General features: G+C 44.0%; 54 protein-coding genes and 1 other RNA gene (1 of these 55 running past the window's edge). 40 read left to right on the top strand and 15 right to left on the bottom strand.

The window, feature by feature from the left end:
- The 8 genes from PLE34_RS11185 to PLE34_RS11150 form a co-directional block, all read left to right on the top strand.
- On the top strand, window positions 1–296 hold the final stretch of the coding sequence (locus tag PLE34_RS11185; RefSeq protein WP_324556896.1) for a DUF3822 family protein. Its footprint begins 547 nt before the window's first position; only the last 296 of its 843 coding nucleotides appear in the window; the start codon falls outside the window, past its left edge; its stop codon occupies window positions 294–296.
- Complete coding sequence (locus tag PLE34_RS11180; RefSeq protein WP_324556894.1) at window positions 287–832, top strand: RsmD family RNA methyltransferase; 546 nt, start codon at window positions 287–289, stop codon at window positions 830–832. The genes PLE34_RS11185 and PLE34_RS11180 overlap by 10 nt, the downstream gene beginning before the upstream one ends.
- Before the next feature lie 124 nt (window positions 833–956).
- Window positions 957–1,526, top strand: coding sequence for a 5-formyltetrahydrofolate cyclo-ligase (locus PLE34_RS11175; RefSeq protein ID WP_324556893.1), 570 nt, complete (start codon window positions 957–959; stop codon window positions 1,524–1,526).
- Entirely contained in the window at window positions 1,516–2,592 is a 1,077-nt protein-coding gene (gene lpxK / locus PLE34_RS11170; protein ID WP_324556892.1) for a tetraacyldisaccharide 4'-kinase, read from the top strand. The genes PLE34_RS11175 and lpxK overlap by 11 nt, the downstream gene beginning before the upstream one ends.
- Before the next feature lie 8 nt (window positions 2,593–2,600).
- A complete protein-coding gene (gene rnr, locus PLE34_RS11165) occupies window positions 2,601–4,628 on the top strand; it encodes a ribonuclease R (protein ID WP_324556891.1) in 2,028 nt (675 codons plus the stop codon).
- 195 nt (window positions 4,629–4,823) lie between these two features.
- Window positions 4,824–5,789 (top strand): polyprenyl synthetase family protein, encoded by a 966-nt coding sequence (locus PLE34_RS11160; protein WP_324556890.1) that lies wholly within the window; start codon window positions 4,824–4,826, stop codon window positions 5,787–5,789.
- A 229-nt stretch (window positions 5,790–6,018) separates the two neighbouring features.
- The gene (locus tag PLE34_RS11155) at window positions 6,019–7,713 is read left to right on the top strand and encodes an amino acid permease (RefSeq protein ID WP_324556888.1); all 1,695 of its coding nucleotides are present in this window, start codon (window positions 6,019–6,021) and stop codon (window positions 7,711–7,713) included.
- A 207-nt stretch (window positions 7,714–7,920) separates the two neighbouring features.
- A complete protein-coding gene (locus PLE34_RS11150) occupies window positions 7,921–8,373 on the top strand; it encodes a DoxX family protein (protein WP_324556887.1) in 453 nt (150 codons plus the stop codon).
- Window positions 8,374–8,555: 182 nt separating this feature from the next.
- Here PLE34_RS11150 and argS read toward each other — a convergent pair whose 3' ends face one another.
- Window positions 8,556–10,337 carry an arginine--tRNA ligase gene (gene argS / locus PLE34_RS11145; RefSeq protein ID WP_324556886.1) on the bottom strand — a complete coding sequence of 594 codons (1,782 nt, stop codon included), beginning with the start codon at window positions 10,335–10,337 and terminating at the stop codon, window positions 8,556–8,558.
- 101 nt (window positions 10,338–10,438) lie between these two features.
- Here argS and PLE34_RS11140 point away from each other — a divergent pair, with 101 nt between their 5' ends.
- Together PLE34_RS11140 and PLE34_RS11135 are read left to right on the top strand one after the other, a co-directional pair.
- Window positions 10,439–11,560, top strand: a complete 1,122-nt coding sequence (locus PLE34_RS11140; RefSeq protein ID WP_324556884.1) for a GNAT family N-acetyltransferase — start codon at window positions 10,439–10,441, stop codon at window positions 11,558–11,560.
- 12 nt (window positions 11,561–11,572) lie between these two features.
- Window positions 11,573–11,980, top strand: coding sequence for a GNAT family N-acetyltransferase (locus PLE34_RS11135; RefSeq protein ID WP_324556883.1), 408 nt, complete (start codon window positions 11,573–11,575; stop codon window positions 11,978–11,980).
- A 24-nt stretch (window positions 11,981–12,004) separates the two neighbouring features.
- Here PLE34_RS11135 and PLE34_RS11130 read toward each other — a convergent pair whose 3' ends face one another.
- On the bottom strand, window positions 12,005–12,850 hold the full coding sequence (locus PLE34_RS11130) for an MBL fold metallo-hydrolase (protein WP_324556882.1): 846 nt from the start codon (window positions 12,848–12,850) through the stop codon (window positions 12,005–12,007).
- Between the two features lie 599 nt (window positions 12,851–13,449).
- On the opposite strand from PLE34_RS11130, the gene PLE34_RS11125 reads away from it, so the two are divergent.
- Window positions 13,450–15,690: a ligand-binding sensor domain-containing protein gene (locus tag PLE34_RS11125; protein WP_324556880.1), complete on the top strand. Its 2,241-nt coding sequence runs from the start codon at window positions 13,450–13,452 to the stop codon at window positions 15,688–15,690.
- Window positions 15,691–15,809: 119 nt separating this feature from the next.
- Entirely contained in the window at window positions 15,810–16,712 is a 903-nt protein-coding gene (locus PLE34_RS11120; protein ID WP_324556879.1) for an alpha/beta hydrolase fold domain-containing protein, read from the top strand.
- A gap of 17 nt (window positions 16,713–16,729) precedes the next feature.
- Here the strand turns inward: PLE34_RS11120 and truA are convergent, their stop codons facing one another.
- From truA to PLE34_RS11095, 5 genes are all read right to left on the bottom strand, one after another.
- Window positions 16,730–17,482, bottom strand: a complete 753-nt coding sequence (gene truA, locus PLE34_RS11115) for a tRNA pseudouridine(38-40) synthase TruA (protein ID WP_324556877.1) — start codon at window positions 17,480–17,482, stop codon at window positions 16,730–16,732.
- 74 nt (window positions 17,483–17,556) lie between these two features.
- Complete coding sequence (locus PLE34_RS11110) at window positions 17,557–18,648, bottom strand: cobalamin-independent methionine synthase II family protein (RefSeq protein ID WP_324556876.1); 1,092 nt, start codon at window positions 18,646–18,648, stop codon at window positions 17,557–17,559.
- Window positions 18,587–19,375, bottom strand: coding sequence for a sugar isomerase domain-containing protein (locus PLE34_RS11105; RefSeq protein ID WP_324556875.1), 789 nt, complete (start codon window positions 19,373–19,375; stop codon window positions 18,587–18,589). The genes PLE34_RS11110 and PLE34_RS11105 overlap by 62 nt, the downstream gene beginning before the upstream one ends.
- 9 nt (window positions 19,376–19,384) lie before the next feature.
- A complete protein-coding gene (locus tag PLE34_RS11100; RefSeq protein ID WP_324556873.1) occupies window positions 19,385–20,278 on the bottom strand; it encodes an ROK family protein in 894 nt (297 codons plus the stop codon).
- Between the two features lie 21 nt (window positions 20,279–20,299).
- The gene (locus PLE34_RS11095; RefSeq protein WP_324556871.1) at window positions 20,300–21,091 is read right to left on the bottom strand and encodes an SDR family NAD(P)-dependent oxidoreductase; all 792 of its coding nucleotides are present in this window, start codon (window positions 21,089–21,091) and stop codon (window positions 20,300–20,302) included.
- A gap of 333 nt (window positions 21,092–21,424) precedes the next feature.
- Between PLE34_RS11095 and PLE34_RS11090 the strand changes: the two genes are divergently transcribed.
- From PLE34_RS11090 to PLE34_RS11040, 11 genes are all read left to right on the top strand, one after another.
- The gene (locus PLE34_RS11090) at window positions 21,425–23,122 is read left to right on the top strand and encodes a L,D-transpeptidase family protein (RefSeq protein WP_324556869.1); all 1,698 of its coding nucleotides are present in this window, start codon (window positions 21,425–21,427) and stop codon (window positions 23,120–23,122) included.
- 159 nt (window positions 23,123–23,281) lie between these two features.
- Entirely contained in the window at window positions 23,282–23,692 is a 411-nt protein-coding gene (locus PLE34_RS11085; protein ID WP_324556867.1) for a septal ring lytic transglycosylase RlpA family protein, read from the top strand.
- Window positions 23,693–23,767: 75 nt separating this feature from the next.
- Entirely contained in the window at window positions 23,768–25,111 is a 1,344-nt protein-coding gene (locus PLE34_RS11080) for an OmpA family protein (protein ID WP_324556865.1), read from the top strand.
- 563 nt (window positions 25,112–25,674) lie between these two features.
- Window positions 25,675–26,445, top strand: a complete 771-nt coding sequence (locus tag PLE34_RS11075) for an exonuclease domain-containing protein (RefSeq protein WP_324556863.1) — start codon at window positions 25,675–25,677, stop codon at window positions 26,443–26,445.
- Between the two features lie 58 nt (window positions 26,446–26,503).
- On the top strand, window positions 26,504–27,283 hold the full coding sequence (locus PLE34_RS11070) for a polyprenol monophosphomannose synthase (protein ID WP_324556861.1): 780 nt from the start codon (window positions 26,504–26,506) through the stop codon (window positions 27,281–27,283).
- 228 nt (window positions 27,284–27,511) lie between these two features.
- The gene (locus PLE34_RS11065) at window positions 27,512–30,463 is read left to right on the top strand and encodes an alpha/beta hydrolase family protein (protein WP_324556859.1); all 2,952 of its coding nucleotides are present in this window, start codon (window positions 27,512–27,514) and stop codon (window positions 30,461–30,463) included.
- A gap of 177 nt (window positions 30,464–30,640) precedes the next feature.
- Window positions 30,641–31,258, top strand: coding sequence for a hypothetical protein (locus PLE34_RS11060; RefSeq protein WP_324556856.1), 618 nt, complete (start codon window positions 30,641–30,643; stop codon window positions 31,256–31,258).
- The gene (locus PLE34_RS11055) at window positions 31,255–31,959 is read left to right on the top strand and encodes a DUF3307 domain-containing protein (RefSeq protein ID WP_324556853.1); all 705 of its coding nucleotides are present in this window, start codon (window positions 31,255–31,257) and stop codon (window positions 31,957–31,959) included. The genes PLE34_RS11060 and PLE34_RS11055 overlap by 4 nt, the downstream gene beginning before the upstream one ends.
- A 128-nt stretch (window positions 31,960–32,087) precedes the next feature.
- A complete protein-coding gene (locus tag PLE34_RS11050; RefSeq protein ID WP_324556851.1) occupies window positions 32,088–32,687 on the top strand; it encodes a 3-keto-disaccharide hydrolase in 600 nt (199 codons plus the stop codon).
- A gap of 1 nt (window position 32,688) precedes the next feature.
- A complete protein-coding gene (gene rpiA / locus PLE34_RS11045; protein WP_324556848.1) occupies window positions 32,689–33,357 on the top strand; it encodes a ribose-5-phosphate isomerase RpiA in 669 nt (222 codons plus the stop codon).
- Between the two features lie 14 nt (window positions 33,358–33,371).
- Complete coding sequence (locus tag PLE34_RS11040) at window positions 33,372–34,322, top strand: phosphodiester glycosidase family protein (protein ID WP_324556846.1); 951 nt, start codon at window positions 33,372–33,374, stop codon at window positions 34,320–34,322.
- A 112-nt stretch (window positions 34,323–34,434) separates the two neighbouring features.
- Here PLE34_RS11040 and PLE34_RS11035 read toward each other — a convergent pair whose 3' ends face one another.
- The 4 genes from PLE34_RS11035 to PLE34_RS11020 form a co-directional block, all read right to left on the bottom strand.
- On the bottom strand, window positions 34,435–35,184 hold the full coding sequence (locus PLE34_RS11035) for a DUF4197 domain-containing protein (protein ID WP_324556844.1): 750 nt from the start codon (window positions 35,182–35,184) through the stop codon (window positions 34,435–34,437).
- A 219-nt stretch (window positions 35,185–35,403) separates the two neighbouring features.
- On the bottom strand, window positions 35,404–35,883 hold the full coding sequence (locus PLE34_RS11030) for a hypothetical protein (protein WP_324556842.1): 480 nt from the start codon (window positions 35,881–35,883) through the stop codon (window positions 35,404–35,406).
- 7 nt (window positions 35,884–35,890) lie between these two features.
- Complete coding sequence (gene aspS, locus PLE34_RS11025; RefSeq protein ID WP_324556840.1) at window positions 35,891–37,738, bottom strand: aspartate--tRNA ligase; 1,848 nt, start codon at window positions 37,736–37,738, stop codon at window positions 35,891–35,893.
- A 261-nt stretch (window positions 37,739–37,999) separates the two neighbouring features.
- A complete protein-coding gene (locus PLE34_RS11020; protein WP_324556838.1) occupies window positions 38,000–38,461 on the bottom strand; it encodes a hypothetical protein in 462 nt (153 codons plus the stop codon).
- 297 nt (window positions 38,462–38,758) lie between these two features.
- Here PLE34_RS11020 and PLE34_RS11015 point away from each other — a divergent pair, with 297 nt between their 5' ends.
- Entirely contained in the window at window positions 38,759–40,312 is a 1,554-nt protein-coding gene (locus PLE34_RS11015) for a S10 family peptidase (RefSeq protein WP_324556836.1), read from the top strand.
- Between the two features lie 248 nt (window positions 40,313–40,560).
- Complete coding sequence (locus PLE34_RS11010; protein ID WP_324556835.1) at window positions 40,561–41,760, top strand: toll/interleukin-1 receptor domain-containing protein; 1,200 nt, start codon at window positions 40,561–40,563, stop codon at window positions 41,758–41,760.
- A 423-nt stretch (window positions 41,761–42,183) separates the two neighbouring features.
- On the opposite strand, the gene PLE34_RS11005 is transcribed toward PLE34_RS11010, so the two are convergent.
- The gene (locus PLE34_RS11005) at window positions 42,184–42,387 is read right to left on the bottom strand and encodes a dodecin family protein (protein ID WP_152269113.1); all 204 of its coding nucleotides are present in this window, start codon (window positions 42,385–42,387) and stop codon (window positions 42,184–42,186) included.
- A gap of 79 nt (window positions 42,388–42,466) precedes the next feature.
- Between PLE34_RS11005 and PLE34_RS11000 the strand changes: the two genes are divergently transcribed.
- Genes PLE34_RS11000 through PLE34_RS10990 form a run of 3 tightly spaced genes read left to right on the top strand, consistent with a single transcriptional unit; the run spans window position 42,467 to window position 43,596 of the window.
- Window positions 42,467–42,649 carry a hypothetical protein gene (locus PLE34_RS11000; RefSeq protein ID WP_324556833.1) on the top strand — a complete coding sequence of 61 codons (183 nt, stop codon included), beginning with the start codon at window positions 42,467–42,469 and terminating at the stop codon, window positions 42,647–42,649.
- A 9-nt stretch (window positions 42,650–42,658) separates the two neighbouring features.
- Complete coding sequence (locus PLE34_RS10995; protein ID WP_324556832.1) at window positions 42,659–43,222, top strand: DUF6580 family putative transport protein; 564 nt, start codon at window positions 42,659–42,661, stop codon at window positions 43,220–43,222.
- Between the two features lie 17 nt (window positions 43,223–43,239).
- Window positions 43,240–43,596, top strand: coding sequence for a YraN family protein (locus PLE34_RS10990; protein WP_324556830.1), 357 nt, complete (start codon window positions 43,240–43,242; stop codon window positions 43,594–43,596).
- On the opposite strand, the gene PLE34_RS10985 is transcribed toward PLE34_RS10990, so the two are convergent.
- Window positions 43,574–44,092 carry a YkgJ family cysteine cluster protein gene (locus PLE34_RS10985; RefSeq protein ID WP_324556828.1) on the bottom strand — a complete coding sequence of 173 codons (519 nt, stop codon included), beginning with the start codon at window positions 44,090–44,092 and terminating at the stop codon, window positions 43,574–43,576. The genes PLE34_RS10990 and PLE34_RS10985 overlap by 23 nt on opposite strands.
- 164 nt (window positions 44,093–44,256) lie before the next feature.
- Between PLE34_RS10985 and xerD the strand changes: the two genes are divergently transcribed.
- Window positions 44,257–45,156: a site-specific tyrosine recombinase XerD gene (gene xerD, locus PLE34_RS10980; RefSeq protein ID WP_324556826.1), complete on the top strand. Its 900-nt coding sequence runs from the start codon at window positions 44,257–44,259 to the stop codon at window positions 45,154–45,156.
- Window positions 45,157–45,671: 515 nt separating this feature from the next.
- Window positions 45,672–46,451, top strand: a complete 780-nt coding sequence (locus tag PLE34_RS10975; protein WP_324556824.1) for a hypothetical protein — start codon at window positions 45,672–45,674, stop codon at window positions 46,449–46,451.
- A 150-nt stretch (window positions 46,452–46,601) separates the two neighbouring features.
- On the opposite strand, the gene rnpB is transcribed toward PLE34_RS10975, so the two are convergent.
- An RNA gene (gene rnpB, locus PLE34_RS10970) (RNase P RNA component class A) lies at window positions 46,602–46,976 on the bottom strand.
- A 209-nt stretch (window positions 46,977–47,185) separates the two neighbouring features.
- Between rnpB and cmoA the strand changes: the two genes are divergently transcribed.
- From cmoA to PLE34_RS10925, 9 genes are all read left to right on the top strand, one after another.
- Complete coding sequence (gene cmoA / locus PLE34_RS10965) at window positions 47,186–47,914, top strand: carboxy-S-adenosyl-L-methionine synthase CmoA (protein ID WP_324556823.1); 729 nt, start codon at window positions 47,186–47,188, stop codon at window positions 47,912–47,914.
- A gap of 49 nt (window positions 47,915–47,963) precedes the next feature.
- Entirely contained in the window at window positions 47,964–48,686 is a 723-nt protein-coding gene (locus tag PLE34_RS10960) for a methyltransferase family protein (RefSeq protein ID WP_324556821.1), read from the top strand.
- Window positions 48,687–48,744: 58 nt separating this feature from the next.
- Window positions 48,745–49,650, top strand: a complete 906-nt coding sequence (locus PLE34_RS10955; RefSeq protein ID WP_324556819.1) for an AEC family transporter — start codon at window positions 48,745–48,747, stop codon at window positions 49,648–49,650.
- Window positions 49,651–49,748: 98 nt separating this feature from the next.
- Complete coding sequence (locus PLE34_RS10950; RefSeq protein ID WP_324556816.1) at window positions 49,749–49,907, top strand: hypothetical protein; 159 nt, start codon at window positions 49,749–49,751, stop codon at window positions 49,905–49,907.
- 136 nt (window positions 49,908–50,043) lie between these two features.
- On the top strand, window positions 50,044–50,256 hold the full coding sequence (locus tag PLE34_RS10945; RefSeq protein ID WP_324556814.1) for a hypothetical protein: 213 nt from the start codon (window positions 50,044–50,046) through the stop codon (window positions 50,254–50,256).
- Window positions 50,257–50,531: 275 nt separating this feature from the next.
- The gene (locus tag PLE34_RS10940) at window positions 50,532–50,912 is read left to right on the top strand and encodes a hypothetical protein (protein ID WP_324556811.1); all 381 of its coding nucleotides are present in this window, start codon (window positions 50,532–50,534) and stop codon (window positions 50,910–50,912) included.
- A gap of 71 nt (window positions 50,913–50,983) precedes the next feature.
- The gene (locus PLE34_RS10935) at window positions 50,984–51,763 is read left to right on the top strand and encodes a hypothetical protein (protein WP_324556808.1); all 780 of its coding nucleotides are present in this window, start codon (window positions 50,984–50,986) and stop codon (window positions 51,761–51,763) included.
- A 50-nt stretch (window positions 51,764–51,813) separates the two neighbouring features.
- The gene (locus tag PLE34_RS10930; protein WP_324556806.1) at window positions 51,814–53,832 is read left to right on the top strand and encodes a TonB-dependent receptor plug domain-containing protein; all 2,019 of its coding nucleotides are present in this window, start codon (window positions 51,814–51,816) and stop codon (window positions 53,830–53,832) included.
- A gap of 111 nt (window positions 53,833–53,943) precedes the next feature.
- Window positions 53,944–54,972, top strand: a complete 1,029-nt coding sequence (locus PLE34_RS10925; protein ID WP_324556804.1) for a mechanosensitive ion channel family protein — start codon at window positions 53,944–53,946, stop codon at window positions 54,970–54,972.
- 262 nt (window positions 54,973–55,234) lie between these two features.
- Here the strand turns inward: PLE34_RS10925 and PLE34_RS10920 are convergent, their stop codons facing one another.
- A complete protein-coding gene (locus PLE34_RS10920) occupies window positions 55,235–56,923 on the bottom strand; it encodes a sodium:solute symporter family transporter (protein WP_324556802.1) in 1,689 nt (562 codons plus the stop codon).
- A 238-nt stretch (window positions 56,924–57,161) separates the two neighbouring features.
- Here PLE34_RS10920 and PLE34_RS10915 point away from each other — a divergent pair.
- On the top strand, window positions 57,162–57,671 hold a 510-nt coding region (locus tag PLE34_RS10915), incomplete at its 3' end, for a rhodanese-like domain-containing protein (RefSeq protein ID WP_324556799.1).

The raw sequence follows: 57,671 nt of genomic DNA, 5'->3' as shown, positions 1-57,671 counted from the left end.
CATTGTTCAGGAACGGCGGTTTGCAAATCATACAAACTTTCGAATATGAAACGGCTGAGGATGTTACTTACCATTTGCTGAATGCCTGTCGCAGGTTTGAGGTAGATTGCGGGCAGGTTGTATTGAATGTATCGGGGCTCCTTGACGATCATTCATCAGTATATTCTGAGCTGCTGAAGTATTTTTTGCATATTGAGCTGGATGAGCGTCCTGCAGATTTTAAATATACCGGGGCTTTCGATGAATACCCGCTTCATTTTTTTTCTTCCCTGTTTAATACCGCCTTATGCGAATAATTGGCGGAACAGCGGGGGGCAGGAAATTTAACCCGCCTGCTAAAATGCCATATACCCGCCCTACTACCGACATTGCGAAGGAAGGCTTATTTAATATTATTGAAAATAACCTTGATATCAGTACTTTAAAAACGCTTGATCTTTTTGGCGGAACGGGAAGCATCAGCTATGAACTGGCTTCGCGGGGAGCAAAAGCGCTTACAATAGTGGAGAAAGACCCTAAGATGTTTGCTTTTATTGCTAAAAACAGGGAAGCATTGGGGTTTGAAAATATACAGGTTATTAAAATGGATGTTTTTGTATTTATGCGGCAATGTAATGAGCAGTTTGATTTTATTTTTGCAGGACCACCGTATGCCCTGGGAAATATTGACGACCTGCCGGCTGAAGTGTTTAAGCACAAGCTGCTGTTTGAAAAAGGCTGGTTTGTGCTGGAACACACGCCACGCAATAACTATGAAAAGCATCCTTATTTCAAAACGGCGCGGCATTATGGCACAACGGTGTTTTCAATATTTGTAAATAATGAGGCATAGGTATGAGGAAGAAAAGTTTAAGGAAGAAGGTATAGGGTATAAGGTAATAAAGGTATAGGGCATAAGGCATAAGGTATAAAGTGCACCCTCCACCTTATACCTTCCACCCTAAGCTAAAAACAATATGACCAAAAAAGAGCTCCGGCACATATACAGGCAAAAAAGGCTGCTTTTGAAGGAAGCGGAAACGGATAAGCTGCAGGATCTGATCACCATACGCTTCCAGGAGCTGGCATTGCCTTTCCTGCACTACCTGCATACTTACCTGCCTGTGGATATACAAAAAGAGGTGGATACTTATCCTGTTATGGAATTACTGAAATTTTCCAATCCGGGCCTGAATATTGTTGTACCTAAAACTAATGTGGAAAGCAACGGTATGGCGCATTATATATACGATGAAAACACCATTTTGATAAAGAACGCCTATAATATTATGGAACCCCAGGGAGGGCGAATGATAAACAGTACAGATATAGATATGGTGCTGGTTCCGCTGCTTGCTTTTGATGAACGGGGCAGCAGGGTAGGCTATGGAAAAGGCTATTACGACCGGTTCCTGGCGGAATGCCGGAAAGATGTGATTAAAGTAGGGTTATCTTTCTTTGAGGCAGAGCCGCTTATTGATGATACTGATGAATTTGATATACCTTTAACGCATTGCGTAACACCACAAAAGGTATATGAATTTTAGTTCTGTCTGGCTCAGGTCGTTCCGGGTGTTGTTGTTTCCATTCGCTTTTCTATATGGAACTGCCGTTAAGGTAAGGAATTATTTATACGATAATGAGATCATTCAATCTGTAGAATTTAACTTCCCTGTAATATGCATAGGTAATATTTCCGTAGGGGGAACGGGCAAGTCGCCTATGGTAGAATACCTGCTAAGGCTGCTGATGCACCGCTATAAAACGGCTACGCTCAGCCGCGGCTATAAACGCAAAACCCGGGGTTATGTGCTGGCAGACGATAAAACCACGGCGCTTGATATTGGTGATGAGCCTATGCAGTTTCACATTAAATTCCCGGAGGTAACGGTAGCGGTGGGTGAAGAACGTGCCATCGCTATTCCGCAGCTATTATTCGACCGCCCGGAAACGGATGTTATTATATTAGATGACGCGTTGCAGCACCGCGCGGTAAAAGCTGGTTTTAACATTTTGCTTACCGATTATAACAATCTTTTTACCCGGGATATTTTTTTGCCTACCGGCGATTTACGCGACAGCAGGAGCAGCTATAAAAGAGCCGATATTATAGTTGTTACCAAATGCAGCGATACTTTTTGCAGTGAGCAGAAGCATGAGATCATGGCGGAAATAAAACCCACGGCAGGACAGCATCTTTTTTTTACCGGCATCCGCTACGGGGCGCCCTATCATATTATTTCAAGAGGCATTAAACGGATGTCTAAAGAAACAGAAGTTTTGCTGGCCTGCGGTATCGCCAATCCCGCACCATTAAAACAACATATCCAGGAGTCCTGCGCCAGCTATGACGCTATTTATTACCGGGATCATTATATTTTTACCATAGATGACCTCAAAGAGATCCGGCAAAGGTTTGAAAAGTTAGCCGCACAGGACAAAATGATTATCGTAACGGAAAAGGATGCGGTAAGATTGGTGAAGTTTGCTGCAGCCTTAAAAAATATGCCGGTGTATGTACAGCCTATTGAAACCTATTTTTTATTTAATGAATCGCAACGATTCAATTTTTTAATCGAAAATTTTATACAGGGTTTTAAAATAAAATCCTGAGCGCACTTATGAAACATAAGAACAACCGCAAAGCAAAACCCAAATCTCAAACCCATACTTATGAAGGAACCCTCGATGTTACCCGTTCAGGAATTGGTTATGTAGTGGTAGAAAACCAGGAGAAAGATATTTTTGTACGTCCGCAGGATTTTAACCGCGCCCTGCATGGCGACAGGGTAAAAGTGAACGTTACGCGCCATAATCCAAGAACAGGAAAAATGGAAGGAGAGGTGCTGGAAGTAGTGGAGCGCAGGCAAACGGAATTTATAGGCCGCCTGGAAATGAATACCGACTTTGCTTTTTTCATCCCGGACAAAGCCAAGGGAACACCCGATATGTATATACCGGCCGGTAAGTTTAACGGCGCACAAAATGGCGACAGGGTGGTAGTGCGGATTACCGATTGGGATAGAAAGGCCAAAAGCCCCAACGGGGAAGTGGTAAGCGTTTTAAACGCCGCAGATGAAAATGATATGGCCATGAAGCAGATACTGGTTGACGCCGGCTTTTCGCTTCAGTTTGATGATGACGCCTTGGAAGAAGCAGCGCGGATACCGGACACGCTGCCTGCTGCGGAAATTGAAAAACGTAAAGACATCAGGGATATCCTCACCTTTACGATTGACCCCGCGGATGCGAAAGATTTTGACGATGCCATCAGCTTCAGGCAATTAAAGAGCGGTTTATACGAAATTGGCGTTCACATTGCCGATGTAAGCTATTATGTTGAAGAGGGAACCGTACTCAACGAAAATGCTTATAACAGGGCTACCTCGGTGTATTTGCCAGACAGGGTATTGCCGATGCTGCCGGAACATATTTCAAATGTATTGTGCAGCCTTCGGCCAAATGAAGACAAATTAACCTTCTCCGCTATTTTTGACATTACAGCCAAAGGGGAAGTTAAAAATTGCTGGCTGGGCAGAACGGTCATTCATTCCAATCATCGCTATACCTACGAAGAAGCGCAGCAGATCATTGAAAGCAAAGAAGGCATATATAAAGATGAGATATTGCTACTGAATGAAATGGCGCAAAAGTTCCGTAAGCAGCGGTTTAAAAACGGCGCCATTAATTTCTCCTCCCAGGAAGTGCGGTTTACATTGGATGAAAATGGCAAGCCCACAGGCATCGTGATTAAAGAAAGCAAAGAGGCACACCAGTTAATTGAAGAGTTTATGCTGCTGGCCAACAGAACCGTTGCGGAACAGGTGGGAAAGATAAAGGTTAATAAACAACCGCTTCCCTTTCCATACAGGATACATGATACCCCCGATGAAGAAAAGCTTTTACCTTTTGTGGAATTCGCTAAAAAATTCGGACACCGCTTCGACACCAAAACACCCGCCGGCATAGCCGCTTCGTTCAACAAAATGCTTGCGGAAGTGCAGGGTAAGCCGGAGCAGCATGTGCTGGAACAGTTGGGCATACGTACCATGGCAAAAGCTGCGTACACGCCCGAAAATATAGGGCATTATGGATTGGGCTTTGAGAACTATTGTCATTTTACTTCGCCTATCCGCCGTTATCCCGATATTATGGTGCACCGCATTTTACAGGATGTGCTTGACGGGCACCCGAAAGCGGATAAAAAGATGGGGGAGAAATGCCTGCACAGCAGTGTGCGGGAAAGGGCGGCAATGGAAGCCGAAAGGGCCGCTAATAAGTATAAGCAGGTTGAGTTTATGCAGCAATACATAGGAGATGAATTTGAAGGCGTGATCAGTGGCGTGGCTGCCTTTGGTTTTTGGGTAGAAACGGTGCTGCATAAGTGTGAAGGACTGGTAAGCATTCAAAGCCTGCTGGACTATGACGATTTCCGGTTAATAGAAGCGGAGTATTGTCTTGCGGGGAGAAGAAGCGGCAGAACATTCAGAATGGGAGATAAAGTTTGGATAAAAGCCATATCAGCCGATTTGGGAAAAAGACAATTAGATTATGAATGGGTAATAAAGCCCGGGGATAATGGCGATAACGGAGATGATACACAAAAAGTAAAATTGGTTAAAGGTAAAGAAGGGAGGAAGCGAAGGTAGATTCGGGTTGCAGGTTTCAGGTTTCAGGGTTTGCACGCTTTCGGATTTGGGATTTACGACTTCGGATTTGAATTTTGCCTGTCATGCTGAGGAACAAAGTATCTGTATATTATTTGTTTCTTGTAATTTGTTTCCTGGTGCTTTGTATTCCCTTCGGATTTCGAATTCCCGGCTTCGGGTTTATTAAACAACATTATGTTTTCATTTGAAACGCTCGCAAAGCAATTTGCTGAAAAATTCAATACCAGGCATTTCCCTGAAACACTGCCTTCATTATACCAGCCGGCGGAATATTTTCTGTCTATCGGCGGCAAGCGTATCCGTCCGGTGATATGCCTGATGGGTAATGAGTTGTTCGATGTTATTCAGCCTGATGCCTGGCATGTGGCTCATGCCGTAGAATTGTTCCACAACTTTACACTCATTCACGACGATATTATGGATAAGGCGCCGCTCAGGCGCGGAAGGCAAACGGTTCATGTAAAATACAGTGAGCCTACCGCTTTGCTTGCCGGTGATGTGATGATAGTAGCAGCATATGATTATTTAAGTAAGATCAACCCGCTGCACCTGCCGAAGATCATGCACGTGTTTAACAAAACAGCCAGGGAAGTGTGTGAAGGGCAGCAGTTAGATATGGACTTTGAAGAAAGAGCGGAGGTAACCCTTGATGAATACATGCACATGGTTACCTTAAAAACATCGGTATTGCTGGCAGCCAGCTTACAAATGGGCGCCATGCTGGGTGGCAGCGGGGAAGGTAACCAGGATCATTTATATGCTTTTGGCAAAAATCTCGGTATCGCTTTCCAGTTGCAGGACGATTATTTGGATGCCTTTGGCGATCCCGAAAAATTCGGGAAGCAACCCGGCGGGGATGTAATGGCCAATAAAAAAACCTTTCTTACCATACAGGCGCTTGAAGTAGCAACGCCTGTTCAGAAAAAAGAACTGTTGCGTTTAATGAAAGAAAATCCTCCGGGAAAGGTAGAAAGCGTATTGCAGATTTTTACAGATTGCAAAGTGGATGTGTGGGCAAAAAACCTGAAAGATAAATACCTCGGACTGGCCCTGCAGCACTTAGAAGATACCGCTGTTATCAGCAGCCGTAAGCAACCGTTGCAGGAGCTTGCCTTGTTTTTGGTACAAAGGGAACATTGAGCAAGTTACAAGTTGCAGGTTGCAAAGTGTCCGGATTTCGGATTTTCTTCTTCGGATTTGACTTTTGATTTTTCTTTGTCATTTGGTTCTTGGTTCTTTGTACTCCTTCGTATTTAGGTTTTCAGGCTTCGTATTTATGATTTATGATTTGGCGCTTTTTTTATTCTCCTGCCACCGTTACCCGATTTTAAACTATTTTGGCGGATTGAAACAACCAAAATGCAACAGCATGGGCCACCCGCTTTTCAGAAAAAAATCCATACATAAGATCATAGAGGACGCGCAGGCAAGAGATGCGGATGAGCATAGCCGTGGGCTGAAAAAAGTGCTGGGGGTACGTGATCTTACTTTTTTGGGTATCGCCGCTGTGGTGGGCGCCGGTATTTTCTCTACCATCGGCAATGCCGCATTTAATGGTGGTCCGGGTATTTCCATCTTATTTATTATTACCGCCGTAACCTGTGGCTTTTCGGCGTTGTGTTACGCAGAGTTTGCCAGCCGCGTGCCTGTAGCGGGCAGCGCCTATACGTACTCGTATGTTACGTTCGGGGAAGTGATTGCCTGGGTAATAGGCTGGGCGCTGATATTAGAATATGCTATCGGCAATGTGGTGGTGGCCATATCGTGGAGCGGCTATTTCAATAACCTGCTTGTACACGTATTTCATATTCATTTGCCCGACTGGATGCTGGTGGACCCGATGACGGCACAAAGCGCTTACACGGAGGCCACCCGGGCACTGGCAGCAGGTTCATTATCGGCCGCAGACACCGGTAAATACCAGTTTGCCGTTGATGCCTGGAACAATGCGCCATCGTTTGGAAACGGTAAATTGTTTTTTAACCTGCCTGCTTTTATTATTGTGGGGCTCATTACCTGGCTGGCTTATATAGGTATGAAGGAAAGCAAGCGTATGGCCAATTTTATGGTGATCTTTAAAATTGCTGTCATCATATTTGTTATAGTAGCCGGCGCTTTTTTTGTAGATACCAATAACTGGCGGCCTTTTTTGCCCAACGGTTTTGAAGGGGTATTAAAAGGCGTATCGGCTGTGTTTTACGCCTATATAGGCTTTGATGCGATTTCTACCACGGCTGAAGAATGCAGGAATCCGCAGCGCGATATGCCCAGGGGCATGATTTATTCTTTGATCATTTGCACGGTGTTGTATATTCTTATTGCGCTTATATTAACGGGTATTGAAAACTATTCCAATTTTAAGAATATCAACGACCCGCTGGCTTTTGTTTTTGAACAGCGCGCCCCCTGGATAGAGAAGATCGTTTCTGTAAGCGCCGTGGTAGCCACTACCAGCGTATTGCTGGTGTTTCAACTCGGTCAGCCCCGTATTTGGATGAGCATGAGCCGCGACGGGTTATTACCTAAGAAATTTCAAACCATTCATCCCAAATACCAAACACCTTCCTTTGCTACCATTGTTACCGGCATTATAGTAGGTATACCTTCGCTGTTTATTGCTTCGGAACTGGTTACCGATCTTACGAGTATAGGAACCTTATTTGCTTTTGTACTGGTATCGGGCGGTGTGTTGTTATTACCGCCAAGGCCGGCAGGTGATAGTGGATTCAGGCTGCCCTATATCAACGGAAGGTATATTGTGCCTGCTTTACTTGCTGTATTCATTTACCTGTTCCGGCAGCGTGTGGCAGACGCGGTACAAAACCTGGGGCACGAAAATTACCAGGAAGTGCTTTTCCTGCTTTTTATTGTAATAGCAACCATACTTGCGGTACTTACCTTTATCCGGAAATATTCGCTTATTCCCATACTGGGTGTGTTGTTTTGTTTATACCTCATGATTGAAATTCCTGCCGTTAGCTGGCTGTGGTTTTTTGTGTGGATGGCATTGGGGCTCGCCATTTATTTTTTGTATGGATACAGGCATAGTAAGCTGGCGAAATGAGCTAATTTGATTTGAAAATTTGAAAATGTGGAAATGATAAACACGTGCTTCCCTTTAAAACACAGTAAAATGGTGTACATTACCACGGAGGCCTCCTTGTAACCTGCACCCTGTAACCTGCACATCCTGCAGCCAATCATTGCTATAATATTTCAGGGAAATTTTGTACATTGTATTAGTTCCTTTCTTCATCTAAAACTTTGCCATATGAACCTCCTTCATAGTATGGAAAGATGGGGAGACACGCATCACCCCAAATGGCTCGATTTCATCCGCATGTTGCTGGGTATATTTCTTTTTATACGCGGTGTGGAATTTATCAATAACATGGATCAGTTGAGCGCCCTCATGGCTAAAAGTGAATTTCTCGGTTCCATGTCGCTCGGCGTACTGGCGCATTATGTAGTATTTGCGCACATCGTAGGGGGTGCGTTGATCGCTTTTGGGTTGCTTACCCGTTTGGCATGCTTAGTGCAGGTACCCATCTTACTGGGCGCTGTTTTTTTTGTTAATGCCGATGCGGGGATTTTGTCGCCCAATGAAGGATTGTGGCTATCCATAATAATTTTAGCTCTGCTGATCTTTTTTTTGGTAAGCGGCAGCGGCCCTCTTTCTGTAGATGAACAAATGCGCAGGCAGGCGGAGCGGCAACGCAGATAATGGGGGAGGAGATATGAAGTTACAGGTCACAGGTTTCAGGGGTCTTCCGGCTTAGAAGTGTTTTCGGGAACACGGAGGCACAAAGACACAGTGGTGTTTAGCGTAAATCAAAATGTATTTTCATTTTCAAATTTTCAAATTGCCGGATTTTCAAATTCTCACATTTCCACATCTTCGCATTTTCACATTCTCTCCGGCACCTCAATTCCCGCCAGTGCCATACCGGAAGCGATAACATTAGCCGTCATCTGGCAGATGCGGAGGCGTAGCTGTTTTTTATTTTCCGTTTCCGCTTTCAGCACGCGATGCTCCGTTACAAAAGAATTGAAGGCTTTTGCCAGTTCGTAGCAATAGTTCACTATTACGGAGGGGTTATGTTCATAAGCCGCTTGTTGTATAATAGCCGGGTATCTTTCCAATAAAATGATCAGTTCCTTTTCCAAAGGCAGCAGGGCTTCGTTGTGCTGCAGGGAAAAATGCTGATCGGGTTGTTCATTCCGCAGTATCGCTTTTGCCCTGGCATGCGAAAATTGCACAAAGGAAGCAGTGAAGCCATGAAAGTCTATACTTTCTTCAGGATTAAAGATCATCCTTTTCCTGGGATCAACTCTCAGAATGAAGAATTTTAATGCGCCCAGGCCTATAGTGTTATACAGCTTATCCAGTTCGTCCGGTGTAAAATCTTTTACCTTGCCCAGCTCCTCGGTTTTTTGCGCCGCCACTTTTATCATCTCATCTATCATATCATCAGCGTCAACCACTGTTCCTTCCCTCGTTTTCATACGGCCCGAAGGCAACTCCACCATGCCATAGCTGAGGTGGTAAATACCTTCGGAAGAAGGTAGTCCCAGTTTCCGGCATATGAGTTGCAATACTTTGAAGTGATAATTTTGTTCGTCGCCTACCACGTAAATGCTCTGGTCATACCGGTAAGCTTCGTATTTTTCAACGGCTAATCCAATGTCCTGTGTAATGTATACGGCCGTGCCGTCTTTTCGCTGTACAATCTTTTCATCTAATCCATCTGCGGTGAGGTCAACCCATACGCTGTTGTCTTCTTTTTTAAAGAAAACACCTTTTTGTAATCCCTCTTCCACCAATTTTTTACCCAGCAAATAGGTGTCGCTTTCATAGAACATTTTATCGAAATCGCTGCCAATTCGCTTATAGGTAATATCAAAGCCTGCGTATACCCAGCTATTCATCTTTTTCCATAGGGCTATTACTTCCGGTTTGCCCGCTTCCCAGTCTACCAGCATTTGCTGGGCGGCTTTCATAATGGGCGCTTCCTTTTCCGCTTCCGCTTCAGGCATTCCTTTTGCCGTTAGCTCCTGTATTTCTTTTTTGTATTCCGTGCCAAAAAGCACATAATAATCGCCTACAAAATGATCGCCTTTGGCGCCGGTACTTTCCGGGGTGGCCCCGTTAGCGAATTTTTGCCAGGCAACCATGCTTTTGCAAATATGGATGCCCCTGTCGTTGGCAATGCAGGTTTTAACCACATCATAGCCATCGGCTTTTAAAATTTCCGATATACTCCATCCTAAAAAAATATTGCGCAGGTGCCCCAAATGCAAAGGTTTATTGGTATTGGGCGAAGCGTATTCCACTACAATGGTTTTCCCTTTTTTTTCTTTTCTTCCATACATCCCGTCCTGGTAATTATCGTTCAGTACCGCCCCCCAGTAGCTACCGGCAATATTCAGATTTAGAAAGCCCTTTATTACATTAAAAGCTGAGAACAGGGAAGGGTGGGTTTCTGTTAAATATGCGCCCAGGGTTTTGCCCAAAGCATCAGGCGATTGCTTTAATGGTTTAAGCAGGCTGAATAACACTACGGTGTAATCGCCTTCAAATTCAGGTTTGGTTTGATTGATCTGGAAATCCTTTGCACTGAATGCCTGGTTATACAATTGTTCCAATGCTGCAATAACGGCGGACTGAATGGTTGATGTAACGGACATGACCCCACATTTTAAAGGACTGCAAAAATAAGGATATGCGTCTTCAATCCTTTTTTTATGTTATTTTGTAGGAATGCGCCGGTTAAGCAGCGCAATATCTTATGCAAATCATAGAAGTTAACAATGCCGCCACAAGAAAATCCTTCCTGGATCTTCCCCGGAAAATATATAAAAATGATCCTAACTGGATATGTCCTTTGAACAGGGATATTGAATGGGTATTTGACCCGCGTAAAAACAGTTATCACCAGAACGGGAAATGTATAAGGTGGATACTGAAAAATAAAAACGGGAAGGTAATTGGGCGCATTGCCGCTTTTATAAACAATAGAAAAGCGTATCTCACTGAAGTGCCCACGGGAGGCTGTGGTTTTTTTGAATGTGCCGATAACCAGGACGCTGCCGACCTGTTGTTTGATACGGCTAAAGCGTGGCTTGCTGAAAAGGGTATGAAGGCCATGGACGGCCCTGTAAATTTTGGAGAAAATGATATGTGGTGGGGATTGCTGGCAGAGGGCTTTGCGGCGCCGTACTATGGGATGAATTATCATCAGCCTTATTATAAAAGATTGTTTGAGCGATATGGTTTCACGCCATTGTATGAGCAGATATCCAATTCGATAGAAATATATAAACCTTTTCCGGAGCGCTTTACCAAAATTGCGGAATGGGTGGCCAAAAAGCCGGGTTACCATTTTGAGCACCTGAATAAAAAGGAGTTTCAGCGTTTTGCCAATGATTTTAAAGAGATTTATAATGATGCCTGGAAGGACTTTGAGAATTTTACACCTATAACGGACATCACTATACGTGAAACCTTTGAAAAGATGAAGATCATTATGGATGAAAAGCTGATCTGGTTTGCTTATGTAGATGGGGAACCGGCTTCCATGGTAGTGATTGTTCCGGATACCAATGAGCTGATCAGCAATTTGAATGGCAGGTTAGGCATATGGAGTAAGCTGAAGTTCATGCTAAACAAATGGAGCCGTAAGAATAAGCGGATGCGGGCCGTAATTATGGGAACCAAAGCGAAGTTTCAAAAGCATGGACTGGAATCGGCTATAATCATTAAGCTGAAAGAATATGTGCTGCCCCTGCAGCAATATAAAGAGCTTGAGCTTTCCTGGGTAGGGGATTTTAATACTAAAATGCTTGCCCTGCATGAAGCAACAGGCGCTACTTTTTCTAAAAAACATATTACCTACAGGTATACTTTTTAAAATTATTTTTACATGATCAGTTACCAGGTAGAAAACGACCTGAGCTGCGATGAGTTCATTAGCGTGCTGCAACGCTCCACGCTTGGGGAACGCAGGCCGGTTAATGATCCTGAACGCATTACCGCCATGCTTGCCCATGGCAATCTTATACTTACGGCAAGGGATAATGGCAATATTATTGGCGTGGCCCGTTCGCTCACGGATTTTTCATTTTGCACTTATTTGTCAGACCTTGCCGTTGACAAAGATTACCAGCGTAAAGGCATTGGCAAGGAACTGATCCGGCGTACCCAATTGGCGGCGCCAAAAGCAAAGCTGATCTTACTGGCAGCGCCTGCCGCTGTACATTATTATCCGCATATCGGTATGAAGCGCCATGAATACTGTTTTTATATTGATCATGCGGATGAATTGAAGTGATGATGTGTGGAAAAGCTTCAATGCTTATAAAACTTCGCTGCTCCAGTGCCCTCCAATGGGTAAAATGCTATAAGCTTGCTGAACCGCTTTCGCGTTAGCGGCAAAATGAGCCGGGTTTGCCGTGTTAAAAGTAAACATATCGTAATGGCAGGGAATAACATGTTGTATGCCTGCTGCCTTAGCCAAAGCCGCTGCTTCCTGTACGTTAAAGTTGCCTGCAACGCCTCTTGCCGGATCATTGCCGTTAATGGGAAGTAAGGCCAGGTTTATTGCAAACGGGTTTAGTGCCTTTTCCAAACCGGCGTACCAGAGCGTATCGCCGCTGTGGTAGATGGTATAATTACCAAACTGAATAATATATCCCATATAAAGGCATTCTCCTTTTTCATTGCGGTCAACGGTATTGTGTGCGGCGGCAATGCCATAAAAAGTAAAATCACCAACGGTTAAATGCATGCCTTCGGTTAGTCCTGCAGGAAAAGCCTGAGGTATTTGCGCCCTGTTGGCAACAAAGCTTCTGTTGGCTTCAGGAATGATGAAGGTGATGCCGGGATTGTTTTTAATAATGGGTATTAAGGTTTCGCCATCGAGGTGGTCGGTGTGGTTATGACTGGAGCTTACGATAGAAATGTTCTTTAACAGCTCAGGGTTTACTACTCTTTCGCTCATGCGTGTATGTGGTTTGGCAGTACCGGCATATTTTTTTGTGAGGGAATCCGAAAGATAGGGGTCAAGCAATATTCTTTTTCCCTGCCATAGCAACAGGTAGCCGCTTTGCCCCAGCCACCACAGGTGAAAATGTTTTTTATCATTTTCATACTGTTGAACCTGCGCTATAAAATCTTCATCTTTTATAATTGCCGGGATCATCGTCTCTAAATTTTAAATGGTTAAACCCGAAGCCGGAATTCAGCAATTCGAAGAAAGAATCCCAAAGCAGCCGGGCTTCGGCTACCATAAGCAACGGGAAAAGGCAAAATACCAAAAGTAAATAAATTACGAATGGTTAGTTGGATGTATTTCAAATTATAAACCTTGTATCCTTTCAGGATAGGAATAAAAGAACATTCTGGGAGCGGTCTCCTTCCTGCATAGTGTATTGGCCACTTTTCGCATAAGGACTTGTATTGACCCTGAAGGGGTCCAAACGTTTATAACCATCGAATAGCAGTATTACGACCCTGAAAGGGTCGAACAATAAATGTCTTGTCTCAGTTTCATACTTGGTTCGTATAAAAAGCATACTTTACAAGTAGTTGAAAAGAGCCATCAGCATGATGTGGGGAGGAAACCATCTGCACTTCGGCAGACAGGGTTTATTTTTTTGTAATTTTTTTTTGGTGCGCCCTTCGGGTTTCGAATTTTCGACTTCTGATTTGAAATTTATTTGTTTTTTGCGATTTGGTTCTTGGTTCTTTGTATTCCATAGGATTTCGGTTTTTTGGCTTCAGACTTTACATTTATACAGTATGAAAAATAGATCGTGTCTTCTTTATTGCCTGCTTTGTTCAGTTATTGCCCAAAACGCCTTCGCACAGCTTTCGTATATGCCAGCCAGCATGAAAGACACGGCTTTCTGGCAGGAATACCATGAGGCGTATCGTGTAGGAAAAAGTGCGGCGGAAAATGAAATAAGGAGCATTGCCGTTGATGATGCGTCCAATGTTTGGGTGGCCACAGCGGAAGGCATCTATATGAAAAAGCAGGATGCCTTTGAATGGACGGACGTCATCAGTGGTAATGATAAAGGCCCGGCTTATGCGGTAATTACGGATGATGCACATGCGGTGTGGCTGGGAACATGGAACGGCGTTTATGTTTTCCAAAACAATACCCTTCTCAAAGTACCCGGCACAAGGGGCCCTGTTGCAGCATTATGCGCTGCAGGAAAAGAGTTGTATGCTTTTGGCCCGGAAGGCTTATGGGTATACAGCCAAAACCGGTTTATTAAAAAAGATTACGTTATCGCGCGTTCTATACGGGATGCTGTTGCCGATGCCGGCAATGGCGTATGGATAACCAGCGATGTTGGGATATATCACATAGCAAATAACAATATCCGGCACTTTATAGATACGGGCACGCTCATCAGCGCTTATGCAAAGGGACTTGCATTCGACAGTAAGCAACGGTTATGGGTAGGTGGACTGGGCGGGATAAGCATTCTTCAAAACAACAGCAAAGTACAGACGCTTCAGCCGGCCGATGGCGTGCCTTCCATTTATGTTAATTGCGTGGAACGTTCTCCCGATGACGCAATGTGGGCAGGTACCGATGTGGGCATTGTACGGTATGCGCCTGATGGCTCACATACCCTGCGTTTTGGCCGGCGCTGGTTATTAGACGATAAAGTAACGGATATCGCTTTTGATCAGGAAGGTAATGCATGGATCGCTACCCCTAAAGGCGTAAGCGCTATCAAAAGAAAAAAAATGACTTTGGCACAAAAGCAGGATTTCTTTTACGACATCATGATGAAACGCCATATACGCGAACCGTGGATAGCAGGCCCGGCACGGTTAAAGGACCCTGAAGATGTGAGCAACTGGCAGCCCGAAGATGATGATAATGACGGAGAATTTACTGCCAGCTACCTGGCTATGGAATGCTTCCGCTATGCGGCAACCCAAAGTAAAGACGCGAAAGAGAAAGCGAAAAAAGCTTTTACATTTTTAAAATTGTTACAAACCATAACGGGCACCGATGGGTTTTTTGCAAGAACAATCGTACCTGCCGGCTGGGGCAATAACGTACATGATCCTAACAGAAAATATACCGAAAGGGAACTGGCTGAAGAATTAGTGAAGGAACCCCGGTTTAAGCCGGTGGAAAACCGCTGGCGGAAATCGAAGGATGGAAAATGGCTGTGGAAAGGCGACACAAGCAGCGATGAATGGTGCGGGCACATGATGAGCTATTATTTTTACTATGAACTGGTGGCAGATGCTAAGGAAAAAAAAATAGTTGCCGAACATGTTGCGCGGCTGGTTGATCACCTGATCAGCCATAATTTTAATATGGTAGATATAGACGGTACGCATACCCGTTGGTCGGTATGGAGCCCGGATCAGCTAAACCGCGACCCGGAGTGGCTGCCCGACCGGTATCAGAATTCAATGGAGCTGTTAACCTTTTTAAAGTTGGCCTATCACATGACCGGAAACGCCAAATACCAGGAACATTACCTGCGGCTGATCAGGGAGGAACATTACCTCGAAAATATGGCAAAGGTTCCTGAACAAAACCCTGCTTTTTTTATATATTTCGATGTTATTCTTCAGTCCTACCTGTATCCTGTTCTCACCGGCTGTGAAAAAGATCCTGAGCTGCTGGCTTTTTATGAAAAGCATTTGGACAACTGGATGGGAAAAAGAAAGAACGATAAAAGCCCCCTGATTAATTTCCTGTATTGTTATGCCAGGAATAAAAAAGTGGAACTAACGCCGTCTGTTGCATTCCTTACAGATACCCCGCTCGACCTGGTAAACTGGAGATTTGACCATAGCAAAAGAGAAGATGTAAAAATGGTACACGAGCCGGTGCTGGACGACCTGCAGGTAGATGCATTGCCGCCGGCCGGCATCCGCACCGCAGTGCGATGGGATAAGAATCCCTGGTCGGCCATAAACGGCTATCCCGATATGGAAAGGGAGCCGGTATTCTGGCTGCTGCCTTACTGGATGGGAAAATATTTGAAAATGATTGATTAAGGATACAGGAAAGATTATCCTGTTGTGGATAAAAAGAGAAAACTTTCCAATATAATTCATGGCGTTTTCTTTAGATTGTGTGTGCTATAACCCCTGTTTGAAAAGATAAAGATTTTACCATGCAGATAGCTCAGTACCTCTGTGCGCTTATTATTTTCGCATCTGCTTTATTCACTTCCTACCGCAACGAAAAAAGCGTTTCGCCAACCCTTAATAATGCAAAGCACGGGGCTGTTATCAGGCACCAGTTGTATACGGAGATATTAGATGTACAATATGCTGATGCTGACGGCAATGATAACCTGCTTGACGCGTATTTACCGGATGACCGGAACAGCAATACCAAAGTGATCGTATATATTCATGGCGGAAGCTGGGTACAGGGCGATAAAAGGGAGTTTCCAAAAGCTTTGATAGAAGAGCTGGTAGGGAAACGCAAATATGCCCTGGCATCTTTAAACTACCGCTTGGTAAAGGATAGAAAAAATACTTTTCCCGCGCAAATAGAAGATGTAAAAAAAGCGCTGGCTTTCATTGCTGCAAACGCAGCAGAGTATAGATATGATGGTAATCATTTTGCTTTAATAGGAGCCAGTGCAGGCGCTCATCTTGCTATGCTGTACGCTTATGGCTATGATAGCTTGAAGCAGGTAAAAACAGTAGTGGATATTTTTGGGCCTACAGATTTAAGTGATGAAACTGTTCGCCAACCCGGTTCTGAAAGCAATGCCATTATTGTTAATTTCCTGGGAACCTCCGATACCGCTGCGAAGATAGTAAAGGAGGCCAGCCCTTATTTTCAGCTTACCGGTTCAACAGCCGTTCCTACCATTATATTTCATGGTACGGCCGATGAAATGGTGCATGTTAATCAATCGGAAAAACTATATAAAAAATTGCAGGACTTAGGTGTTCCGTCACAAATAAAATTATATCCGGGCGAAAAGCATGAACTGCGTCCGCCCGTAGCTGCAGATGTATTTGCCGCGATGATTGCCTGGCTGGAGCAATATTACCCGTGAGCAACACGTGTCGTTAATTAAGATGACTGCATAAAATAATGGGAAGGATAATTCACCTTCTCTAAAAACAACCCATGACCGGGTACGGCAAAATTGACTTTGGTACAATCCCTTCCTGCAATAATGGTATGAAAACTTTCAATGCTGATCTTTCCTCTTCCTGCCTGTAACATGGTACCCACCAACCCCCTTACCATACCCCTTAAAAAGCGGTTGGCCTTTACGTGGTAAATCATATGATCTGCTTCCCTGCTCCACCGGCTTTCCGTAATACGGCAGATAAAATTTTTCACCTGTGTGTTGCGTTTGGAAAAGCTTGTAAAATCGGTATGCTCCATAATGGCGGATGCTGCCTGCTGCAGCAAATCAAAATCAATAGTATAGGGAAAATAATAAGCCTGGTTATATAAAAATGGATTTTTGTTTTTGTATACATGGTAGCTGTATTCACGGCTTATGGCATCAAACCGGCAATGGGCATGGGCGTGTACGGGAATGATCCGTTTAATTACAATAGCAGCCGGAAGTATAGCATTGAGATTGTAGATATACCGCTCCGGTATGGGCCGGTCAAAGTTGAAATGAAAAAAATTCTGCAGCGCGTTAACGCCGGCATCGGTTCGTGACGATCCGGTAAGTAATATGTCCTGCCTGAACAGAACAGCCATCGCCTGCCGGATCTCCGATTGTATGGTAACCGCATTTTCCTGTATCTGAAAACCGGCATAGCCTGCGCCCTTATATGCCACTTCTATAAAATATCTTTGCATTACTATAATCCGTTATTAAGCCGGATGACTGCAAAATTAAAGGTAAGCGCAATGTAACCATGCAACCTCAATTCTTAGATCATCTCCCTTACCATTTGCGCGCCCTTTACCATATTGACCAGCTTTTGCCTTGATGCCCATCTTGCCGTTTGACTTAATCCGCAGTCGGGCGCAACAGACAGCTTTTCCGCGGGAATATACTGCAGGCATCTTTTAATTCTTCCGGCTACATCCTCCGGCGTTTCAATATAATAATTCTTCACATCAATGATCCCCACGGCAACATGCATGCGTTTGGCAAAAGTGGCGAGCAATTCTATTTCCGCAAATTCCCGGTTCGCCATCTCAATATGGATTTCATTTACTTTTAGCTCCAGGAAATCGGGCAGCATGGGTTTAATGCTCCTGTAACCAACCGGTCTTCCCTTAAAGTTACCAAAGCATAAATGCGTGGAAAGATTACATTTGCCCGCTACAGGCTCCACCGTTTTATTAAATATCGCTGCAAATTTTTTGGTATTTTCTTTATACGCGTAGCAGCTCATGGAAGGTTCATCTACTGTAATTTCGGTACATCCTGCTGCCACCAGGTCTTCCAGCTCTTTCTGTATAAAGGGGAGGAGCGCTTCTGTTATTGCATAGCGGTCTTTGTATTCACTGTTCGGCAATAGCCTTCCGCTTAAAGTATACGGCCCCGGTATGCTGGCTTTTAATACAGGTCCCTGCGGCGCCAGTTTTTTTAACCGCAGAAACTCTTTTACAACGCCCAGCCCGTGGGGTGCAGAAAGTGTTTCTGTGATCCGGTGCTTGCCCCTTTGATCATGCGCAGCCGGGCCAAACCGCCTGGTTTCACTTTCGTCCGGCGATATCCCTTTGATATAGCCGTAAAAAGACAAATTGAAATCGAGCCTTGTTTGTTCTCCGTCGGTGATCACATCGAGCCCTGCCGTTGTTTGATCATGAATAGCGGCAATAACAGCATCTTCAATCGCTTCTTCTATATCGGCCGGGCCAAATTCATTTAAGTGTTGCGAAGCAAATTCTAACCATCCCGGGAAAGGGTAGCTGCCAACAACCGTTGTGCGTATGGGCGTGTGCATATTGTTACTGTATTTGTTTTCCAACGTTTTGATATAATCCCGCCAGGCGGTGCGCATGTTCATCATAAGCGCTTTCAAACAGTTCCTTTGCTTTTTCAGCGCCTGCAATACATGAGGCCGTTAATACTTTGGGGGGATGCCCTGCTTCTGTTAGCAGCCGGGCTGTTTCCGCCTTAATGGTATTGATCAGTAAAACGCCTCCTACGGTGGAGCCCGGCGCCACCGGCGTTTCTAATCCCGGTATGTGTATCATGGCATCTCCCGCGGGAGCGCCGGTATCTAAAATAAGATCGGCGAAGTTGCCTAATTTTTTCCCGTCTTTTCTTTTGCTTGTGGAAACATCCGCGTGTTTTTGGGTAATGATGGCCGTTACCTTCACTTTTTTTTGCTGGAACAGCTCCGCCATTTCAATGGGCACTATATTACATCCGCTGGAGGAAATGATGAGTGCGCTGTCGCTCTCCCGGATATCAAAATTGCGCTGGATCCTTTCTGCCAGTCCCTCCACGTTTTCAAGAAACATCGCCTGCCGCTGACCGTTAGCGCCCACTACTAAGTTGTGAAAAGTAAGCGATAGTTCCACGATAGGATTAAACCCCGGGAATGATCCGTAGCGCGGCCACATTTCTTCCACCATAATACGGCTGTGCCCCGAACCAAATACATGCACCATTCTGCCTGCCGCAATGCTTTCTGCAAACCATTGCGCGGCTTGTTGTATACCGTTTTGCTGCGCTTCAATGGCGTCAATGATTTTTTGCGACTGTTGCAGGTAATCCTGTATAACGTTCATGATAAAAAATTAATGTGGTAAAGTTTTGTGCAAGGCAAAGCCTGCTGCTCCTGCCGCGCCGGAATATTCATCAAACACGGCCTGTACAACAGGTGTTCGTATACCCGAATGGCGCCATTCAAAGATATCCATAAAGTGCTCAAGCGGTTTAAATAAATCATCGCCTGCCTGCGCTATACCGCCGCCGAGTATAATAATATCGGGAGAAAGGATATTGATAAAAGAGCACAGCGCCACCGCCAGCCGTTTTACGGCATGCAGCCACACATACGTGGCAACCGTATCGCCAGCCTTGTATGCCTGAACCAGGTTGTAGGTGGAAGTAAATTTTCCAAAGCTGCGCCGTTCTATAGTACAGTCGCCTATAGCATCTTCTAAGCTGGCCGGCATATTGGTAACATCACATATATCGCTGTCTGCATTTAGCATTACATGACCCATATGCCCGGCCCTGTTTAATAAACCCTGGTGCAGCGCGCCGTTGATCATAATGCCTCCGCCTACACCTGTGCCCAGTGTTAGCAGAACAATATGATGGTATCCTTTGCCTGCGCCAAATTTTGCTTCTGCCATTAAAGCGGCATGCGCATCGTTGAGCACCCATGCGGGCGTTTGAAGATAATCGGACCATATAAAATTTTCTAATCCTTCCAGCCGGCCCGGCATTAGCTTTATACAATCATTGTTATGGCTTGCCAAACCCGGGGCAGACAGCCCTACGGGAATATTTTCGCCGGTGGCTTTCTGCCTGAGTTGGTGCAGCATATCTGCCACGGCTTTTTTCCACCAGTTGGCTTCTTTCCCGTTGGTTTTGCATTGCATTTCATGCAGTATGGTACCGTTCTCATTTACCAGCACTCCCTTGATATTGGTTCCACCTATGTCAATGCCTATTGCCTGCATATCATTATTGTTTTTAAATTATTAAACCTGTCCTTCGCTTACAGACCATCCGCCATCAACGTATACTACCTGCCCGGTAGTGAATCTTGCATAGTCCGACATGAAATAACAGGCCAGCCCGTCTGTATCTTCCGGCCGGCCTATTCTTCCCCCATCTAATGGCTGCTTTGTTTTGATGAAGGAAAGGATAGCTTCATCTTGAGCTGCTCTTTGCGCCATGGGGGTTGCTACCAGGGCAGGCGCTATAGTATTAACGCGAATATTATCTTTTGCATAATAAGCGGCTAATGATTTTGTAAAACCTGTTACTGCCGATTTACAGGCGGCATACGCATGGGTAGCAAAATGAAGAGGAGAGGGGGATATACCCAGTACGGAACTCATATTAAGAACAGACCCGCCTGTTTTGTGCTGAAGCAGCCATCTGATCGCGGCCTGGTTGGAAAGCATCAGCGAAGTAAGATTTAGCTCAAATGTTTTATTCCATCCTGCTAATGTCAGCTCATGCAGCGGGCCATCGCCCATTTTACGGCCGCTGCCACCGGCTACATGATACAGTCCATGAAATGTTCCGAATTGCTGTGCGCAGGTATTAATAGCATTTTCCGCGGTAGATGGGTCAATAGCGTCTGCGCAAATGGCAATCCCTTTTTCACCCAGTTGCTGTTGCGCGGCATTGCAGGTTTGGCGGTTCCTTCCCACTACTACCACCCGGGCGCCCTGTGCCGCAAAAGCTTTGGCGGCCGATAACCCCATGCCGCTTGTTCCGCCAATAATCACTATATTTTTTTCTATTAGCCAGCCTTCACTCATAAAAAATAAATGACGAATCGCATTCCGGTTCCAGGCAAGGCGTATAGAACAGCCATTACCGGGACAAATAAGAAATGCAGTTAAAATTTGAAATATCTTTCCTGATAAATGTAAAGCAAACTAACAATACTTTTGTAAACTCTTATCATGTTTATACCCGATATAAGCTATATGGAGTTGTTTAATGCTAATAAAAGAAATACTGGCAGGAAAAATAGCAGCATGAGTATAATAATGGTGAAAGCCGCTTGTTATTTCAGACATTATTTTGCAATTTACATACAATCTGTAATCAGTTTGATACGTTTTCCCCATTTCAATTCAACCCAGCTCATGATAAAACAATGCTGTAAAAGCATATGCCGGATATTAGTGCCTGTACTGTTGCTGTTTTCCTGCAATGAAGCATCGCAGTCTCCTAAAACAGCAGAAATTGTTCGCGAACCCGAAAATTTGAATAAAAAGACCAATGAAAATATTGCCATTACTATGGCTTTCGCTTCAGAGCATAATGGAAAGCTGAACGACAGTATAACATTTAATATGCTGCCGGTGGTACAGTTATGGTATGGCGGGCTCGATTCCTTACGTACCTGGAGCGATAAGCAACAATGGTTACCCATGGCCGATTCCTTATACGATTTTATCCGGCAAAGTGAAAACTATGGTTTGTTTCCTTCAGATTACCATTTCAGTCATCTGGATATCATTCGCCACAAATTAAAAACCGATTCTTTGGCGATGCTGGATGCGGCAATGTGGGCACGCGCCGACCTGTTATTCACAGATGCCTTTGTACAGATTGTTAAGGATATTAAGCTGGGAAGGCTGGAAAAAGATAGTGTTACGCTCAGGAAAGATTCGGTACTCACCGATTCCTTTTATGTAGCCTTACTAAAGAATGTACACAGCAGTAAAGAACTTACGCCCCTGCTTGAAACGCTTGAGCCTCACCATCAGGGATACGTGGAATTACGGGGTGCATTAAAGAGCTTCCTGGATTCCATGAACAGAACGAGGTATACCTACCTGTCTTACCCTTTTACAGACCCGGTGGATTCGATGGATTTTATTAAAAACCTGCAGACCCGCCTGTATGAAGGCGGGTACATAGCGTTTAACGACCGGGCAGCCGATACAGCAGCATTAACAGCAGCCGTAAAAGCATATCAAAAAGAAAATGATCTGAAAGTGGATGGCAAAGCCGGCCCAATGGTAGTAAAGTCGCTCAACAATAATGACCAGGAAAAATTTAAAACCATTGCCATTAATTTAGACCGGTACAAGCAATTGGCCGATACCATGCCGCAACGGTACCTGTGGGTAAACATCCCTTCCTACCAGTTGCGCTTATGGGATACCGATACCCTGAAGCTGGAGTCGAAAATAATTGTGGGCCAGCCGAAAACCAGAACACCCTTGCTCACCAGCACGCTCACTAATTTTATTATTTTTCCGCAATGGACGGTTCCTTATAGTATTATTTTCAAAGAAATGCTGCCCAAAATAAGGGAGAATGTGGGCTACTTAGATAAACAAAACCTGATGGTAGTTGATAAAAATGACAGCATCATAGACCCCCATGCGGTAAACTGGTTCAGGTTAAACAAAAATTACTTCCCCTATCTGCTGAAGCAGCGGGAAGGTGATGATAACTCCCTGGGCGTTATAAAATTTAATTTCCGGAACAAGTATAGCGTGTATTTACATGATACCAATGCCCGCTGGCTTTTCTCCAAAGCAGACAGGGCGCTCAGCCACGGCTGTGTGCGGGTGCAGCAGTGGGATAAATTATCCAAATACCTGGTAAAGAATGATTCGCTTCGTTACAAGCCCGATACGTTAGCTGCCTGGATGAAAAGAAAAGAAAAGCGCACCGTAACTTTCTCTCAGAAAATACCCATTTTTATACGTTACATAACCTGCGAAGCCCGGAACGGCCGCCTTGTTTTTTTTGATGATATATATGCTGAAGACAAGATAGCCAGGCAGACCCGGTTTGGCAATAAATACAACCTGTTTACGTTATAGCCGCTACAATTCAATGTATATCCGGGTAAGCCTAAGCCTGAAAAAGAACCCGGTAATGATTTACATACCTCAATGAAGGCATACCCGGCCCCGGAAAAGAGCATTGTGGTCTTAGTTTTGCAGGACATATTCCCTGTAGTATCAAAGAAAACAGGTGTAATGAAGCCATTTCCGTTATTATTTTTTTCGCTGTTTTGTATTTGTGCTTCGGTAGCGGCACAACGTCCTGTGGGTAAAAAAGCAGACAAAAATCATACGGCTCAGCAGGGAACAGCCAGTTTTTATGCAGATAAATTCCAGGGGAGGACAATGGCCAACGGGAAAAAATATGACCAGCATAAGCTTACCGCTGCGGCTAACCGCTATCCGCTGGGTACATGGGTGAAGGTAAGCAACCTTTCAAACAAAAAATCCGTCATAGTTCAGATTACCGACCGGATGCATCCTAAAAACAAGCGGCTGATTGATCTGTCTAAGGCTGCCGCACAAAAATTAGGGTTCATTAAAAAAGGGCTTACCAGAGTACGTGTAGAGGTCGTTAACAAACCGCAACAGGTTGGTAAGCCGTAATAAAACGATGTAATAATTTGGAACGTTAATAGTCAACCTTATACCTTTGCATAACTTTTAATCAAAATACATTTTATGAGAAAACTGTTATTGAGCTTATTGGCAGCATGCATACTCAGCACTGCTTTTGCCCAGGAAAATGCCATTAAAAACCCCTACAAAAAGAAACCGGCATTTGGCTTTGCATTTACTTTTCATGATTTTCAAACTGCCCAGGATTTAAAGAATACTTCCTTGAGCCAGGTGCTAAAAGACAAGCAATGGTATAAAACAGGGCGTATGAGCCCCGGTTTGGCGTTATCTTATTTCCAGGGACTTACCGATCATTTTGATTTCATGGCCCGTTTAGGCGGCACTTTCACCGACTACCCTGTGCCCGATAAGCCACAGGGCGGCAATGATAAGCTGCTTGCCGAGCTGGATGCCAATATTAATGCCAAGCTGCTAAGCGACAGGTATTGGGTTACACCGTATTTAACCGCAGGTATTGGCGGTTCCCAATGGAATGGCTATTGGGGCGCCTATGTACCATTGGGTATAGGCGTGCAGGTTAATTTGTTAGACCAGGCGTTTATTAATTTTAATGCGCAATACCGTGTTGCGGTAACCACCGGTACCACTGCCAATCATTTGTTTTACAGTTTAGGCGTGGCAGGTTCTTTGTTTGAGAAAAAAGAGCCTAAAGTTATTCCGCCGCCACCCCCACCAGCCGATACAGATAATGATGGCATAGTGGATTCATTAGATGCATGCCCCGATGTGGCAGGTTTGGCCCAGTTCAATGGCTGCCCCGATACCGATGGTGACGGCATTCCGGATAAAGATGATAAATGTCCCAGCGTAAAAGGACTTGAAAAATACAACGGCTGTCCTATCCCGGATTCCGATAATGATGGCATTAATGATGAAGAAGATAAATGCCCTAACGAAGCGGGCGTAGCCAAATACCAGGGTTGTCCCATACCGGATACCGATGGCGATGGTGTAAATGATGAAGAAGATAAGTGCCCCGCACTGGCTGGTCCGGCAAGCAACCAGGGTTGTCCTGAAATTAAGGAAGAAGTGAAGAAGCGTATTGATGTAGCAGCAAAGAATGTATTTTTTGCTACAGGCAGTTCCAAACTGCTGGCAAAATCATTCAAATCGCTGGATGAAGTGGCAAAAATCCTTAATGAAGATCCCAACCTTAAATTAGATGTTGAAGGACATACGGATAACACCGGCAATCCGGATAAGAACCAGGTTTTAAGTGAACAAAGAGCGCAGTCGGTGGTAGATTATCTTACTAACAAAGGAGGCGTTGATCCGACCCGCTTAGTATCTGCTGGTTTTGGACAGGACCAACCCATTGCAGATAATAAAACCGCTGCAGGCCGTGCTCAAAACCGCCGTGTAGATCTGAAATTGCACTATAATTAATATTTCTTTAATGATGAAAAAGGCCCCGGTTCATTAGCCGGGGTTTTTTTATGGGCAGCTTTGTATCGGCTAGCCATTAAAGTAATGGCGCCGCCAGTGTACCTGTAATAAGGCCGGGATGCTGTAAAATAAAAAAGGTTACCACTAAGAATGATAACCTGAATAATGATATTTGCAGTAAAAGAACTTATTTATAGCCAATCATTCCCTGCGTAGCTTTACATCCGTTTCTTGAGGAAGTACATGAAGTAAAAGCGGCCCCCAGCGCAATGGCAAACAGTGCAATAACAAAAATTTTTTTCATCTTGAAGTTTTTTAGGTAAAACAATAACATTTACAAGCACGGCGCCCGTAGGAGTAGGAGATAATGTTATTCTTCAGGGGGGATTTGGAAATACAAAATTACGTAGTGAGACCTGCAAATAAACAAATATTAAACTTACCAAACAAACTTTATCATTTTTTTCTCATGAGGTGCAGATTTGTTTGACTTATGTTAACAGAACGCCGATAGTATTATATTTTTAGCTATTTTGCCGCATTAAACAATTATTGTTAGTGATATGCCATTACAATTAACCCGTCCTTTAGCTGTTATTGACCTGGAAACAACCGGTGTAAACCTGGCTGTTGATCGTATTGTTGAATTAGCTATTGTAAAGATTCAGCCGGATGGCAGCCGTGTGGTAAAGAGAAAATTAGTTAATCCGCAGATGCCCATACCTAAAGCATCTTCCGATATACATGGCATTACTGATGATATAGTTAAGGACGCCCCTTCCTTTAAACAGATTGCCAATGAAATACGCCAGTTTTTAGACAATTGTGATCTGGCGGGGTACAATTCCAACCGTTTTGACCTTCCCTTGCTGGTAGAGGAATTTTTACGTTCCGGACTGGAATTTGATGTTACCAGCCGGCATTTGCTGGATGTACAAAAGCTATATCATATGATGGAACCCCGTACATTAAGCGCTGCGTATAAATTTTACTGCGATAAGGATCTTGATAATGCGCATAGCGCGGAAGTTGATGCTGTGGCAACTTTTGAGATACTGGAATCGCAACTGCAAAGGTATCCCCAGGTGGGTTCCACACTGGAATCTGTTATCAAATTCACAGGACAGGAACAAATTGTGGATTTCGCCCGCCGTTTTATTATGGAAAATGGAGTAGAAATCTTTAATTTCGGAAAACATAAAGGCAAAGCTGTAACCGAAGTGCTTAAAGCTGAACCGCAATATTACGACTGGATGATGAAAGGCGATTTCCCCATGCATACCAAACAAAAACTAACTGAAATCCTTAACCGCACCTTGTTAAAGAAAGCGTAAAACCAATCTTAAAAACAAACGTATAAGCTAATTTTATAGCACAATAAATAAATATCTGTTGGAAAAGCTGGTGATCATACCTACTTATAACGAGAGCGAGAATGTGAAACCTGTCCTTCATGCTATTCTAAGTATGGATTTGGATTTCCATGTTTTGGTGGTTGATGATAATTCCCCCGATGGTACTGCCGGCCTGGTGCGTGAAATGCAAAAGAACTATCCCGGCCAGTTATTCCTCCAGGTGCGGGAAGGCAAGCAGGGACTGGGCACAGCTTATATTTATGGATTTAAATGGGCGATAGACAGGGGATACCGGTATATTTTTGAGATGGACGCCGACTTCTCGCATAACCCCAAAGACCTTGAGCGGTTATACCAGGCCTGTGTGCATAATGCAGATGTAGTGGTAGGTTCGCGCTATGTAAAAGGAGGCGAAACGGTGAACTGGAGCCGCTACAGGAATGTGCTTTCCAAGGGTGGTGCGTTATATACGCGGATACTCACCTGGATGCCGGTTAAAGACCCTACCGCCGGTTTTATTTGCTACAGGAAAGAGGTGCTGGAAACGATTAATTTTGATCAGATCAATTTTGTTGGCTATGCATTCCAGATAGAAATGAAATTTGCTGCCTGGAAGCTTGGCTTTAGAGTTATTGAAATCCCTATCACTTTTGTTGACCGCAAATTCGGTACCTCAAAAATGAATAAGAATATTGTAAAGGAAGGCATACTGGGCGTTCTTAAGATACAGTGGCAAAGCATGTTTAAAAACTACCGCAGGAAAGTACGCAACACCTTTATACCCGCATCAGGGCTCCACGCCGAAGCATTAAGCTGAACCCCGCCGGTTAACCGTATACCATAGTGCTTCATACCGGAGTGCTCCTTTCATCTGTATATTATTTAATCAGGTTTTTTAATAAAGAAGGCTTTTTTGTCTTTGCATGCAGCCATATTCCTGTCGGGTTTTACAGGTATACCGGGCAGGCTTATTACCCTTAATGAAGGGCTAAAAGAAGTTTAATCTTTATCTTGCAAACGGATTTTTGAAAATTTACCAATGAATATGAGAAGGATATTTTTTGTTATCATAATACTGCTGGCGGCAGATGTGCATGCACAAAATAAAAAACCGCTTGATCATACCGTATACGATAGCTGGCAATCTGTTGGTGAACGTAAAATTAGTAATGACGGCAGATGGATTATATATACGGTTGACGTACAGGAAGGAGATGGTACGCTGGTTATCCGGTCTTCCGATATGCAATACAATGAAGCGATCCCCCGTGGCTATGATGTAACAATAACGGAAGACAGCCGGTATGCCGTTTTTAAGATAAAGCCGCCTTATGCCGATGTAAGGCAGGCGCGTATAAAAAAGAAAACACCCGATGATTCACCCAAAGATTCACTGGCTATTGTTGAATTAGGTAAAGGGTTCATAGTAAAAGAAGCCCGTGTAAAGTCGTATAAAATACCGGAAAAAAATGCGCAGTGGGTAGCCTGGCAAAGGGAAAAGCCGCTACCCGACAGTTCCGGCAAGAAAGGGGCGCCCGACTCACTGGCGGTGAAAATAGATTCATTGAAAAGATCTGTTGAAGTGCCTACGGTTGAGCAGGCGAAAAAAAGACGGAAGATCACCAATCCACCGGCTATAAAAAAAGATGATAAAGCAGCTGTATCGTATGAGCTGTATTCCGATAGTAACGATGCAGATGAAGGGCCGGGTGCCGGTCCGAAAAAAGAAGAAGGAACGGTATTGATCATTTATAACTTACGCGACACTATTAAACAGGCGGTTGATCTTGTAAGTGAATACGTCTGGAGCAAAACAGGGAACATCCTGGTTACAGAAACCACAACAGCAAAAAAAGACAGCTTGCGCAAACCTGCGGTATGTATTTTCAGAACAACGGAGAACAGGTTCGATACCATTATGAAGGGAGGAAATGATTTTCGGCATTATGCCATTGATGAAGAAGGGTACCAGTTAGCCTTTGTTGCTGAAAGAGACAGCAGCGCCAAAGCATTACAGCAATTTTACAAGCTGTGGTACTGGCAGAACGGATACGACAGTGCGTTGATGCTTGCCGATAAAAACGTTGCCGGGATGCCTGTTGGCTGGAACATCAGTGAAAATGCAAACCTGCATTTCAGTAAATCGGGTAAGCGGCTGTTTACAGGTACCGCCCCGGTTCAGCCTCCAAAAGATACAACGCTCATTGATATAGACCTGGTGAAAGTAGATATCTGGAATTACAAGGACGATTACCTGCAAACCATGCAGTTGAAGAATCTTGATAAGGAGCTTAAGAAAAGCTATCCCGCGATGATTGACCTGGATACAAAAAGCTTTGTTCAACTGGGCGATAAGGAAGTACCCGATGTAATACCAGCGAAAGAAGGCGATGCGGATTTTTTTGTGGGCATAACCGATGCGGGTAAACGGGTTGCTATGCAGTGGGAGGGAAGAACATTGAAGGATATATATGTAATAGACCCGAAAAGCGGATCCCGGAAATTAATTAAAGAAAACCTTTCCGGGTATGTTACTGCATCGCCTGATGGCAAATATGTGCTGTGGTACGATGCCAAAGCCCGCCAGTATTTTACCTGGAGGGATGGGAAAATAAAGAACATTTCTTCACGTATCAAAACAAAACTATATGATGAAGATTTTGATATGCCCGCTGAGCCGTCATCTTATGGCCTAATGGCCTGGACGCAGAGCGATTTGGCCGTGCTGGTATACGACAAATTCGATATCTGGCAGCTTGATCCTGATGCGGTAGTGGCGCCCGTTAATATTACAGCGGGAGAAGGGCGGAAAAACAAAATAACGTACAGGTATGTCCGCACCAACCCCGAAGAAAAATTTATTTCTCCTTCGCAGGAAATTTTGCTGCACATGTTCTCGGAAAATAATAAACACGCCGGTCTGGCTACCTGTAAGATGCTAAGCGCCTCCAAACCTGTTACCGTGGTAAATGGCGCCTTTGCGATCAACAGTAACGGGCTGGTTAAAGCAAAAGACAGCAGCACGTATATCTATACCAAAGAAAGCTATGTACATCCGCCCGATCTTTATGTAAACACCGGCTGGCAAAAAGAAACGAAGCTGAGCGCTATTAATCCCCAGCAGGCAGCGTACAACTGGGGTACGGCGGAGTTGTTTCACTGGAAAGCGTACAATGGAAAACAGGCAACAGGTATGGTATACAAGCCCGGTGATTTTGATCCCAAGAAAAAATATCCTGCCATTTGTTATTTTTATGAAAAGCTGAGTGATGGATTGTACCAGTATATTCCCCCGGCGCCTACCCCCAGCCGGCTGAACATTTCTTTTTTTGTGAGCAGGGGATATATTGTTTTTGTTCCCGATATTGTTTACACTACCGGTCATCCGGGCAAAAGTGCTTATAATTATATTGTAAGCGGCGCAAGGGCATTGGTTAAAAAGGGATGGGTTGACAGTACGCGCATGGGCTTGCAGGGACAAAGCTGGGGGGGCTATCAGGCAGCTTATGTAATTACGCAAACAAAATTATTTAAGGCTGCATGGGCAGGCGCGCCGGTGAGTAATATGACCAGCGCCTATGGCGGCATTCGCTGGGGAACCGGTATGAACAGGCAGTTCCAGTACGAAAGAACGCAAAGCAGGATAGGAGCCACCTTATGGGAAAAGCCGCAATTATATATAGAGAATTCGCCCTTATTTCATTTGCCGAAAGTAGGTACGCCATTGGTGATCATGCACAACGATAATGACGGAGCGGTACCCTGGTATCAGGGAATTGAATTGTTTACAGGGCTGAGGCGTTTGGGCAAACCCGTATGGCTGCTCAACTACAATGGGGAGGAGCATAATTTAATGGAAAGAAAGAACAGGAAGGATATACAGATCAGGGAACAGCAGTTTTTTGACTGGCTGCTGAAAGGACAACGCCCGGCGCAATGGCTGAGTGAAGGCGTACCGGCTACTATGAAAGGAAAAGTGTGGGGACTGGAAGAGTAGGGGGCGGCGATGGTGCAGCGTATACCTGACGCGGAAGAAACGGCAGGTGTATAAGCGGGAATGAATAAAGCCTGCCTGAACAATATCGCCTTTTTAAGCTATATTTTTGAAATATCGCCTTTTTAGGCTATATTTTTGAAATATCGCCTTTTTAGGCTATATTTGAAAAACAAACAAATGCGTATGCCTGTAGGTGCTGTTATAACCGCTGATATTGTAAACTCCACAGTTCCGGGAACTGCAATGGGTAAAAAACTGGTAACGCAGCTTAGCGCCGTTTTAAAAAATCATGCATTCGAATTTTACCGCGGCGACAGTTTCCAGGTGTATACCAAGGATCCTTTGGCTGCATTAAAACTGTCTTTTCAGTTAAGAGCCGCTGCCAAAAGACTTTCGGATATATATGATATTCGCATCAGTATCGGTATCGGTAATGTGGCTGCCCGCGTACGAAACTTAAGAACCGCAAATGGTGAAGCGTTTGTTTTATCCGGAAGGATGTTTGACCAGTTGAAAGATATGCAGCGGTTGTGGATAGAATCGGCAGATGGAAAAGCTAATATAGCTTTTAGGGTCATCGCCGGCTTTGCGGATTATATGCTGAAACGGTTAACTTCCAAGCAGGCTGAAGTGTTGGCGGAGCTTTTAAAAGAGCAGACACAAGTGCAAATATCAAAAAAATTAAAAAGGAAACAATCCACTATAAACAAACATGCACATTCGGCCGGGTGGCCGGAAATAGAAAAACTATTGTACGAATATCATCAGGTCATTACTCAATTTAACCTGGCATGAGCACACTCTGGCTGATAAAACTGATCCTGTCGCACCTGCTGGCCGACTTTGTACTGCAACCTAAAAAATGGGTTGATGACCGTTGTATCCGGCATTTTTTATCCCCCTGGCTTTACCTGCATGCTTTTATAGCAGCACTGTTAGCGCTTATTTTCATAGGGTTTCAATATGGATATTTTGGACTGGCGATCCTTATATCACATACGCTTATTGACGGCTGGAAATCTTACCGGCCTCAAACGATTGTATATTTTTTAATTGACCAGCTCATGCATCTGCTGGTTATTGCAGCCTGCTGGTACTATACTTTTTATACCTTAACGGATATTAAGGAATGGCTGCGGTTAATAGAAAACGATAGTGCATTCTGGTTGCTTACCACCGCCTATATATTTTTGAGCTTCCCGGCAGGCATAATGATCGGGCAAATGACCCGCAAATGGAGCGACCAGCTACCCCGCAGCGCCGGCCTGGCCAATGCCGGCAAATGGATCGGTATTGTAGAACGCGTGCTTATCCTCACCTTTCTGCTGCAGGATCAATATGCGGCCATCGGGCTCTTAATTACAGCCAAAGGTTTACTTCGCTTTAGTGAAAAAGACAGGCAGGAAGAAAAAACGGAATATGTTTTGATCGGGTCGCTGATCAGTTTTTCCATAGCCGTAATAACAGGCATTATTGTAAAACACATCGTCGTATAAAAAGCTAACCGGATAAAAGCTGGTCTTAAGATGGGTTCATTTATATTTTCAACTTCCATCCCGGTATTAGTATGCAAAAATGATCTCTTACTATTATTATACCATTCAACAGATAAAATAAATTTGGCATGAAACGTTTTTTTACCGGTTTAACAATGCTTTGCCTGATTTTTATGGCAGGCTCCTGGTCAGCAAAGCCCCAATGGATTTCACTTTTCAACGGGAAAGACCTTACGGGATGGACAGTGAGGGGCGATGCGGAATGGAAAGTAGAGAATGGGGTAATTATCGGGCAGAACGGGAGAGGGCATCTGTATGCTTCACCGGTAGTGAAAAATTTTGAAATAAAGGGCGAGTTCCGGATCACCGACCAGGGTAAAGGCGCCAATGGCGGATTGTATGTAAGGGCGAATGAGCCTGCTGATAATCCCGATGGATTTCCGCGGGGATATGAAGCGCAGATATGTCATAACCAGGAAGCGCATACGGGCTGGCTGTGGAAACCCGGAAAACCTACCGGTAAGGCCACAGCGCTGCTTACCAAAGACGGGGAATGGTTTGAGATGAAAGTAAGGGCTGTGGGCGACAGCATTAATATATGGGTGAAGGATCAGTTGGTAATGAGCTATAGGGATAGCGAGTATAAAGAAGGGAAATTTGCTATTCAGTGTCATAACCCGGGCATGACAGCGGAAGCCCGTAATTTGTACTACAGGAAATTAAAATGATATGAATGCGAAACAGGCCGCGGCCTATAAAGCCATAGAGTATATTAAAGATGGAATGATTGTAGGGCTGGGAACAGGTTCTACGGCTTACTGGGCAGTGCAGTATCTGGCAGAAAAGGTAAAACAGGGCTGGCAGCTTACAGCGGTAGCCACTTCGGAGGAAACGGAAAAAATAGCGCTTCAATGCGGAATTACGGTTGTTTCATTAGATACGGTTGACCATATAGATATAGATATAGACGGCGCCGATGAAATAGATGATAATATGAACCTGGTAAAAGGGGGAGGAGGCGCGTTGCTAAGAGAAAAGATCGTTGCCGCGGCCAGCAGGGAGCTCATTGTTATTGCCGGTGATAACAAGCGGGTAGAAGTGCTGGGAAAATTTCCGCTCCCGGTGGAGGTCATCCCTTTTGGATGGCAGCATACCGCCGGGCAACTGGCAGCATTGGGTTGCAGCACTTCACTCAGAAAAAAAGATGAGAAAATGTTTATAACAGATAGCGGCAATTATATCATAGACTGCCATTTTGGTGCTATTCCCCAACCTGCCATGCTGGAGCAGCGGATCAATAATATCCCCGGCGTTGTGGATAACGGACTTTTTGTGAAAAGGGCTACAATGGTTATACTGGGCTGTGACGATGGCACGGTAAAGACGTTTACCCGATAAGCGGGATGCTTTTTATGAAAAGAATAATCGCCATACTTTTAATTAATGTTGTTGTATTGCAGGCGCATGCCCAAACCGAATGGACGAATGTTGACTCGCTCTTCGGTAAGTTGCCGCCATCCGTGCACGTATACAAAACAACCAGAGAACTGGATGGGAAACCAAACATTGCATATTACGTGGAAGCCGATCTGAAAGACAGGCGCCTGATTTTTAGCTCAGACACTACCCGGAACAGGAGATTAACGCCCGATGAATTTTACAGGAAGAACAGTAAGCCTGTGGTAGTAGTGAACTGTACCTTCTTTTCTTTTGCAACCCATCAAAACCTGAATACGGTTATTAAAGAAGGGAAAATAGTGAGCCGCGATATTTATTCCCGCAAAAGAGCGGACAGCGCTACCTATGTACATTCTTTTGGCAGCGCCATTGGCATTACCAGACAACGCAATGCCGATGTGGCCTGGGTATACGCTGAGGATACGAAAAAGAAAATACTGGCTTTACAGCGCCCTGTCACCGCTTTTACGGATTCCCACAGTTTGTATAAGCCTGGTATAAATGCCGTAAATATTGTGGACTCCGGCGCGAAAAAATGGAAGATGAGAACTGCGGTGGGCGGCGGACCTGTATTGCTGCAGGAAGGTGAAATAAAAATTACCAATAATGAAGAATTAAAATTTGCCGGTAAAGCCATTCATGACAAGCATCCCAGAAGCGGGATGGGATATACCAAAAACAATAAGCTCATTATCCTGGTAATAGAAGGCAGGAATAAAGGTGTTGCTGAAGGCGCCACTTTATTACAGGAAGCGCAACTGTTTAAGGAACTGGGCTGTTGGGAAGCCCTCAACCTCGATGGCGGAGGCAGCAGTTGTATGCTCGTAAATGGCAGGGAAACCATATATCCTTCGGATAAAAAGCAAAGGCCCGTTCCGGCCGTATTTATGATTGAAGCACTTTAACGCATGAGCCGCAGCTATCCCTGATTTTCGCAAAACATGAAAAAATCATCCGTGAATATGCTGCGTAATCAGCGGGAGATATACAGCCGGTATTTTGCTATTGATAGCGATGCTAATTGGAACCAAATACTTTCTTTAGTATTTCGGATGTCCGGGCCAAAGGATCTTTCCTGATCTGCTGTTCCTCCTGCGCTACCTGGAAAAAAATTCCGGTCAGCGCTTTTTCCGTTACATAAGCCGAAAGGTCCGGGTTGATCTTGTCTGCCGTAAACTTGTTATAAGTAGAGAACACGGTGTTCCAGTATTTGGTAGCGTCTACCTTTTCTAACGACTTTTCTATTACCGGGCGAAAAGATTCGGTGAGTGCGGAAGTGGTTTTGCCTTTCAGGTAATCTGTAGCGGCATGATCTCCTCCTTTTAATATGCCTGCTGCATCCTGTATGCTCATTTGTTTGATGGCGTTTACAAAAATAGGAGCGGCAGATTTAGCGGCGTCTTCCGCTGCACGGTTCATTGAAAGCACGGCTTCATCTACCTGTTTGCCCAGCCCGATGGCTCTCAGCTTCTGCTCCGCTTTCTTAGCTTCCTCCGGCATTAATATTTTAATTGCGGCATTGGCAAAATAACCATCCACGGAAGAAAGATTTTTACCTGCTTTTTCGGCGCCTACTGAAAGCGCTTCCTTAAGCCCTGCAGCAATATCATCTGTACTTAAGCTGCCTCCTTTTCCCAAAACATTGCTGAGCACATTAGAAGAGTCTTTTTTATCACCCAGCACTTTTTTAAGCAACTGGGCCTGAACGGAAGAAGAAGCAAAAAAAATAACAGCGGTTAGATAGATAAATATTTTATTGATTTTCATAAGAATGATTTTAAATGCTTTCGCAAATATACTGCCGCATAACAACGGCGTGCCCTAAAGAAATACTAAAATATGCTGAAACAGGTTTTTATGATATATGATAGTTAGATTAACGGGAAATAGATGATAAAAGTATAGGCCAGGTATGAGGTATAGGGTGTGAGTGTCTTGTCCTGAGATAAGATTAACCAGTATAGCCTATCTGTAATCTCTATCCTTTCACTCCTGCGCTTTTGCCATATACCATCTCAGCAGGCGGATATTCAGCAGTACATTAACGGCAATACCTATACTAAACAGCAGTGAGAAGATGCCCACGCCCCTGATAGCGGCAACAAGGTCAATGCCTTCCGGTTTAAAAGGAAGCTCAACCTGCTTTATTACTTCCTCGGCGTTTTGAATGATCACTACCGCGTTGCCGATATTGAGCATGGCAAAGAACAAAGCCATAAAGCCGATGAACCGGATACCTGTGGGTGTTTGTTTGTTTAAAGGAACGTTTGGATGCACAATACTTTTGCGTAGCTGCAATGCGGCATAGCTGTGCAAAACAATAGATCCGGTTAATACCACGGAAACCAGCAAAATGGAAGCATTGGGCGTAGAAAGCATACTGAGCAGTCCACCGGCCACCAGTATACCCCCGATGATGAGGTTGATCCAGGATAAGATATTCGTTACTTTTAAAATTGTTTTCATATGGGTATTAAAGGGATGTTTGATCTATGGTTTTTAACTGGATAGAAAGCTCTTCCAATTGTTTTTCATCAATAGTGGATGGGGCATCCAGCATCACGTCTCTTCCGCTGTTATTTTTGGGAAAGGCGATAAAATCGCGGATGCTTTCGCTGCCGCCCAGTATAGAACAAAGGCGGTCGAACCCGAAAGCGATACCTCCGTGCGGCGGCGCGCCGTATTCAAAAGCGCCTAATAAAAAGCCGAATTTATGCAGCGATTCTTCCCTGCTCATGCCCAGCGCGGCAAACATTTTTTCCTGAAGACCTCGCTGAAAAATACGAATGGAACCCCCGCCAATTTCATTCCCGTTCAGCACCATATCATATGCATTGGCTTTGATATTGGCATAGGGATGCTCAAGGTATTTTGCAGGGTCTTTAATAACAGGTGAATGATTGATCATGGTATCAATATCGGAAGGCCGGGGTGAGGTAAAAGGATGATGCCGCGCTACCCAGCGGTTATCTTCGGCTGCATATTCAAACAACGGGAAATCAAGCACCCATAGCAGTTTAAATTCATTATCCTTTCTCAAACCCAGGCGCTTACCCATTTCCAGCCTTAATTCACTGATGGCTTTCCTGGTTCTTTCTTCGGCGCCGGCAAGTATCAATATCAAATCACCGGCATGGGCTTTTACCGCTGCGGCAATGGATCGCAGCTTTTCTTCATCGTAAAACTTATCTATGCTGCTTTTAAAGCTGCCATCAGTATTGCATTTTATAAAGGCCAGTCCTTTCATGCCGATCTGCGGGCGTTTAACCCATTCCGTTAGCTCATCGGTTTGCTTGCGCGAATAGTTGCTGCAACCGGGAACAGCAATAGCTACAAGGGTTTCGGCCTCATCAAATGCTTTAAAGCCGCTTTCGCTTATGGGTGATAAAGGAATCGTGTGCTGCCTGCTGAGGTATACATGCGGCGGCACTTTTAAATTGGCTACCCGCATGCCAAAACGGGTATCGGGCTTGTCGTTGCCGTAATCCCACATGGCATCTTCCCAGCTCATTCTTTCCACTGGGGCTGTATAATCTATATTTTTTACATCTTTAAATATTTGCTTAATGAGTTCTTCAAACATGCCGAGTATATCTTCCTGTTCCACAAAGCTCATCTCGCAGTCAATTTGCGTAAACTCCGGCTGGCGGTCTGCACGCAGGTCTTCATCCCTGAAACATTTCACCACCTGGTAATACCGGTCGTAACCGCTTACCATCAGCAATTGCTTAAAGGTTTGCGGACTTTGCGGTAATGCATAAAACTGCCCTGCGTTCATTCGTGAAGGCACCACGAAATCCCTTGCACCTTCGGGAGTTGATTTGATCAAAAAAGGAGTTTCAATATCCATGAAGCCCTTCTCATGCAGGTAGTTCCTGGCAGAACGACTTACGGCATAACGCAGCTCAAGATTACGTTTAACCGCATTGCGCCGCAGATCAAGATACCTGTATTTCATACGCAGGTCGTCGCCGCCATCTGTATCGTCCTGGATGGTAAAAGGCGGGGTAGCCGACTGGTTAAGAACCGTAAATGACACCACGTTCACTTCTATTTCACCGGTTGGGATATTAAGATTTTTATTGCTGCGTTCCAAAACTGTGCCCTTAACCTGCAAAACGAATTCCCTTCCTATGGGCTGCGCCTCCAACTGCCGGTTAAGTTCCTCACCGAACAGTAATTGGGTGATACCATAGCGGTCGCGCAGGTCAACAAAGGTAATAGCGCCGAACTTCCTGATGGTTTGTACCCAGCCGGCAAGGGTAGCTTCCTTTCCTGTATCCTGTATACGTAATGCCCCGCATGTATGTGTCCTGTACATTCTTGTTTTTTTGAGGACTGCAAAGGTAAATCATTTAAGCAGGATAGCAGGATTTGTGGGTTGTGATTTGGTTCTTGTTTTTTGTATTCCTTCGGATTTCGAAATTCCGGCTTCGGGTTTTATGATTTGGGGTTTATGATTTGTAGCTTATAATTGCATCGCTTCGGATTTGAAATTTGTTATTTGAATTTTATTTGTTTTTTGCCATTTGGTTCTTGGTGCTTTGTATTCCTTCGGACTTCGGTCTTCCTGCTTCGGATTTTATTTACTATTCATTCCCTCCATTTTAGAACCCATCAAAGCCTCTTCCTCCCTCACTAATTCCTCTGCTTTTAACAGCATTTGTTTCCGGAAGCTTTTTTTATACCCCAGGAACAGGTAATAATAAGCGAGTATGCACAAGCCTGCCGAAAAAGGGATAAGCGCCAGCCGGCGTGCTCCCCTGGCGCCTTCATCCCAGCCATAAAATTCTCCTGTCATCCACAGGCAGTTGGCGGTGATCCATAGCACCACAGCCAGGTTATGCAATAGTTCGGCGGTGAGTTTGCGCGTTTGCCAGGTAATGGCAATGGCCGCTGTAAGTGTGGGTATAATCATAATCATGCCCATCACATGGAAATCCAAAGCCCAGCAAATATCCTTGAGCAGCCATAATAAAATATGCAGGTTTTCTATACGCCTGAAGCGGGCGGGAATACGATATACTTCGCTGTTGTTATTCATGCAATAAAATCAAAAGATGAAATAAATATTTTCCGGGGATAGCTTTAACCTGTCAAAAATAATTTTTTATTGGAATCAACGCATAGAGGGGGCGTATTTCAATTTTTCGCTCCATGTACAACTTTCCGGTCGGTGAGACACCGACCGGTAGCGGGTTCTACAGGTGGGTGTCACCACCCACCTGCGAAAATTTGAAATGCGCCCCATAGAGGGAACAGGTATTCTTATTGCCATGTGTTATAAAAGAATATTTAATACTTTTAGCATAGCTGTCTTTGATGCTTTAAATCTGATTGCATGAAAAAAATAGTTTTTTGCTTACTGCTTTTCCTGGGATATTTCCCGGCGCTGTTTTCCCAAAAACAAAACAATAAGCCCGCTGAAACGCCTCCCTCACCAGCGGCTAAGGAAACAGAAGCACTGATGCGTAAGCTGAATATAGATTCGGCAGTTACTGCAAAGCATTCGGTTACTATTAAAGGTCAGCGCGTTCCTTATACCGTTATTGCAGGCACTATCCCCGTTTGGGATGAAAATGATAGGCCCATTGCAGGTGTGTTTTATACGTATTATGAAAGAGCCGACGTGAGCGACCCTTCATCACGCCCGCTGGTTATTTCATTCAATGGCGGACCGGGCACACCATCGGTATGGATGGAGATTGGCTATACCGGCCCCCGGATACTGAAAATAGATGATGAAGGGTATCCTGTTCAGCCCTATGGGATAAAGGATAATCCGTATTCTATATTGGATGTAGCGGATATTGTATACGTGGATCCGGTGAATACCGGGTTTTCCAGGCCCGTAAGCAAAGATGTGCCCCGTACAAAATTTTTTGGCGTAAATGCCGATATCAAATACCTGGCAGAATGGATCAGCACTTTTATCAGCCGCTATAAACGCTGGGCTTCTCCCAAGTACCTTATTGGTGAAAGCTATGGCACTACAAGGGTATCAGGACTGGCGCTGGAACTACAGAATGCGCAATGGATATACCTGAACGGGATCATACTGGTTTCACCCACCGGGTTGGGCATTGAAAGAGGAGGAGTGATGGATGCCGCGCTGATGCTGCCTTATTACGCCGCCACGGCATGGTATCATAAAGTGCTGCCTCCCGATCTTCAGCAAAAGGACCTTACCGCTATACTGCCCGAAGTGGAAAAATTTACCATTAATGAATACCTTCCTGCTTTGGCAAAAGGAGGCTCGCTCAGCGAAGCCGAAAGAAACCAGGTAGCGGCTAAGGTTGCCCGTTATTCGGGGTTGGGTGTAAAAGCGGTGCTGCAGAACAATCTTTCCATTGCCACTAATTTTTTCTGGAAAGAGTTATTAAGAGATAAAGGCTATACCATAGGACGGCTGGATTCGAGATACCTGGGCGTGGATAAAAAAGACGGCGGCGAACGCCCGGATTACAATGCGGAGCTTACCGCATGGCTGCATGCTTTTACCCCTGCCATTAATATATACCTGCGCGATGAGCTGAATTATAAAACAGATATACCCTATAACATGTTTGGCAATGTATTTCCGTGGGATAACGAAAACAACAAAACCGGCGATAACCTGCGCCAGGCGATGGCGCAAAACCCCAATCTGCACCTGCTGGTGCAAAGCGGCTATTACGATGGCGCCTGTGATTACTTCAATGCCAAATACAGTATGTGGCAAATAGACCCGGGCGGGAAATTGCAGCGCCGCATGAACTGGGAAGGCTATCGCAGCGGACACATGATGTACCTGCGTAAGGAAGACCTGGCTGCCAGCAACCAGCACTTGCGTGATTTTATATTAAAAACAACTCCTGAGCAGGGGGGAGGGGCGAAGTATGGAGGGGAGAGGTGAAGGGGGTAAGGTATGAGGTGTGAGGCATAGGGTATAGGGTATAAGGTATATGGTATAAGGTATAAGGTATAGGGTGAGAGTAACGAGAGGCTGAATACTCCTTTTTTCTTTTCACCTCTTGCTGATAGCTAAATGCCGATAGCGGATTGCCGTCTCTGGATTTTGGATTCGGGATTTACATGCCGTACATAAAGAATGTCGTTTAGTTTTTCACTTTTAAACTGTATTTTCAGGTAACGATTTACCTGATGCGGTTAAAAAAAATCTTCTTTAGTTATTCCAGGGCCGATGGTTCTGATTTTGCTTTACAGCTTGCGCTCGATCTTAAAAAGGAGGGCTTTAATGTTTGGATTGATCAGCAGGATATCCGGGCCGGAACAGAATGGGACCTGGAAATTGAAAAAGCCTTAGAAACCTGCGATTGCTTGTTGTTTATAGAAACGGAAAAATCGGTAAGCTCCAATAATGTGCTGGATGAAGTATATTATGCACTGGATCAGAAGAAAAAGGTGATACCTGTTATCCTCTACGACAGCAAAACACCCTTCAGGCTGCAAAGGTTGCAGCATGTAGATTTTACCAAAGATTATAATACAGGCCTTGCCCATTTAATAAGCGAATTAAAAGGGAGTGCAGCTACTGGTTTTTTTCAACCGGCAGAACACAAAGGGCAACAAAAAGATACGCAGCCATTTTTTACGAAAACTGTTGCCCTTATACTAAGCATCACTTTTCTTGCAATTGTAATAGCTGCGGCTGTTATGTACTCGGCGAAAAATAAGGAGGTGGCAATTGACAGTCATGATAAAATAGCTAGCGCGGATGATACGGCTACAGGCGAAGCATTAGTGGATGCTGATCTCAACATACCATCAAAAAGTGAAGCGCCCGGGGAAGGAGAAGCAGAAAATAAAATCATAAAGCCCCGAACGGGTAATAAAACGGCAAACAATGCAGCAAAAAGAATAGCAAACTTAAATGAAACTTTTGCAGGCAACTGGCAATTAGTTGATGTGGAACCGGGGGCCGCCTCGCAAAGAGGGTACCTTAATATTGAAGATATAGATGGAGTAAAAGTAAAGATCAAAAGCTATGTTCAGTTCTATTACGCTAAAACAAACGACACCGCTTTTTTGAGCATATTTAATGGGTTTGCCGGCTGCACGTCCTGTGTTTTACAGGAGGAAACAAAGATTACCGCAGAGGATATTGCCATTGCTACACAACGGTATGAAATTTTAAGGGAAGACAGGCCGGGTACAGGAAAGGCAGGCGACACCGTTGTGAATGCGGGATCTAATCAATCCATCAGGGCGTCTGTTACGTTGTACCTGCCCGATGCCGCAACAGCAGTAATTAAAGTGCAACGCACTACTTCTGCTGAACTTTCTCATGGAATAGTGCTTGAACCTTTTGTATACTCATTCCGGTTCAGAAAAGTGGAATAAAACAAATTTCAATCGCGGGAAGCAACAATAAAAAATGCAGTTATGACGCTGCCAGTCAGGGAACGAGTATTGGTACAAAAAAACCCATAATATGAGACAGAATATCCAAACAATAAATATCAGCTCCTGTCTTGCTTTCAGATTAAAGTAAGTGGTTGCAATCTATTGCTGCATGCTGTTTCTTCGTACTTACTATGTTCTTCCGGTATTACATCCCGGTAATAAAATGAGAAGTTCCGGGTATCGGCTTCCTGTTCTCCGCTGCCGCAGCATAATATACTGTTTGAAAGTATTATAATTACTGCCTGGCGCGAAGTAGAAGTAATGGAGAGAAGAACTAAGCTGAAATAGAAATACAGGATACCCAAACCTCCCGGAATCCTTTTATACAATCCGCGGAGATCTGGAGCCCTGTAGCCAAAATCAATCATCCAGCCGGAAGGATATCTTGCAGATTACGCCAAACGTAGTTACTTTGTTGTCTTTAACATGCGCTTTGATGTCCTTTACAAAAACCGAATCAATATTACGAACGGTTTTGGAAGCTTCCGTTACGGCGGAGCGGATAGCATCGTCAATGCTTTTTTCAGAAGAGGCTATTACTTCAATTACTTTTACAATAGGCATACAACGTGTTTTATAAATTATTAAATAAGATGTATCTTCTTTAAAGGTCGTGAAAAATTCATAGAATTAAAAACGGGAGATGCGGCATAACAGGGTGCATTCCAAAATTATCGCATTGCTTTGCTTCATGTGGGCGGTGAGGACACCGCCCATGGCAGACGCCCCGGTTGGTGGAGACACCAACCGGCGACAATTTGAAATGCACCCGCGTAACATGTATACCGGCGTTTTCATCAATTATTACTATTTTTGCCGCAGTTAAATTATAGTTATGAAAATAAGCAAAGAGGTTTTATATATTTTTTTAGCGCTGATCGTAGCTGCCGCTGTATATCGCATCATACCCGGACGGCTTTACGGGTTTGCGCCGCAAATTGCAATGGCGTTATTTGCAGGAGCCCTTATAAAAGATAAAAAAACAGCTTTTGCGCTTCCTGTATTGTCCATGTTCCTTTCAGACGCGTTGTTTGAACTGTTGTATTATGCGGGCATTTCACCTATGTGGGGATTTTATGAAGGGCAGCTCACCAATTACATACTATTTGCATTATTAACCGTAGTAGGTTTTTTCATTAAGAAGATCAATGTTATTAATATCGCCGCCGCTTCTTTAGCAGCGCCAACGGTTTATTTTTTGATGTCCAACTTTATGGTATGGATAAGCGGTGGCGGCTACCAGCGCCCAAAAACATGGAATGGTTTAATGATGTCCTTTGCCGATGGATTGCCATTTTACCAGAACTCTATAGCCGGCACCTTATGTTTTGCAGGACTGTTTTTTGGAGGCTACTATCTTATTAAGCACTATATGCTGAAGCCTGAAATGGCCAAATAAAACTTTGCTTTTACCTGATGGCTAACCATAACGTAACCGGAAAAAACGGGGAAGCGCTGGCGCTTGCTTATTTAACACGGAATCGTTTTGTTATTCTGCATACCAACTGGCGTCATTCGCATTATGAAATTGATATCATTGCTCAACGGGGAGATGTGTTGCATTTTATTGAAGTAAAAACCCGGCGTTCCCTGAAATTCGGTTATCCCGAAGAAAGCGTTACAAAGAAAAAATTGGAGAACCTGATCAATGGCGCCGAAGCATTTCTTTACCAATATCCGCAATGGAAAAGGATACAATATGATATCCTGTCTGTAAACCTCTGGAAAAACCGCGATCCCGAATACTTCTTTATTGAAGATGTTTACCTGTAGTAACCAGTAATTTCATTTTTTCCACCATTTTGTAGGTCGCAGGGCAATAGGATATGTTTTGCTTGTGCACGTGCATATAATCTACCATTTTTCTTTTGGTAAGATGCGGAAAGCCGGCGCAATCAGAGGGGCGCACTTCGTAAATGCTGCACATATTGGTAGTAAGATCAAGAAACTGGCAGGGTTGCTGCTTATTCATCCAGTCGCTGTCTTTCTTGTCGTAATACAGCCATTTTTCCTTAAAGGCTTTACCCGTCATTCCCAGGTGTGCTGCAATGCGTTTAATATCCTTTGGCGTATAAGTGGGGCTCATTGTTTTACAACAGTTGGCGCAGCTTAAGCAATCTGTTTCCCTCCACACGGCCTTATCAACCTTTATAGTGAGATCATCTAATTTTCGGGGAGGATTTTTTTCAAGTTTGGATAAAAATGCTCTCAATCCTTTTTTGTGGTACCTGACTTTTTGCCTGAATGACCTCAGGTTAATTGCCTGCATAATCTGTTTAATATTAAAGACCGAAAGTAAGCGTTAATTCAATTCAATTTTGCTCACCGCTTAAAATGTGTATATCTGCCCTGCAACGTATACCTGGTTTTACCGGATATTTGTATTTATTTTTCGCAGCCTTACTTTACAGGCTTATTTGAAATGCATGATGTATGTGGGATGATCAAAAAAAAGGTTTCAGGAATCATCTGCTGTTAGAGAAATCGCTTAGCGTTAACTCTATAGAAGCCTATTTGCGGGATATTGAAAAGCTAACGGAGTTCCTGCAGTTGCAGCACAACCTTAAAACGCCGGCGGAAATTGAATTAAAAGACCTGCAGCAGTTTGTGCAATGGATCGCCGGGCTGAATATGACCGCCGCTTCGCAGGCAAGGATCATTTCGGGACTAAAGGCTTTTTATAAATACTGCCTTTTGGAGAAGATTGCTGTAAAAGACCCTACCTTATTATTGGCATCCCCCAAATTAAAACGGGCATTACCCGATATCCTGAGCTTTGAGGAGATTGAAACCCTCATTGCGCAAATTGACCTGAGTAAACCTGAAGGAGTGAGAAATAAAGCACTGGTAGAAATCATGTATAGCTGTGGGCTCCGGGTGAGCGAAGCTGTACAGCTTAAATTATCGAACCTGTATCTGGACGTTGGCTTTATAAAAGTAACAGGTAAGGGCGATAAGGAACGGTTAGTGCCCATAGGTAAAGAAGCCGTTAAACATATTAATATATACCGTGAAAATATACGGGTGCATCTTGCTATTAAAAAAGGGGAGGAGGATATCCTGTTCCTGAACAGGAGAGGCGTGCGGATGACAAGGGTCATGATCTTTCTTATTATTAAGGAACTTGCTCAAAAAGCCGGTATCGCTAAAAATATTTCGCCCCATACGTTCCGTCACTCTTTTGCCACCCACTTAGTGGAGGGTGGTGCCGATTTACGGGCGGTGCAGGAAATGCTTGGGCATGAGAGCATCACCACTACAGAAATATATACGCACCTCAACAGCGATTATCTGCGGGATACCCTCCAACGCTTTCACCCGGGCTTCCAATAGTTGTTTATAATTATTTAACATTCATTCCTGCCCGAAAATGTAACAAACAGGTAAGGTTTGCGTTTTAATGCTGTCTGTATGAAAAAGCCAGTTCTTTGAATATTTTTCAGCAAAAGCAACCAATTAGGGAAAAATAACGCCTATTTAGGGTTATCATATGTTGCTTTTTAGATATTATTTAAGAAAAGGATAGTAAATGAATTTGTAAACCCGCAAAAAAGCTGTACATTTGCGGCTCAAACAGGAACCGATATTAACCCTTGCTTGCCACGCGACTAAAAAAATAGTCTCGCCGTCTTTTCAAAGTTTTCTTCGGACTTAAACTTAAAACTTTCTCAGGGTTCCTATTACGTCACTAACGGTATTTGCCATCAATTTTTAGAAATTTAGACGAGAATGACCATTCATCACCGTTTAGAACCATACATAGTATTATGTATTGCATAGTAGCTGATTAAAGACATATCTTTGTATGGTAAACATGATTAACAAAACAAACAAAACAAACAATAGTTATGAAAAGGAAGAGTGAAACGGATTCGAAGGCAGGAACCAGTTTTAAAGTAAAGAATCAAACGTTCAAAAGTGTATTCAGCAAGTCTGCCTCTATGTTGCTGGTAATAATAATGGGATTGAGCGCAATGTCTTTTGTTCAGGACGACTCCTTTGCAAGGGGTAACGATACCAATCAAAGCGCGGCAAAAGCAAAGCACATAGTAACGGTGAAGGCAGCCCCGGGCGATGAAACCTGTTGCGTAACAACTGTTGCCGTAAATCCCGGAAAAGCCGTTAATGCTGCTTTTATCAGTACACCCGGCAAAAATGCAATGTATAAAGCCGATAGGGAAGCCATCGTTACATTTATATCTGAAGCCAAAGAAAGAAGGATATGGAGCATGAACAAGGAGGTTGCCGCTATGGAGGCTGATAAGGAAATGTATTTAAATTTTAAGCTTAGCGCAATGCATCCTTCCATTAGTATGGCTGTGAAAGCTGATAGTGAAATGAGCGGTAATTTTGTGGATGAGCTTGTAAACATAGCAGCTTTTGGTGCAGATGCCATTGATATGGCAGATAAAGAAGTAGCCGGTAATTTCATAGCAGCTAACCTGGCTGTTACTGCGGCTAAGCCAACTATTGAACGGATAGCAAAAGCGGATGCAGAAATAATAGCCGCTTTTGAAGATGCAAACCGCCCTTTTATCAGTGTGCCATCAGCAGCAGCGGCGCAGAAAGCCGATAAGGAAATGATACAAAATTATGAATTGCAGGCAAAGCTGACAGCATTGAAATAAGGACAATTTTTTGGATTATAGTGTGTGGTTAAGGTTTTGATCAGAAAAAACCGGTAGTGTTACCGGTTTTTTTATTGCCCGGAACCAAACCGGGAGCTTGTGTACTATTTAAACAAAAAAGGATAGCCCAGTTAAGAACTATCCCAATTACATTACTGTAAACCTGTAAGCCGGATTCTGTCGTGTGCTATCATTTATCTGGCCTGTGCATTGCTGAACAGGTCAATCTGCTTACCCTTCCCGATATTTCAAAAAAGAAAATTTTGCCGGGCCGGCAAAAAATCGGGATATACATAGCATTTCAGCACACAAGGTTTACCCATTATATATGTTGCCATACATAATCGTGAGCTCTTACCTCACATTTTCACCCTTACCCCGGTAGTTACCGTGGCGGTTATTTTCTGTGGCACTGTCTTCACGCCAAAAGGCATGACCGGCCGTTAACCGGTGTGCTGCCCTGTGCTGTCCGGACTTTCCTCATTGTTAGCCAAAGGCGAACAACGCGATAGCATAGTTTACAGCAGGTACAAAGGTAAGTATTGTGCTGTACAATACCCGGTTATGAAAATAACCAAGGCGTATAAATATGCTGCTTTAAAAGGGATGTTAAATTATTTTTCAAAAATCTTCACGTATTGCAATCAGGCGTATTCCTACATAGTATATTTGTTGATATTTTTACGGGAAGGCATGACGTGTTCTCCTGTTTATTTAACCAGATATTGTACGCTATGCCGGAAGACCAGTTTTTTAAAGATGAAATAAAAAAACCATCCGATTTCAAATTCGGTGCAGGGGTTGCTAATGTGTTTGATGACATGGTAAACCGTTCGGTGCCTTACTATGGTGAAATACAGCGTATGATTGCTGAACTGGCAGCCGACCATGCCCAAAAAGGAGGATTGGTATACGACCTGGGCTGCTCTACAGGAACTACCATGATTGGTATGAATACCATGGTGAGTAATGATATAAAATTTGTAGGTATCGACGACTCTTCCGAAATGCTCAAAAAGTGCGAAAGTAAATTAAAGGAGACCGGCTTTACAAGGGAATACGAACTGGTTTGTGCCGATATCAGTAATAACGTTGAAATAACCAATGCCGGTGTAGTGGTGCTTTGCCTTACCCTGCAGTTCGTTCGGCCCATGCACAGGGCGCAGTTGCTTCAGCGGATCTTTGATGGCATGAATCCGGGCGGCACATTAATACTGGTAGAAAAGATACTCGCCGAAGACAGTCATTTTAATCGCGATTTTATTACGTATTATTATAATTATAAACGACGCAACAACTACAGCGAGCTGGAAATATCTCAAAAAAGGGAAGCGCTCGAAAATGTACTCATACCCTATAAGCTTAGTGAAAACACAGGAATGCTTAAGGATGCCGGGTTTGCACATTGCGAACTGTTTTTTAAATGGTACAACTTTACAGGTATTATCGCAACCAAAAAGTAAGGCACCTTTATCACCTTCACGTTTAACAGTTTTTCAATTTTAAACATATATGATAGCAATCGGGAACTTTTTTTTCAGGTACCGCAACTGGATATTTATTCTTTTTTACGCGGCGCTTTTTATTCCTTCACAGCCTTTGTTTTCTGAAGAAAGATTTGGAACAGGCTATTATATCTGGCCGGTTTGCCTGGGCTTACTGATCACCATTTCCGGGCAGCTGATCAGGGGAGCTACAATAGGACTGGCCTATATTGTACGCGGAGGCAGCCAGGGCAAGCCTTATGCCGAAGGACTGGTTACAGATGGCATTTTTAGCCATTGCCGTAACCCGTTATATGTGGGCAATATTTTAATGTTGCTGGGCGTGGGCATCTTAGCCAACTCCTTATTGTATATAGCGGTAATCATTCCTGTATTTTTGTTTATCTACCAGTCTATTGTACTGGCGGAAGAAAATTTTTTGCGTGGTAAATTCGGGGGAGGATTTGATGCTTATTGTAAAAACGTAAACAGGTGGATACCCCGTATAAGCGGCATCGGTAAAACATTCGGCAGCATGAAGTTCAACTGGCGGCGCTGGATATTGAAGGAATACAATACCCAGTATGTGTGGCTGTCGGGCATAACACTTATCCTGTTGCTGAAGTATCCTGCGCTTACGGGAAATAACCCCGAATGCCGGAATATGCTTCTTGCTATCATTCTGCCGGCGCTGCTGTTGCTTTATCTTTTGGTGCGCTACCTGAAAAAGTCCGGTAAAATGAAGGAGTAGTGCTTGGTTTAACGTTCCGGAACAGCATACCTGCTTTTACGCTCAATTGCAATATGGCATGGCAAATTTTTTGTTGATAGCTATTTGTATTATGGTTGGTTTGATACTGCGCAGGTATACAAAGCTTCCCCACGATGCATATAAAGGAGTAAACGCGCTCATCATTAACCTGGCATTACCTGCTGTATCTTTTAAATACCTTCCTCATTTGCAATGGACCAGAGCGATGATACTGCCTGCTATGATGCCGGTTGTGGTGTGGCTGTGCGGGTGGCTGTATATAAAGGTGTATGCAGCTAAAGCCGGATTAGACAGGCAAACGGAAAGCGGCCTGAAGCTGGTAACCGGGTTAAGCAATACCTCTTTTGTGGGTTTCCCGCTTATAGCAGCTTATTTTAGTGACGATGCCCTGGGCATTGCCGTTATTTGCGATCAGGTTAGTTTTATGCTGCTTGCCACTGCGGGCATTGTGGTAGCAATGAATGCATCGGAAAAACATACGCTTTCGGCGGTCATGGTGATGCGGAAAGTAGTATCGTTTCCTCCTTTTATAGCCTGTGTGGCAGCTTTAATACTTCCTTTGTTTATTGATCTTTCACCGCTTGATCCTTTGTTTGATAAGCTCGCCGCAACCGTTGCCCCGCTGGCGCTGTTTTCAATAGGATTACAAATGAAATTTGACGGGTGGCGTCACCAGGTAAAGCATCTGTCTGTTTCCCTGTTTTATAAGCTGGTGCTGGCGCCTTTCATTATATACGGTATTGTGTTGCTCTTTGGAATGCGGGGAATTATTCCTCAGATCAGCATTTTTGAGGCGGCCATGCCTTCTTTTCTTACAGCAGGAATTGTAGCGAGTGAATATAACCTCAATCCGAAACTTTCCAGTCTTGTGGTGGGCATCAGCATCCTGGTTTCTTTTTTTACTACTGCCCTTTGGTATCTTATTATAGCTACTTTGCAGTAGCCGGCTAGTGCCATGTTTATCATAAAATGACGTATTTCTTGCCACGAATTCCAGCGGCCCGCAAGCGGGCTGATTTACGAATGCAACTTAAAGTAGCTATGAATACCCGAATATTGCCTGGTTGCTTCAGCAACCCGCCATTGCAGCGCCTATCGCCAGCGCTACAGGTTATCGAACTCCATGCGCTTATAGCGGCTGTTACCCTGCAGTTAAGTGCAGCAGACAGCAGCGTTTTAAATAAAGCGGGTGCCTGGTAAAACAGCCGGAGCAGGAAAGCTTCTCCACAAAATTTAATGTAGGGGGGAATCTTTTCTACAGTCATGGCTTTAACATGGTGTTGGGCCGTTTGGCAGGTTATTTGAAACATAGGGAGCATACTAAATAAATCATTAAATGAAAACCTTTGGAATTATTTTAATCGTTGCCGGAATACTGATGCTGATTTTTCGTGGCTTTAGTTTTACCAAAGAAAAAAATATTATAGACGCCGGGCCTATAGAACTGAATACCAAAGAAAAGAAAAAGGTAAGCTGGCCGATGTATGCCGGTGGTATAGCTGTTGCAGCGGGCGTGGTGGTGCTGCTGGCAGGCAGAAAAAAAGCGTAATAGTAATAAAGCCGTTGCGATTTGATAACACCACAGGTAAACCCTGATAAAACAACATGGAACCGGAGAAATATCCGATAGTATATTTTTAATCCGTACACTATTGATATAAAAGTGAGATGCTGTGTCTCACTTTTTTAGTTTAGATATCTCACTTTCTTTTACAGTAATATTGCTGGTGCAAATGTCTTATGCATTTGATAAGGATTATATAGCAGCATGACTTTTATCACTTATTGATTTTTAATTTAGAGTACTTTTGGCCAAATTAAAATATGATTTTAAAACAATACAGTGCTGCCGTTTTGCTGCTGTCATTTATGGCGCAGGTATTGAGCAGTCCTTTCATTGTTTTTGATTACTATGTGAATACAACAGCTTATGCAAAGAACTGCGTTAATAAAGCCAGAACTGAGTTGCATTGCAATGGTAAATGCCAGATGGCAAAAGAACTGAAGCAACAGGAAGAAAGAGAGCAGCAAAACCCTGCCGGGGATACGAATTATAAGAACGCGGTATTTCTTTTTTCAAAATCCTGGCTCACAACTGCGCCGGCTATATTGTTATCAGCATCAATACATGCATTCCCCCTTTTTCAGGATACTTATACCAAAGATGTATCGCTGCCGGTTTTTCATCCCCCGGCATTCCGCTAGACCAGATGTAGCGACTTCCTGCAGCATATAAATTAGCTGTATATAATTTCCCTTATATTTAAATCTAAAAAATGAACAGAATATTTTCCTGCGCCATACTGTGCGCAGTGATTTTTGCAGCGTGCAAAAAAGAAGCGGCAAAACCTGCTGATATTGTCATTAATAAAACCCGTCTTTCCGAAACTACCAATAGCAATACTACCATCACTTTGTGGTCGGATAATGAAGGGTTGCTAACAGGATATAACAAATTGTATGTTTCGCTTAAAAACAACCAGGGCGATGAGATCAAAAACGCAACGGTAGCCTATACTTCCATGATGGATATGATTTCAATGAAGCATAGCAGTCCTGCAGAGCAACCGGTATACAACGATGAGCTAAAATTGTATGAAGGCGCTGTTGTTTTTACAATGCCCACTTCGGAAATGGGAACCTGGCAATTGGATGTTACAGTAAATGGCGCTACCGTTTCTTTCCCGCTTACTATCGGCACGGCGCCTCAAAAGCAACTGGCCACTTTTGTGGGTACAGATAAAAACAAATATGTGCTGGCGATTATCCCCCCGCTTAAATGGCAGGTAGGACTGAATGATCTGGATATTTTAATCAACCGGCAGGCTTCCATGACAGACTTTCCTGCCGATGATGGCTTTACCGTTGAGCTAACACCTGAAATGCCTTCCATGGGACATGGTTCTCCTAATAATATCAATCCCGTTTCAACCGGCAGCGGACATTATAAAGGAAAGGTGAATTATACAATGACAGGCGACTGGCGTTTACATTTTAAGTTGAAAAAGAATGATGTAGTAATAATGGAAGACGCTAGCGTGGATATTTTGTTTTAATGGATGATGGGAAAGCATAATTGCCGCTTTTGCATGCTAAAACAACGGATATGATCTTTAAAAATAGTACTATACTCATTTTCATTTTACATGCTGCTTTAACTGTTCCGGCGCAGGAGGATTCTTCGTTTAATACAACCATCACGTTGCAGGAAGTAGTTGTGCAGCATGATGCCAGGTTGCGTAACAGCACGGAAAAAAAGCATAGCGCCGATCTCCAGACATCAACCGACCAGTTATTAGAAAGTATCGCCGGCGTTAATATGATAAGGCGGGGAAATTATGCATGGGAGCCCACCATCCGCGGACTAAATGCGGGGCAGGTAAATGTTACCATATCGGGCATGGCTATTTTTGGCGCCTGCACAGACAGGATGGATCCTGCCAGTTCGTATATAGAGCCCAATAATCTGCAAAGTATAACGGTTAATTATGGCGCCGGCAACCAGTCTTATGGAAGCACGATCGGAGGCGGTTTTAATTTTAAGCTAAAGCAACCCCATATAGATAATGAAAAGCGTTTTACCGGTCTGGCCGGAGTGGGGTATGAAACCAATGCACATGCGTTGCAAACACTTGCTGCACTGGAATACAGCGGTAAACGTTTTGCCATTCGCGGTAATGGTATCTTTCGCAAAGCGGGTAATTATAATGCCGGTGGCGGGGAAGAGATCGCCTTTTCGCAATATGCAAAATGGAATGGCGGGCTTTCGGCAACATACCGGGTAGCAGAGCACCATTTTATAAATGTGGATTATATACAGGATGAAGGATGGGACATTGGCTATCCTGCCCTGCTGATGGATGTGTCTTTTGCAAAAGCAAAAATAGCATCGGCATCGCACCTGTATCAGCCGCACAGTAAGCATTTGCACAGGTGGGAAACCAAATGGTATTATAATACGATAAGCCATGCGATGGATGACACCAAACGGCCGAAGGACCAGGTTCCCATACACATGGATATGCCGGGCACATCGCGTACCCTGGGATTTTATACCGAAGCCCAATGGGCCTTTGGCAGCCGGCACCATATTGCTACGCGTTTAAACGGTTACAGCAACCGGCTGCATGCCGAAATGACCATGTATCCGGATGGCGCTGCTTCCATGTTCATGCTCACTATCCCGGATGCACAGCGTAATGTGATTGGGTTGGATATTTCCGATAAAATAGCGCTTACACCAAAAACTGAGCTCATGTCCGGCGTTAGGGCAGACTATACAGGCTCATCGCTGTACAGCGCTGCCGGTAAGCAATTGCTTTCGGGTATGCATGCCGGTGACCTTAACCGCAATCATATTTTATACAACGCATATATAAACGGGCAGTACAGGGCTAATGAGCATTGGGTTTTGTATGCGAATGTGGCAAGAGCCATGCGCGGCGCCACTTTGCAGGAAATGTACGGCTTCTATTTGTTTAACCGCACCGATGGTTTCGACTATATAGGCAATCCCCGCCTCAGCAGGGAAACCTCGTGGAATTTTGGCACGGGAGCCCGTTTCCGGCAAAAAATATTCACGGTGGAGGGGCAGGCTTTTGCGTATGTATTCAACAATTATATTGCGGGCAAACCGCTGGCAGGCTATAGTGTAATGACTATGGGCGCTAATGGGGTGAAACAGTATGATAATATTTCATCGGCGGTATTATACGGAGCGGAAGCCACTGTGTTGGTGCAGCCTTTTTCATTTTTGAATATAAAGAGCAACAATACGTATACCCGTGGCCAAGACGCGGATAATAACGCGCTTCCTTTAATAGCCCCTTTTAAATCGGTAAATACGGTTAGCGTGGTTTGGAAGGAATACCGCTTCAGTGCATCATCTGTACATGCTGCTGCGCAACATCATGTGAGTAGTGAAATGTATGGCGAATTGCCCAGTAAAGCCTATGGCATTGTAAACCTGGGCGCCGGCAGGTCCTTCCCAGTAAAAGCGGTGGTGCTGGATTTTAATATTGCGCTTGCCAATGTTTTTGATAATAATTATTATGAGCACCTTGATATTTTGAAGCTCCCGCGCCAGGGCAGGAATATGGTAATGCATCTTACGGTAAAATTTTGAAAGGACTCCTGTACACGCTAAGCTAATTGACCTTTGCCGGAAAGGAAATAGCGGTAAATTTGTGGTTGATACGAAACAATCAGTTTGCCCGGAAATAAAAAATGCAGTAAGATGACTTTTGATGAATTGTTATATTTTTCGTTGTTTGTAGCAGGCGGATTAATTGCAGGATTTTTTGTAAAGAAAGTAATTTCCCCCGTTTTTAAAAGAGTTGCCGGCCGCACCAAATGGTCGGCCGATGATCTGATATTGGAAAGTGTGAGCAAATGGATGGTCCCCTGGTTTGTAGCGCTGGGTGTTTTTTTGGGATGGAGAAGGGTGGAGATGGACGCTAAATATCATCATTGGCTGGAAAATGGCCTGATGATCTTTTATGTATTTTCTGTTACCTGGATCGCAGCCAATGTGCTTTCGGGAATGACAAAGGTTCGCAGCGCCCATGGCGATAACGTAGTTGCTTCATCATCCATCATTGGCAATATCATTAAAGTAATCGTGTATTGCATCGGTATCCTTGTGATACTGCAATCGCTGGGTATTTCCATAACGCCGGCGCTTACGGCATTGGGCGTGGGCGGTTTGGCCGTTGCGCTTGCCTTGCAGGATACATTGTCGAACCTGTTTGCGGGTATCCAGATCGTATCTACCCGTAAAATTAATCCCGGCGACTTTATCAGGCTGGAATCGGGACAGGATGGCTTTGTAGAGGATATCAGCTGGCGGTATACTACGCTCAAAACGGGCGCCAATAATACCGTTATAATACCCAATTCAAAACTCGCCAGCGCAATATTATCGAACTATTTTTATCCAAATAAAGAAGCGGTATTTGATGTTGCTGTAGGAGTAGATTATAACAGTGATCTTGAAAAAGTAGAAAGGATAACGGTTGAGGTGCTCAAAGAGGTGCAGCGGGCTTCTGCAGATTGCGTACAGGATTTTGAACCATTTATCCGTTTTCAGCAGTTTGGCGAAAGCAGCATTGATCTCAAAGCTTTTCTTAAAGCAAAAACATTTGGAAGCCAGTTTCTGATTAAGCATGAACTAATAAAAAGGCTAAGAAAAAGATATAAAGAAGAAGGGATCAATATTCCGTTTCCCGTACGGAGTGTTTTTGTTAACAAACCGTACGGAGAATAAAATGCTTATAGTGCTGTGTCAAACGTGAGAAGCGAGAGGGGTGAATAGTGAGAAGGCTAAAGAATTCACCATTGCCCCCGTCCGAACGACGTTCAGCCGGACGGGCATTGCCTATTCACTCCCTTCCACTTTTATCTTCTCCCTTCTCCCTTTTCACGATAACCATACAGACATAATTTGCTTGCCCCTGGCGGTGGTTGTTTGTAGTTTGGGAGTTATTCTATTAATCCCCGGCTATCAGATACTTACCACTTATCACTCCTTACCAGAACAGGGTGTACAATGCTATCAGTATACCGGTAACCAGTAAGGCGCCTGCAGCAAACCCCGGGGTAGTTTTGAACATTGATCTGTCTATTTCCAGCCCGTTGGTTTTAACTCCTTTGCTGTTTTCATATACACTAATGATATACATACCGGCAACAGCAATAACAAACACAAAAAACATCCTGTCTATAAATGGTATTTCGTATAGTGCACTTCCGTCTTTTTGCAATACCAGTTTGGAAAAGCCAAACGGGCTCAGCCATTCGAGGTTAGCTATTGCAGGCAATACTTTAAAAAGAATAGACAGTGCAAAGCCTCCTACAGTTGCGAAAAGCGCCGCGTTGGATGTGGTTTTTTTCCAGAAAAAACCTAAGATGAACATGGCGAATATGCCGGGAGAAACAAAGCCGGTATATTCCTGGATATATTCAAATCCGCCCTTTTTATCAATGCCCAGGAAGGGCGCAATAATAACAGCCAGCAGCATGGATATGATTACCACGATGCGCCCGATATTTACCATTTTCTTTTCACCGGCTTCGGGGTTTACCTTCTTTTTATAAATATCAAGGGTAAAGATGGTGGAGATGCTATTGGCCTTACCTGCCAGGGAAGCTACCACTGCTGCCGTAAGGGCCGCGAATGCAAGTCCCTTTAATCCTGAAGGCAACAGGTTTAATAAAACCGGGTAGGCTTTATCGGGCTGCAATTCGCCATTTACCAGCATTTCCTGTTGAAAATACCCGTTTTCATGCAGCACAAAAGCGGCAATGCCCGGCAGTACTACTATTACGGGCATAAGCAACTTTAAAAAAGCGGCGAATAAAAGTCCGTTCCTCGCTGTTTTTAAATCTGCGCCTAAGGCGCGCTGGGTGATATACTGATTACAGCCCCAGTAATTCAGGTTTACGATCCACATACCTCCAATAAGTACAGATAGTCCCGGTAAACTGAGATAGCTGGGGTTATCTTTTTCAAAGATCATATGAAAATGATCATTTGCATTTTCGGTAAGCAGTTTAAAGCCGGCAATCACGCCGCCATCCGAACCAAAATGAGTTGCCACCAGGTTAAGTGCCAGGTAGGTTGTAACCAACCCACCTAATATCAAGAAGAAAACCTGCACCACGTCTGTATAGCCGATCACCTTCATACCACCGAGCGTAATGATAATGGCAAAAACGGCCAGGAACAACATACATAAGGTAAAGTTGATACCCGAAATGCTGCTGATGGCCAATGCGCCAAGGAATAATATAGAAGTAAGATTAACAACCACATACAATAACAGCCAGAATACCGCCATGATCATTGCTACCGTACTGTTGTACCGTTGATTAAGGAACTGCGGCATGGTATAGATCTTGTTCTTGAGGTATACCGGTATAAAAAATATGGCTACCACCAGCAGGGTAGCCGCCGCCATCCATTCGTAGGTGGAGATGGCAAGCCCCATGGTAAACCCGTTTCCGCTCATTCCAATGAACTGCTCCGCGGAAATATTGGAGGCAATAAGCGATGCGCCTATAGCCCACCAGGTGAGCGAGCCTTCCGCAAGGAAAAAATCTTTGGTATCGGTACTTTTCTTTTTCTTACGCTGGTATATCCAGTAACCATAGATAGCAACAATCAGGAAGTAAATAATGAAAACAAGATAGTCTTTGGTTGAGAGGTAATTATTCATAACAAATCAAATCGTTTAAATGTTTGGGTATGATCTGGTTTTATGGCATGGAGGCTATACATCAATTGGTTGCAATTCGTATTTTGGGCGGATAAAGATTAGTGTTTTTGGCGATAAGAACAAATTCAATTTATAAAACTTCCGGTTCTTCACCTTACCTTTGCGCCGTTTAAGAAATTTTGTTCGTCATGCAAACGACCCGTTCCGCCTGATAACCGGAACATAAAATTTCAATATTATGGCAGTATTACACAATCGCGTTTCACAAAAGGAACTGAAGCAGCTTATGCTTCAGGAAACAGAACCCCGCACCACGCTTTCGTTTTACAGGTATTTTACGGTAAATGATCCGCAGCAGTTCAGGGATGAATTGTATAAGGCATTGGATGCTTTAAAAGTATTTGGCCGCATATACGTGGCGCACGAAGGCATCAATGCGCAGGTAAGCGTTCCGCAGCCACACTTTGATGCATTTCGTAATTATTTGTATTCCGTACCCGGTCTCGAAGATATGCGTTTGAATATTGCCGTGGATGATGATGGCAAATCTTTCTGGGTACTAAAAATAAAGATCAGGGAAAAGATCGTTGCAGATGGCATTAACGACCCCGCTTTTGATATGAGCAAAAAAGGAAAATATGTTAATGCAGAAAAGCTGAATGCTTTGGCGGACGATCCGGATACGATCATTATTGATATGCGCAATCATTACGAATATGAAGTGGGCCATTTTGAAAATGCCATAGAA

Source organism: Agriterribacter sp. (assembly GCF_035445465.1).
Lineage (GTDB): Bacteria > Bacteroidota > Bacteroidia > Chitinophagales > Chitinophagaceae > Agriterribacter.
This window is presented reverse-complemented; position numbering and strand designations above follow the sequence as displayed.

Excerpts from the sequence above, each read along its gene's own strand:
- PLE34_RS11180 (WP_324556894.1), top strand. The coding sequence starts at position 287 with ATGCGAATAATTGGCGGAACAGCGGGGGGCAGGAAATTTAACCCGCCT.
- PLE34_RS11175 (WP_324556893.1), top strand. The coding sequence starts at position 957 with ATGACCAAAAAAGAGCTCCGGCACATATACAGGCAAAAAAGGCTGCTT.
- lpxK (WP_324556892.1), top strand. The coding sequence starts at position 1,516 with ATGAATTTTAGTTCTGTCTGGCTCAGGTCGTTCCGGGTGTTGTTGTTT.
- rnr (WP_324556891.1), top strand. The coding sequence starts at position 2,601 with ATGAAACATAAGAACAACCGCAAAGCAAAACCCAAATCTCAAACCCAT.
- PLE34_RS11160 (WP_324556890.1), top strand. The coding sequence starts at position 4,824 with ATGTTTTCATTTGAAACGCTCGCAAAGCAATTTGCTGAAAAATTCAAT.
- PLE34_RS11155 (WP_324556888.1), top strand. The coding sequence starts at position 6,019 with ATGGGCCACCCGCTTTTCAGAAAAAAATCCATACATAAGATCATAGAG.
- PLE34_RS11150 (WP_324556887.1), top strand. The coding sequence starts at position 7,921 with ATGAACCTCCTTCATAGTATGGAAAGATGGGGAGACACGCATCACCCC.
- argS (WP_324556886.1), bottom strand. The coding sequence starts at position 10,337 with ATGTCCGTTACATCAACCATTCAGTCCGCCGTTATTGCAGCATTGGAA.
- PLE34_RS11140 (WP_324556884.1), top strand. The coding sequence starts at position 10,439 with ATGCAAATCATAGAAGTTAACAATGCCGCCACAAGAAAATCCTTCCTG.
- PLE34_RS11135 (WP_324556883.1), top strand. The coding sequence starts at position 11,573 with ATGATCAGTTACCAGGTAGAAAACGACCTGAGCTGCGATGAGTTCATT.
- PLE34_RS11130 (WP_324556882.1), bottom strand. The coding sequence starts at position 12,850 with ATGATCCCGGCAATTATAAAAGATGAAGATTTTATAGCGCAGGTTCAA.
- PLE34_RS11125 (WP_324556880.1), top strand. The coding sequence starts at position 13,450 with ATGAAAAATAGATCGTGTCTTCTTTATTGCCTGCTTTGTTCAGTTATT.
- PLE34_RS11120 (WP_324556879.1), top strand. The coding sequence starts at position 15,810 with ATGCAGATAGCTCAGTACCTCTGTGCGCTTATTATTTTCGCATCTGCT.
- truA (WP_324556877.1), bottom strand. The coding sequence starts at position 17,482 with ATGCAAAGATATTTTATAGAAGTGGCATATAAGGGCGCAGGCTATGCC.
- PLE34_RS11110 (WP_324556876.1), bottom strand. The coding sequence starts at position 18,648 with ATGATGAACATGCGCACCGCCTGGCGGGATTATATCAAAACGTTGGAA.
- PLE34_RS11105 (WP_324556875.1), bottom strand. The coding sequence starts at position 19,375 with ATGAACGTTATACAGGATTACCTGCAACAGTCGCAAAAAATCATTGAC.
- PLE34_RS11100 (WP_324556873.1), bottom strand. The coding sequence starts at position 20,278 with ATGCAGGCAATAGGCATTGACATAGGTGGAACCAATATCAAGGGAGTG.
- PLE34_RS11095 (WP_324556871.1), bottom strand. The coding sequence starts at position 21,091 with ATGAGTGAAGGCTGGCTAATAGAAAAAAATATAGTGATTATTGGCGGA.
- PLE34_RS11090 (WP_324556869.1), top strand. The coding sequence starts at position 21,425 with ATGATAAAACAATGCTGTAAAAGCATATGCCGGATATTAGTGCCTGTA.
- PLE34_RS11085 (WP_324556867.1), top strand. The coding sequence starts at position 23,282 with ATGAAGCCATTTCCGTTATTATTTTTTTCGCTGTTTTGTATTTGTGCT.
- PLE34_RS11080 (WP_324556865.1), top strand. The coding sequence starts at position 23,768 with ATGAGAAAACTGTTATTGAGCTTATTGGCAGCATGCATACTCAGCACT.
- PLE34_RS11075 (WP_324556863.1), top strand. The coding sequence starts at position 25,675 with ATGCCATTACAATTAACCCGTCCTTTAGCTGTTATTGACCTGGAAACA.
- PLE34_RS11065 (WP_324556859.1), top strand. The coding sequence starts at position 27,512 with ATGAGAAGGATATTTTTTGTTATCATAATACTGCTGGCGGCAGATGTG.
- PLE34_RS11060 (WP_324556856.1), top strand. The coding sequence starts at position 30,641 with ATGCGTATGCCTGTAGGTGCTGTTATAACCGCTGATATTGTAAACTCC.
- PLE34_RS11055 (WP_324556853.1), top strand. The coding sequence starts at position 31,255 with ATGAGCACACTCTGGCTGATAAAACTGATCCTGTCGCACCTGCTGGCC.
- PLE34_RS11050 (WP_324556851.1), top strand. The coding sequence starts at position 32,088 with ATGAAACGTTTTTTTACCGGTTTAACAATGCTTTGCCTGATTTTTATG.
- rpiA (WP_324556848.1), top strand. The coding sequence starts at position 32,689 with ATGAATGCGAAACAGGCCGCGGCCTATAAAGCCATAGAGTATATTAAA.
- PLE34_RS11040 (WP_324556846.1), top strand. The coding sequence starts at position 33,372 with ATGAAAAGAATAATCGCCATACTTTTAATTAATGTTGTTGTATTGCAG.
- PLE34_RS11035 (WP_324556844.1), bottom strand. The coding sequence starts at position 35,184 with ATGAAAATCAATAAAATATTTATCTATCTAACCGCTGTTATTTTTTTT.
- PLE34_RS11030 (WP_324556842.1), bottom strand. The coding sequence starts at position 35,883 with ATGAAAACAATTTTAAAAGTAACGAATATCTTATCCTGGATCAACCTC.
- aspS (WP_324556840.1), bottom strand. The coding sequence starts at position 37,738 with ATGTACAGGACACATACATGCGGGGCATTACGTATACAGGATACAGGA.
- PLE34_RS11020 (WP_324556838.1), bottom strand. The coding sequence starts at position 38,461 with ATGAATAACAACAGCGAAGTATATCGTATTCCCGCCCGCTTCAGGCGT.
- PLE34_RS11015 (WP_324556836.1), top strand. The coding sequence starts at position 38,759 with ATGAAAAAAATAGTTTTTTGCTTACTGCTTTTCCTGGGATATTTCCCG.
- PLE34_RS11010 (WP_324556835.1), top strand. The coding sequence starts at position 40,561 with ATGCGGTTAAAAAAAATCTTCTTTAGTTATTCCAGGGCCGATGGTTCT.
- PLE34_RS11005 (WP_152269113.1), bottom strand. The coding sequence starts at position 42,387 with ATGCCTATTGTAAAAGTAATTGAAGTAATAGCCTCTTCTGAAAAAAGC.
- PLE34_RS11000 (WP_324556833.1), top strand. The coding sequence starts at position 42,467 with ATGCGGCATAACAGGGTGCATTCCAAAATTATCGCATTGCTTTGCTTC.
- PLE34_RS10995 (WP_324556832.1), top strand. The coding sequence starts at position 42,659 with ATGAAAATAAGCAAAGAGGTTTTATATATTTTTTTAGCGCTGATCGTA.
- PLE34_RS10990 (WP_324556830.1), top strand. The coding sequence starts at position 43,240 with ATGGCTAACCATAACGTAACCGGAAAAAACGGGGAAGCGCTGGCGCTT.
- PLE34_RS10985 (WP_324556828.1), bottom strand. The coding sequence starts at position 44,092 with ATGCAGGCAATTAACCTGAGGTCATTCAGGCAAAAAGTCAGGTACCAC.
- xerD (WP_324556826.1), top strand. The coding sequence starts at position 44,257 with ATGTGGGATGATCAAAAAAAAGGTTTCAGGAATCATCTGCTGTTAGAG.
- PLE34_RS10975 (WP_324556824.1), top strand. The coding sequence starts at position 45,672 with ATGAAAAGGAAGAGTGAAACGGATTCGAAGGCAGGAACCAGTTTTAAA.
- cmoA (WP_324556823.1), top strand. The coding sequence starts at position 47,186 with ATGCCGGAAGACCAGTTTTTTAAAGATGAAATAAAAAAACCATCCGAT.
- PLE34_RS10960 (WP_324556821.1), top strand. The coding sequence starts at position 47,964 with ATGATAGCAATCGGGAACTTTTTTTTCAGGTACCGCAACTGGATATTT.
- PLE34_RS10955 (WP_324556819.1), top strand. The coding sequence starts at position 48,745 with ATGGCAAATTTTTTGTTGATAGCTATTTGTATTATGGTTGGTTTGATA.
- PLE34_RS10950 (WP_324556816.1), top strand. The coding sequence starts at position 49,749 with ATGAATACCCGAATATTGCCTGGTTGCTTCAGCAACCCGCCATTGCAG.
- PLE34_RS10945 (WP_324556814.1), top strand. The coding sequence starts at position 50,044 with ATGAAAACCTTTGGAATTATTTTAATCGTTGCCGGAATACTGATGCTG.
- PLE34_RS10940 (WP_324556811.1), top strand. The coding sequence starts at position 50,532 with ATGATTTTAAAACAATACAGTGCTGCCGTTTTGCTGCTGTCATTTATG.
- PLE34_RS10935 (WP_324556808.1), top strand. The coding sequence starts at position 50,984 with ATGAACAGAATATTTTCCTGCGCCATACTGTGCGCAGTGATTTTTGCA.
- PLE34_RS10930 (WP_324556806.1), top strand. The coding sequence starts at position 51,814 with ATGATCTTTAAAAATAGTACTATACTCATTTTCATTTTACATGCTGCT.
- PLE34_RS10925 (WP_324556804.1), top strand. The coding sequence starts at position 53,944 with ATGACTTTTGATGAATTGTTATATTTTTCGTTGTTTGTAGCAGGCGGA.
- PLE34_RS10920 (WP_324556802.1), bottom strand. The coding sequence starts at position 56,923 with ATGAATAATTACCTCTCAACCAAAGACTATCTTGTTTTCATTATTTAC.